Source organism: Cupriavidus sp. MPR-AND1C, from assembly GCF_058809705.1.
Genome location: NZ_JBXASU010000062.1, coordinates 1 through 45455, shown reverse-complemented (window position 1 = coordinate 45455; position 45455 = coordinate 1). Strand labels below are relative to the sequence as shown.

Here is a 45455-nt window from a genome sequence, read left to right as displayed (position 1 = left end):
TATGACGCCGTGATGAAGGTGGCCAAGGAACACTCGGGCGCCTACGGCATGGGCGTGGACTACGCCTACACCATGGTCCATAAGGCTGCCCAGCGCACGGCCACGGGGCACGAATCCATCGCCCCGGTGCCCGCACGCTAAGCAGCGAATAAAGATGAAGATAGTCATCGTCCTACGCATGGTTTCCATGCGTAGGACGATGCTACCCGCCGGCACTTCATCACCTCGGCTGCCGCCCTCGGTGCGGCAGCCTCTTCGGAACTATTCGCCATGTCACCGAACCCGACTCCCGACCTCATTCTCGTCAACGGCAAGTTCGCCACGCTCGACCGTGCCAATCCGCAGGCCGACGCCGTGGCTATCCAGGACGGCCGCTTCGTCGCGGTAGGTACGCGCCAGGACATCATGAAGCTGGCGGAAACGCAGACCAGGGTGATCGACCTGAACGGCCGGCGGGCCATTCCCGGGCTGATTGACAGCCACATGCACATCATCCGCGGCGGCCTGAACTACAACATGGAGTTGCGCTGGGACGGTGTGCGTTCGCTGGCCGATGCCATGCGCATGCTCAAGGATCAAGTGGCACGCACCCCCGCACCGCAATGGGTGCGCGTGGTGGGCGGCTTCACTGAGCACCAGTTCGTGGAAAAGCGCCTGCCGACCATCGAGGAGCTGAACGCGGCGGCCCCGGATACGCCGGTGTTCATCCTGCACCTGTACGACCGCGCCATTCTCAACGGCGCCGCCCTGCGTGCCGTGGGCTATACCAAGGACACGCCGAACCCGCCGGGCGGCGAGATCGTGCACGACAAGGCCGGCAATCCCACCGGCTTGCTGCTGGCCAAGCCCAATGCGACCATCCTCTACGCCACGCTGGCCAAGGGCCCGAAGCTACCGCCCGAGTACCAGAAGAACTCGACGCGCCACTTCATGCGCGAGGTGAACCGCCTGGGCGTGACCGGCGTCATCGACGCCGGCGGCGGCTACCAGAATTATCCCGAGGACTACAACATCATCGAGGAGCTGCACAAGGAAGGCCACCTCACGGTGCGCCTGGCCTACAACCTGTTCACGCAGAAGCCCAAGGAAGAGCTGAGCGACTTCAAGACCTGGACGTCGACCGTCAAGCCAGGCCAGGGCGATGACCTCTATCGCCACAATGGCGCCGGCGAAATGCTGGTCTACACCGCGGCCGACTTCGAGGACTTCCGTGTCGAGCGCCCCGACATGGCGCCGTCGATGGAAGCCGATCTGGAGCCGGTGATCCGCCTGCTGGCCGAAAAGCGCTGGCCATGGCGCCTGCATGCAACCTATGACCAGACCATCACGCGCGCGCTCGACGTCTACGAGAAGGTCGCCAAGGACATCCCGTTCAACGGCCTGAACTGGTTCTTCGACCACGCCGAGACGATTTCCGACCGCAATATCGACCGCATCGCCGCGCTCGGTGGCGGCATCGCGGTGCAGCACCGCATGGCCTACCAGGGCGAGTACTTTGTCGAGCGCTACGGCGCACGCGCTGCCGAAGCCACACCGCCGATCAAGAAGATGCTGGAAAAGGGCGTGAAGGTCGGCGCCGGCACCGACGCGACACGCGTGGCCTCGTACAACCCGTGGGTCTCGCTGTACTGGCTGACCACGGGCAAGACCGTCGGCGGCATGTCGATGTATCCACAGGCGAACCTGCTCGATCGCGAAACGGCGCTGCGCCTGTGGACCGAGGCCAACACGTGGTTCTCATCCGAAGTGGGCAAGAAGGGCCAGATCAAGGTGGGCCAGTTGGCCGACCTGGCCGTGTTGTCGGCCGACTACTACTCGGTGCCGGGCGACGACATCCAGGACATCACGTCGGTGCTGACCGTGCTCGGCGGCAAGGTGGTCTATGGCGACAGCGAATTCGGCAAGCATTCGCCCGACATCCCGCCCGCGATGCCCGACTGGTCACCGGCCCGCCATGGCAGCCAGTACCAGCCGCGCCCGCAGGCCCAGGCGCGCGCACTGGCGCTGAACACCGCGTGCGGCTGCGCCAGTTCGTGCGGCGTGCATGGCCATGCGCATGCCAATGCGTGGACCTCGAGCGTGCCGACGTCGGACGAAAGCACGTTCTGGGGTGCGCTAGGCTGCTCGTGCTGGGCATTCTGATCCACATTGATCACATCGGAGAGCGGCCATGACCATCTCGACGACCTCGCTAGCCACGGCCGGCAACAATACGCACCGACTGCCTCGCTGGATGCGCTGGATCGCCCTGCTTTTGCTGTGCGCAGCCTACCTGCAGGGCGGATTGGTCAAGCTGTTCGACTTCTCCAGCGCAGTGACAGAGATGCAGCACTTCGGCCTGTCGCCCGCCGTGCCGCTGGCTGCGGCGACGATTGCGCTGGAGCTTGGTGCGTCGGCAATGATCCTGACTGGCTTCTGGCGCTGGCTAGGCGCACTGGCGCTGGCGGCGTTCACGCTGATGGCCACGTTCCTGGCCAACCGGTTTTGGAGCGCACCGCCCGAGGCGCAGTTCATGATGGCTAACGCGTTCTTCGAACATCTGGGCCTGGTGGGTGGGTTCCTGCTCGTGGCATGGGATGACCTTCGCACGCGGAGACAACCATGACGCAATCTGCCATCTCGGCGGCCAAGCCTGCATCGGGCGGCACGTTTTCCCCGCTGGCCCAACCCACCTTTTCGGTACTGTGGGTGGCCACGATCCTCGGTTACATCGGCATCGGCCCAGGCTTGCCGCCGGCGTAACGCCGCACCGATTTCCCCCTCCCCAACCTTGTCACATATGAAGCTCTATCTCATCTCCCTTGGCGCCGGCATCCTGGTCGGCATCATCTATGCACTGATGCAGGTCCGCTCGCCTGCGCCGCCCGCAATTGCTTTGATCGGGCTGCTGGGCATGCTGATTGGCGAGCAGGTTGTGCCGCCGGTCAAGCGCATGCTGGCAGGAGAGCCCGTAACCATGGCATGGTTCCGCGGCGAATGCGTTCCGAAGATTACGGGCACACCGCCCAATGCGGACACGGCCGTTGAACCGTCGGCATCCCTCCCCGCACGTAGCAAAGAAGGGAACCAATAACAGCATGAGTCGTTCCCGAAAGCAGCCCGAAGCACTTACCAGCCGCACTAACGCAATCGCGCGCCGGCGCATTCACGTCGCCTTGGCTGCCTCTTTGTCCGCGGCCGCGGCACCTGCCATGGCGGAAAACAACGTCGTGATCTATGGTCGGCTGAACACGGCAATCGAGTATGTGACCGTGACCACCGCAACCGACGGCACCAGATTGGGCAATACGGCGCGCCTCACGAATAACCGCTCTGTGTTCGGCATGCGGGGCGAGGAACAGTTGGCCAACGGGATCAAGGCGATCTGGCAGATCGAAAGCGCCCTGTCGATTGACAACGGCGCTGGGCAAATCGCGGCGCGGGATACGCGGGTCGGCCTTCAGAGCCCGTACGGCACCCTCTTCATGGGCAACTGGGACACGCCGTACACAAGTGCAACCAAGAACTACGACCCGTATTACCCCACCACTGCGGGTTACATGGCGCTAATAGGAAATGGCGCTGCGTCTACCAGCGACAATGTCCAGAACACCAGCTCATTTGATCGACGGCAGAAGAACTCGTTGCACTACCAGTCGCCGACGTGGCACGGCTTGAGCGGCGCCATCGCCTGGGGATTGCCGGAAGAAAAGACCACGGTGCCGCGCAATCCAGCGTTGTATTCCTTTGCCACGGCCTATGACCACGGCAACCTGAACCTGACGCTTGCCTATGAAATCCACCAGCACTATCAGACCAACGGACGCAACGACGACGCAATCAAGGCAGGAATTTCCTACCAGTTCCCCTCGACGCGCATCAGCGCTCTGTATGAACGCCTGCACTATCGTACCGCCACTGGAGACCTTACGCGCAATGGCTACTACGTCTCGCTGATACAGGAGCTTGGCCCCGGCAGCATACGTGCCGGCTTCGCCTTTGTCGGCGATGGCACCGGCACAGCCATGGAAACGATTGGATCCGTCCGAAGTGGTTCGGATACCGGCGCATTTCAGGTAACCGTCGGCTATGACTACCCCCTTTCCAAGCGCACCGCGCTATACGCCTACTACAGCCGCATCAACAACCGCAGCAACGCGACCTATGACTTCGCCATCAACAACCTCGGTATCAAGGCTGGCGCAGACCCGCAGACGTTCGCCATTGCGATGCGGCACAGCTTCTGACCGTCCGCTGACCAACCATCGTGAGAGACCGCGTTGACACCCACACAGCTTCCTGACGCCGGTCGCCGCGCTGATCTTTCAGGACCGGCGTTCGGCTGCATCCTGGCCTTCGTCGCCGGCTATGTAGACGTGGTCGGGTTCATTTCACTATTCGGCCTATTTACGGCGCACGCGACAGGAAACTTCGTGATGATCGGCGTCGACATCGCCGGTGATTCTGCGGGCCTGCTCGCCAAACTGCTTGCGCTGCCGGCTTTTGCCTTGGCGGTTGCGGCCGCCAGGCTGACCGAGTCACGCATCGTACGGGACAAACAATCGGCACCCCCGCTGTTGCTATTTGCCGAGGCCGTGGCGCTGGTTCTCTTCATAGTTGTCGGGGTCCACGCCTCTCCCATTTCCGATCCAAGCACACCTGCAGCCGTCGGCGCCGGCATGCTTGCCGTAGTGGCCATGGGTATTCAGAACGCACTGTCCCGGACGTCCTTGTCAGACCTCGGCCCCACCACGATCATGACCGGAAATACGACGCAAATTATCATTGACCTGGTGGACCTGCCATCCGCATCTGAGGCGGAAGGCAAAGCCATACGCGGTCGGCTCAAAAAGATGGTACCGGCGCTCGCGGGTTTCGCATCGGGCGCCGCTCTCGGCGCCCTTGGCTATTCGATGCTTTCGCTCTGGTGTGTAATGCTGCCAGCCGTATTGCTGACGGCGCTCAGTTTCTTGACTTGGCACAATGGCGCAAACGGCCTTCAGAAGTGAATTGGCAGACGAGCGAATTCGAGACGCCCTCGCCTTCATGCGGTTCACCATTGTCACATCGCCGCTGCCAGTGCCGAACTGAGCAAACAGCATTCCAAAGTCCGCAACCATGCCGAAGACTCAGCCAGCTGATACGAACAGACAATGGCCACCTCCTGCATCGCCAATTCATCTCTCCTGGTTTTGCAGGATCACGATAGCTGGCTGGCTCGCTATCGCTGGGGGACTGATTTTCCTGGCTAGCGTGACTTCATCGCAACGTAGCGTGGGACGTGCACCCGAAGAATTGGCAAAACCATCGGATGATTGGGTGTGGACCGGTTCGGCGCTACTCTTCCAGCAGAGCATTGCCAGCGCTCAGCGCGTATACAAGGAGTCAGTGTGATAGCTCGGCCCACGATCGCGATAGTTGACGACGATGTCGCCGTGCGAATTGCCATGGGGGGGCTGCTGCGTTCGCTCGATCTTAGCGTGCAATTGTACGGAGGCGGTCAAGAGCTACTGCAGTGCACTTCGCTGCCTTGCATGTCCTGCGTGATCACAGACGCGCAAATGCCCGGCATGGACGGCTTCGCTTTGATAGAGGCACTGCGCGCGCGCAATCTCGATATGCCTGTCATTTTCATGACAGGATTTGCGCATGTCGGATTCGATCAGCGTGCCATGGCATTGGGTGCAACGTGCGTTCTTTATAAGCCATTTCAGGACACGGACATGATCCAATGCATTGAAAATGCATTACGTCCTCGCAAGACCGAATCTCCTCGATCGTGAGTGTGTCGTGCGGTGGATCGATGAGACGTCCTTATATGACCTTCGTCCTCTGCACGCTGCCCGACGCCGTCGCTAAGCTATGGTTGCGGCGCTAAGCTGTCGAGGCTGCAGCCGGATGGCAGGCTGCTCGTCAGCTTCGGACTCAGAGGGAAGCAGCGCGAGACCGAGAGTTTGCGCAAGAAGCACCAGATCGGCGAAACTCCGAGTCCTCATTTTTCGCATTGCCTGGCATCGATGAACTCTGACAGTCACCACGCTGATGCACATGGCGGCGGCAATCTGAATCGACGCCAGCTTCCGACTAAGCCTTGGTTGGGCGACGACAGAAGCGGATATCGCAGGAGCAATCGCAGCGTTCAGGCGTGGGATTGCGACGATCAAATTTTCACACTACGCCATATCGCGAGCATGAGCGGGCCAAGGAACTGGCGCTCAAGGACGGTGGTGATATCGGTAAAGGCTGGCATATGTCCAATATTCCTAGCGACAACCCTTAATTTGCCTCTCGTGGTGGACATCGAAAATGTCCCGCGACGGGAGCCGGCCATAAGCCATCGGCTCGAAATCGGCACACTGAGGCGGTCTTCATTCCGGTCGACCTCGTAGTCGCACGATCGGTCGGATCTGACCCGATGCGGCAGCGGCGGCAAGAACATCCTCACGCACCAACGCGCATGATAGGGCGCGCGCAAAAAACGAGTAAAAACATCATAAATTCAAGTATTTGTGACAAACCATTGAAGTTCGGCCAGGTTATCGTTGAATAGCACCCGCCGACGGCTGCCAAGCCAATCTCAGCCGCCGCAGCCAAGGCCGTTACCTGTTCGACGCACCAGGAAACACCTCACAACCCTTGGAGTACGCGCTGCACCAGCAGAGCGGACAGGACGAACATGGTCGTACCGATGAGACCATCCAGCACCTGCCAGGCCCTCGGCCGGGCGAACCACGGCGCCAGCCAGCGTGCGCCAAAGCCAAGAAGCCCGAACCAGAATAGGCTGGCAACACTGGCGCCCGCCACGAACCAGCCTCGCAGCGCCGCCGGTTGCTGGGCACCGATGCTGCCCACCAGCAGCACCGTATCCAGATAAACATGAGGATTGAGCAGCGTGAACGCCGCCGCCTGAGCCAACGCGGCACCCCTGCTGAGCCCCTTCCCACCGTCAGATGCCTTCAATGGACGAGCATGCCGCGCACGCCGCAGCGCCTGCCATCCATATATCGCCAGGAACGCGGCACCGGCCAGCGCCAGCACACGCGCGAGGCCGGGGCGCTCCCCCAATGCCTGGGCCATGCCCATGACACCCGCCGCAATCAGCAATGCGTCCGCCATGGCGCACAACAGCACCACGCTGCCCACATGCTCGCGACGCAGACCCTGGCGCAATACGAATGCGTTCTGTGCGCCGATGGCCACGATGAGGCCCAGGCTCAGGGCCAGGCCTTGGAGGGAAACGGATAAGGCAAGCGAGGTGTTCATACATCTAGCTTGCCTGCACTGGCGAATGAAGACAAACTACCTTTGCTTCATTCTATTTAGCTGAACTTAACTTATGCTGGATTACTCCGCTCTATCCGCATTGGCTGCCGTGGTTCGGGAGGGCAGCTTCGAGCGTGCAGCCCGCGCTCTCCATGTAACGCCATCGGCAATTTCGCAGCGCGTTCGGCTGCTGGAAGAGCGCGTAGGCTGCGCGCTGGTGGTGCGCGATCAGCCCTGCCGGGCCACGGAGACGGGCCGCCGGCTTTGCCAGCACATTGACCGTGTCCGGCTGCTCGAGCAAGAGTTGCAAGGGGCGCTACCGGCGCTTGCCCCGGAGGGCATGGCACGGGTAGCGCTGCCCATTGCGGTGAATGCCGACAGCTTGGCCACCTGGGTCGCGCCGGCCATCGCCGCCTTCGCTGCAGAAAGTCCCGTGCTGATGGAGGTGGCGGTGGACGACCAGGACCACACCACGGAGTGGCTGCGCAGCGGCGCAGTGCTGGCCGCCGTAACGGCCACAGCCCGTCCTGCCGCTGGCTGCAACAGTCGTCCACTGGGCTCCATGCGCTACCTGGCGGCCGCCAGCCCGGCTTTCATCCAGCGCCATTTCGGCGATGGCGTGGGCGCCGGCAGCCTGACGCTGGCGCCCAGCCTGATGTTCAATATCAAGGATGAGTTGCAGGCGCGGTGGGCACGGCGTTTGTGCCATCGGCACGTGGAGCTTCCCCGGCACACGTTGCCTTCGTCCCATGCCTTTGTGACCGCAGCGTTGGCCGGCATGGGCTGGGGCTTGCATCCGGAGGCACTGATCGCCCCTCATCTCGAGGACGGTTCACTCGTCGAGTTGGTGCCGAACACCCCGCTTGATGTACCGCTTCACTGGCAATACGCACGCGCGGCGTCAGGGTTGCTCGCAGGTTTGAATCGCGAGGTTCTCGCCGCCGCCCAAGCCGCGCTGTTACCACCCTGAGTGGCGCCGGGTCAGACGCACATTGTCTGAATCGGATGCATGCCTGCTTTTGCTAAGGGTCGTCTGATGCCCGCCCTCACGCACAGGCCTGCCAATCTGCGCCAGAACTGGCGGGCGGGCCGATCAGCCGTTCGCGTAGACGATCTTTGCCTTGCGTGCCTGGTTCTGCAGGCGGCTCAGCATATGCTGCACGGCGAAGATGGCGCTCTTTACATCTGCCACCAGGCTGGGGCTGCGGGGACCAAGTTCGCGCTCGATCAGATCGCGTTCCATTTGGTCGGTCATCTTGATGTCGCTTTGCGTGCTCATGGCTTTTTCCTAGGGATTACCCTTACCGGGTTTTCCCTAATCATAGCAAAGGAAATGGCGCGGCGCAGCATCAGGTGATAGTACGTATGCAGAAAGGCAACGCTTTCCCGCGAGCAAGCCTCGGCCTACTCAGCCGGCGCGACGCGCCGAGACCCCTTGTGCGCGGGGCGTCCATGGCTGCAGGCTTAGCGCAGGCGCCATGGATGATCATGCGCCCCTTCAGCCTTTTGCCAGCACCTCCCGAATGGCATTCTCGAACGCCTCCACCGGCTGCCCGCCGCTCACCAGGTATTGGTCATTGAAGATGATCGAAGGCACGGAACGGATGCCCATGTCCTGATAGCGCTTCTCCATCTCGCGGACTTGCGCCGCATACGCGTCGCCCGATAGCACGGTGCGTGCCTTGTCGGCGTCCAGGCCGGCCGCAGCCGCTGCCTCGACGAGGACCTCGTGATTGCTGGAATCCTTGGACTCCGTGAAATACGCACGGAACAGCGCCATCTTCAGCGGCAGCTGGCGCCCCTCCAGGTTTGCCCAATGCAATAGCCGGTGCGCGTCGAACGTGTTGTATACGCGGGTACGAGAGCCAAACTCAAAGCCGACGTCGGCGCCACGCTGGCGGATCATGGCCTGGCTCTGCACGATTTCCTCCTCGGTGCGGCCATACTTGCGCGCCATGTAATCCTGGATCGATTCGCCTCCCGGCCCCATGTCCGGATTAAGCTCGAATGGGCGAAGCGTGATTTCTGCCGAAACGGCATCGCCAAGCCGCGCCAGCGCCTGTTGCAGCGAACTCAGGCCCACGGCGCACCACGGGCACGCGACGTCGGAGACAAAATCGATTTTCAGTGTCTTTTGCATTGTGTTTTCCCGGTGTCAGTCCATCACTGCGCGACAGGGTAGCTGCAATTCCCATTGGCTGCAGGGCCGGGGGCAGTGCCTCACTCCTTCAGGGTTTTCCCGCAAGGCGGCCGCGACCGGACGCCCCCTCCCCCGGCATCTGTCCGTGGCCCGCCAGCCACACAGTCCTGGCGCAGATCGGGAAACGTGCACCGCGCCCACTCCTCAAGCGGCGCGGCGCGCGGTAATATCTTTCCAACAGGTCATCGGTGCACGATGATCCATTCCCAGAGAAGGATTGAAGCGAATCATGGAAGAAGGCTCGGCAGCTCCACTCGAGATCGCCCCTTCCCTCCCCCTGGTACCGAGTGACGTTCACGGTGCTCCATCGGACTTTCTCGCCAGTGCCAGCACCAGCCTCGGCGCCAACGCACGGCAGCTCTTCCTGAACCGTGAGGCCAGCCAGCTGGAGTTCCACCGGCGCGTGCTCGCCCAGGCCGAGAACCATGACATTCCGTTATTGGAGCGATTGCGCTTTCTCTGCATCTTCAGCAGCAACCTGGATGAGTTCTTCGAGATCCGCGTTGCCGGCCTGAAGGAGAAGATCAAGCTGCAGGCGCCAGCGACCACCGGCCCGGATGGACTGGACGTGCGGCAGATCTACGCGCTTGTCAGCGCCCGCACCCACAAGCTGGTCGCGGAACAGTACCGCCTGTTCAACGAAGTGCTGGTTCCGGACCTGGACCGCGAGGGAATCCGCTTCCTGCGCCGTCCACACTGGACGCAGGAACAGGGCGAATGGATCCGCAGCTATTTCTTCCGCGAGCTGATGCCGGTGCTCACCCCCATTGGCCTTGATCCGGCGCATCCGTTCCCGCGTGTGCTCAACAAGAGCCTGAACTTCGCCGTGGAACTCGAAGGCAAGGATGCCTTTGGCCGGGAGGCGAACGCGGCCATCGTGCAGGCGCCCCGGGCCCTGCCCCGCGTGATCCTGCTGCCCAAGGAGATTTCCGGCTGCGAACACGGCTTCGTGTTCCTGTCGTCCATCCTGCATGCCCACGTCTGCGAGCTGTTTCCCGGCATGCGCGTGCGCGGCTGCTATCAGTTCCGCGTCACCCGCAACAGCGAGCTGTTCGTCGACGAGGAAGAAATCAAGAACCTGCGCGATGCGCTGCAGGGAGAGCTGCCGCAGCGGCATTTTGGCGACGCGGTGCGGCTCGAGGTCGCGGACAACTGCTCCGAGGAGATGACCCACTTCCTGCAAAACCAGTTCGGCCTGGAAGACGCCGAGGTATTTTCGGTGAATGGCCCGGTCAACCTGGTGCGCTTGCTGCCGGTTCCTGACAGCGTGGACCGCGATGACCTGAAGTACCCGCCGTGCCGCCCCGGCCTGCCCAAGGCGCTGCAGGACCAGCCCGACATGTTCCGCGCCATCCGCGACGGCGATATCCTGCTGCACCATCCGTATCAGTCGTTTTCGCCCGTCGTGGATTTCATCCGCCAGGCCGCGGAAGATCCGGAAGTGATGGCCATCAAGCAGACGGTGTACCGCGCCGGCAACGACTCGGCCCTGCTGGAGGCGCTGATCGGCGCCGCGCGCAGAGGCAAGGAAGTCAGCGTGGTGGTGGAGTTGCTCGCCCGCTTCGATGAGCAGGCCAATATCAACTGGGCAGCCCAGCTTGAAGAAGCCGGCGCGCACGTGGTGTACGGCGTGGTTGGCTACAAGGCCCACGCCAAGATGGCCATGGTGGTGCGGCGCGAAGGGAAGAAACTCAGGCGCTACGCGCATATCGGCACCGGCAACTATCACTCGCAGACGGCCAGGAGCTTCACGGACTTCGGCCTGTTTACCTGCAAGGAAGCCATCGTCGACGATGTGGCCAACGTGTTCTCCCAGTTGACCGGGCTCGGCCACCCCGGCACGCTGGCGCACTTCTGGCAATCGCCGTTCACCATGCACACGGCGCTGCTCGAAGCCATCCGCCGCGAAGGCAAGCACGCCAAGGCTGGCCGCAAGGGATTGATCATCGCCAAGATGAACGCCTTGCTGGAGCCCAAGCTCATCCAGGCCCTGTACCAGGCATCCTGCGATGGCGCCCGGATCGAGCTGATCGTGCGCGGGGCCTGCGCATTGCGCCCCGGCATTCCGGGCCTGTCCGAGAATATCCGGGTGCGCTCCGTGCTTGGCCAGTTCCTGGAGCATGCGCGGATCTTCTACTTCTACAACGACAAGGCCGAAGACGTGCGGCTATCGAGCGCCGACTGGATGGACCGCGACTTCTTCCGGCGCATCGAAGTGTGCTTCCCCGTGCTGGACAAAACGCTCAAGGATCGCGTGATCGAGGAAGGGCTGAAGGTCTACCTGAAGGACAACCGCGACACCTGGGAAATGGACGCGGAAGGCAACTACCGGCGCAAGCGGGGCCGCAAGCCGGTATCCGCGCAGGACATCCTCAGGGAGAAGCTGGCCTGATCCCTGTTCGCGCCGCGGCCCCGCCGGGGCGGCCGGGATACTGGCGCATGCCGATTGACGGGCGACGGTTGTAAGGCCGGCCTTCGTCCACGTCATAGTCAACATCAACAGGCTGCGCCACCCCTGCGGCGCCCTAGTGCGCGCCCGGGGACGCGCAGCGATACACGTTGCCCGACAGCGTCACGTTGGTTTGCTCCAGGCGATCCTTGCTGCCGGTCTGGCCTGCGCGCTGGGTGAGCAGGTACACCAGGTTGCCACCCATTGCCGCTGCCTTGTTCTTGATGTCGTTGCGTGCACCGGTTTCCAGATCCGCATTGGCCGTGATGGCGCCCCGCACAAAATCGCCCTGGCTGCCGGTCACGTCGCCAAGATAGGTGCATCCCGCGGCAGGCTCGTTGTGGGTGATCCTGACCGCCGATGCGGCCGGGCTGGAGAGCTGCGTTGGCGCACAGCCGGCAAGCGCGTAGCATGCCCCGATCCATGCAACGCCTGCGATTGTCCTGATGGTCATAGCCATTGAAGTATTGAAGGTCTAACGTTGTTGGACGATCCTCCCGCCCAGCCAGGCGTGCTCGTACTGACTTTGTCGCGGGCAATATTGAGGTCGCCGCCGACGTACCAATAGTTGGCGGCAAGTTCCGCGGCTGCGGCATGCGCAGGCACAACCGACAAAAGCACCAACATGGCAGCAGGCGCGATGGGAAAGAGGCGGCCAGGGAAGGCTATGGGACGCATATAATTTAATCTCCGACGAATATAAATTACTGCAAAACGATAACACATTGCTGTTTTACAGTAATTTTTTGCCATGCGCAATCCATTCAGGAGACCGGCATGCCGCCCCCCCTTTCCCTTCCCTTGCCCGCTGATGGCGCCCTAATGCGCGTTAGCGTCATCGCGCGCCGCATGCAGTGGCTGACACTGTGGTGCGCCGTCGTGACGACGGCGGGGCTGATCGCCTTCTGGTTCTTGCTTTCCGATGCGGAGCTGGACCGGAACCTGCGCACGTTCCTGGCCGGGCCTGCGCCAGGCGGGCAGTTGCTGGTGTCGATGCCGTACCGGCTGCTCGGGCTGGCCATCACGAGCGTGGCCACGGCTTTGCTGGTCAGTGGACTGATGCAAGCGCACAGGCTGTTCGCGGCCCTGGCGGGCGGCGCGGTCCTTACCCTGGAGACGGCCGTACGCCTGCGCCGCGTGGCGCTGGTGGTGACGGCGTTCAGCGTGGTGGTTCCGCTCACCAAGACGCTGCTGGCCATGACCCTGGCCAGCACGGCTGCCAACGGCCCCTACATGGTGGTGATCATCACCTTTGGCGACGTGATGCTGGGCTTGCTGCTGGCCATCGCCTGGGCAATGGTCGAGGCCGCGCGCGTCGCGCAGGAGAATGAAGGCTTTGTTTGAGTTTGTGTTTGCGTTTGAGGCACCCTGACCCTATGACTATCCTCGTCCGGCTTGACGTCCTGCTTGCTGAGCGCAAGATGAAATCGCGCGAGCTCGCCCAGTACATCGGGATCACCGAGCCCAATCTCTCCTTGCTGAAATCCGGCAAGGTCAAGGGCATCCGTTTCGATACGCTGGAGAAAATCTGCGAGGCGCTGAATTGCCAGCCGGGCGACCTGCTGGAGTACCGCGCCGATACGCCTGGCGAAGATCAGGCCTGAGCGCCTCGCCTACCCCGCCAGCGCAGCCCGCGCTGGCGGGGTGAACTGCAAACAATTGTCTCTCCCCGCTGCGGCATTTCCGCCAGAGCGGCCACCAGCCTGGCCTCGCTGCCAGCACAGTCACCTGCCCCCCCAATCGAGTGATACCGCATGGAGAGTGATCTTGCGCATACTCGCACCTTCTTGAACTACTCGCCCCCAAGCGGGCGCGAAGCAAGGTGCTTATGCTGATCCTCATCTACTGCAGTTATGCGGTTGCCTGCATCGTCGCGCTCTGGAGAGCGGCGCGCTGGGTGGAAAAGCACCATCCGGCCCTGCGCGACAGCCACCCGCCGCGGCATGACGCGCGCGCAGCCTGCAAGCCCCCGGAAGAGAACCTGCCTGCGAGCCGGCGCCGCCACCTGGAAATGCCGCCCGCCGGGCCCGCCTGCGTGCCGCAACGGCCCGGCGCCAGCGCCAGCGCTGCCGCCTGCATGGTCCTGTAGCCCCCTGGACGATGGCCCGTATCTGGTTCTCGACATTCATCCTTGAAAAAACCGCATTACTGTATATATTTACAGTAACTGTATGGATGAACAGTATCTACGGGAGCCGATCATGGAACACCTGGTCCGGGTGCAGAACGAATACGACAGGCAGGTCCTGGCCTGGTTGCGCGAACGCGTAGGCGATGCGGCGGTGCAAGCCGCGGCACAGCGGCTGGCGGGAGACCGCAAGCCCTACCTGTCAACGATCTGCCGCAGCCTGAACATCACGCCACCGGCCCGCCGTGCCCTGCGCGCCCAGTCGAACCGGGCCAGCCGGGAAGTTGGCGACCGCTATCTTGCGTCGATCCGCGCGCTCCTGGCGCGGCCGGCACCGGCGCATCGGCATTCGCAGCAGCAACCCGCGCAACCCCAACCCTCGCAATACCAGGATCCGCATTAGTCCCGCGCCTTGGGTACGCGCCGGGCCGCGGCATTGTTCACCGGAATGTGCACCCCACCTCGCCCCACCCCGCTGGCGTCATGGCTTTCTTGACTTATCATTCCCTATCGATGATAGTTAATTGAAATTTGTTCTCTTTTTAAGAACCAATTTCAACCGAAGGATTGCCGTGGATCTGGCCGAACTTGAGATTTTCCGAGCCGTTGCGCTTGAAGAAAGCGTCACGCGGGCTGCCAAGACCCTGGACCGCGTGCAGTCGAACGTCACCACGCGCGTCAAGCAGCTCGAAGAGGAACTCGGCGTCGCCCTGTTCCTGCGCGACAGCAAGCGCATGACCTTGACGCCGCAAGGGCAGCGCTTCCTGGGCTACGCCGAGCGGCTGCTGGCGCTGGCCGAAGAAGCCCGCCAATCCATGCGCGGCGATGCGCCCTCGGGTACGTTGCGCGTGGGCAGCATGGAAAGCTCGGCCGCGAGCCGGCTGCCCCGCCCGCTGGCTCGCTATCACGGCAAATGGCCGGACGTGCGGATCGAGATCCAGACCGGCACCACGCAAGCCTTGATCGACGCACTGCTGGCGCATCGCATCGACTGCGCCGTGGTGGCCCATCCCGCCGATGGCGTCCCGGACACGCTCGACATGGACGTGCTCGGCCCCGGCCTGGAAGGCACGTTCCTGTTCTCCGAAGAACTGCTGCTGGTGCTGCCGCACAGCCATCCGCCGGTGCGTACGCCGCAGGACATCCAGCTGCGCAGCCTGGCCACGTTCTCGCGCGGCTGCACGTACCGCCTGTGTGCCGAGGACTGGCTCGCCAGCGGCGAAGGCCCACGGCTGGCGCTGAACGTGCTGGAACTGGCGTCTTACCACGCGATCCTGGCCTGCGTGACGGCGGGCTCGGCAGTGGCCATCCTGCCGAAGTCGCTGCTGGCGCTGCACCCCGATGCCGCAAGCCTGCAAACCGTGCCCGTGCGAGTCGCGCACACCTTGCTGGTGCGCCGTTCGGGTTTTGCCACGTCGGCATACGCGGCGTTTCTCCAGGAGCTGCAGCATGGCTAGGATCCGGACCGTCACAGCAGCGCCGCAGTCCTTTGGCAAGACCATGGCGCCATGGATGCCCTCACTGGCCGCCGCGCTGGTGCTGGCGGTGGGCATGGGCTTCGGGCGCTTTGCGTTTACCGGCATGTATCCGCTGATGGTGCGCGACGGCCTGCTGAGCGTCAGCGCCGGCTCGCTGGCCGCGTCCGCCAACTATGCCGGCTATCTCGTGGGCGCCCTCGCGGTCAGCCGCATGCCGCAGCGCGTTGCGCCACGCTTTTGCCGCATCGCCCTCTTCGGCACCGCCCTGTGCCTGCTGGCGCTGGCAGTGCCGGCCGCGCCCTGGTTCTTTATCGGTGTGCGCTTCCTGGCGGGCGTGCTCAGCGCCATCGCGCTGATCTGCGCGTCCGTGTGGCTGTTCCAGGTGGTAGGACATCCGCATGGCGCGCCGCTGTTGTTCTCGGGCGTCGGTGCCGGCATCCTGCTGTCCGCCGAGCTCATTGCCGCCGGCAACCTGGCCGGTTGGCACAGCCCTTTGCTGTGGCTTGCCATCGGCGGTGGCGCCGCCGTGCTGAGCGCGCTGGCATGGCCGTATCTTGCGGGCCGCGTGCCGGCACCCCAGCCGCATGCCACTGCCACGGACGAGGCCAATGCCAACGGGCCTGGTCCGTGGCCGCTGGTGGGCAGCTACGGGCTGGCGGGGTTCGGCTACATCGTCACGGCGACCTACCTGCCGCTCTTTGTGCGCGACGCGCTCGGCCACATCGACCCGATCCATATCTGGGCAGCGTTCGGGCTTGGCGCGGCACCGTCGTGCTTTCTCTGGCACGCGCTGCACGGCCGCCTCGGCACGCGGCGCGCGCTCGCGCTCAACCTGCTGGTGCAGGCGGTGGGCGTGATCCTGCCCGCGCTCAGCCACTCGGCCGTGGCCTACCTGGCTAGCGCGCTGCTGGTGGGCGGCACCTTCGTTGGCACCGTGACCATTGCCATGCCCGCCGCGAAACGCGTGGCCCACCGCGTGACATTCAACCTGCTCGCCATCATGACCGCCGCCTATGGCGTAGGCCAGATCGCCGGCCCGCTGGTATCCGATGCGCTGATGGCGCGCAGCCATGGCTTCAGCGGCCCGCTTGCCGCCGCCGCTGCCGCGCTGCTGGCATCTGCCGCCTTCTGCTTCCTGTGAAGGCCAGCGCATGCCCGGCGCACGGCACGGAACCCACCTCACAGAACCCGCCCCGCAAAATCCACCCCACAGCATCCACCCATTACCGAGGAAACGAGGAACCCGCCATGACCGACCCCATCCACGCCACGCAACCACGCTCGCTGCTCTCCCGGCTCGGCCTTGCCGCCCCGATCATCCAGGCGCCAATGGCAGGCGTCAGCACACCGGCGCTTGCCGCGGCAGTGTCGAATGCCGGCGGCCTGGGCTCGCTCGGCGTCGGCGCCATGGACGCCGAGGGCGCCCGCAAGACCATCCGCGAAACCCGTGCGCTGACGGACAAGCCCTTCAACATCAACCTGTTCTGCCACGCTCCCGCCGTCGCCAACCCTGCGCGCGAGGCGCAATGGCTGGCCTACCTGGCGCCGAGCTTCGCCGAATTCGGCGCCACGCCGCCCGCCAGCCTGCGCGAGATCTACACCAGCTTTGTCGCCGACGACGCCATGTTCGCGATGCTGCTGGAGGAGCGGCCCGCGGTAGTGAGCTTCCATTTCGGCCTGCCGGCGCAGGCCTGGATCGACGCGCTGCACGCCGCCGGCATCTTCCTGATGGCCACGGCCACCAGCCTGGACGAAGCGCGGCAGATCGCCGCTGCCGGCGTCGATGCCATCGTTGCCCAGGGCGTGGAAGCCGGCGGCCACCGCGGCACGTTCAAGCCCGAGGGGCATGACGAAGGCCTCGGCACCCTCGCGCTGGTACGGCTGCTGGTCCGCCATACCGCCCTGCCCGTGATCGCCACCGGCGGCATCATGGACGGCGCCGGCATTGCGGCGGCCCTGGCGCTGGGCGCGCAGGCCGCGCAGCTCGGCACCGCCTTCGTGGCCTGCCCGGAGACCGTGGCCGACGCGCCCTACCGCGCCGCCTTGCTGGCGGACCGGCCGGCCAGCACCACGCTGACCCGCTCCATCTCCGGCCGGGCCGCGCGCGGCTTCGTCAACCGGCTGACGGCGCTGGGCGAGGCGGCGGACCGCCCGGCGATCCCCGATTACCCCATCACCTACGACGCCGGCAAGGCCCTGCATGCGGCGGCCAAGGCGCGCGGCAACGCGGACTACGCCGCGCAATGGGCCGGGCAAGCGGCGCCACTGGCGCGCGCCCTGCCGGCAGCGCAACTCGTGGCGGCACTGCGCGAGGAGCTGGCGCAGACGATTGCGGCACTGAGCGGGGCGGGATTCGGCGCTAACTGAGCGGGGCCTGCCGAAGCCGGTGGCGCGTGCGTCATGCTGCTACCTCTTGCTGCTACCATCTCGCCACGCGCATCGGCCGCATGCCGGCCCGCAGCGAACCCCCTCCTTCCTGACGAGACAAAGCCATGGACGCACTCACATCCACATTGGCCATTGGCGGCGCGCTGGCGCTCGGCGCGGTCAGCCCCGGCCCGAGCTTCGTCATGGTGGCCCGCGCCGCCATTGCCCGCTCCCGCGCCGATGCGCTCTACATGGCGCTGGGCATGGGGCTGGGCGGCGTGGTGTTTGCCGCGGCCGCGCTGCTCGGGCTCAAGCTGTTGCTGGCGGCGGTGCCCTGGCTGTACATGGCGATGAAGGCGGGCGGCGGCATCTACCTGGTGTATCTGGGCGTGCGCATCTGGCGCGGCGCCAGCGCGCCCCTGGCGATGGCGGCCGGCGCGGCAGAAGGCGGTCAAGCGCCCGGCACCGGGCGCGGCCGTGCCTTGCTGAGCGGTTTCGCCACGCAGCTGAGCAACCCCAAGACGGCGGTGGTCTACGCCAGCGTGTTTGCCGCGCTGTTGCCCGCCGAGGTGCCGGCCTCGCTGCTGCTGGCGCTGCCGCTGATGGTCTTTGCCATCGAGACGGGCTGGTACGCGATCGTGGCGATCGCGCTCTCCTGCGCCAGGCCGCGTGCCTTCTACCTGCGCTTCAAGCTGTGGCTGGATCGCGCCGCCGGCGGGGTAATGGCGCTGCTCGGCATCCGGCTGCTCACGTCGCTGCGCCAGTAGCAGTGGCAGCGGCACCCTGAGACGCGGGATCCGCCATGCTCGGCGGAAACAGCAGCCTGAAGACCGTGGTTCCCCCGACTTCGGACTCCACCTCAACGTGCCCATGGTGCAAGTCCATGATGGACTTCACGATGGCCAGGCCAATGCCCGCCGACTCGCCCGAGTTGGCGCGGGCAGGATCGCCGCGAAAGAAGCGGTCGAACAGCTTGGGCAGGTGTTCCGGCGCGATGCCGGCCCCGGGGTTGCGCACTTCGATACGGCTGCCTGCGGGGCCGGTGCGTGCCGCCATCACCACCGTCTGCCCGGCGGGTGTGTAGCGGATGGCATTGGCCACCAGGTTGCTGACCGCGCGCCGCAGCAACAGCGGATCAGCCAGCACGGCGCCCCCGCCATCCACCGCGATAGCCACGCCGCTCGCCTCCGCCAGCCCCTCGAAATAGTCGGACAGCGCGCCCAGTTCGCGCGCCAGGTCCAGGCGCACCGGGTTGACCGCCACGCGGGCGTTCTCGGCCCGCGCAAGGAACAGCATGTTCTCGATCATGCGGGCCAGGCGTTCATATTCCTCGATATTGGACGCCAGCAGCGCCTGGTATTCGTCGGCGCTGCGCTCGCTAGACAGCGCGACCTGGCTCTGCCCGAGCAGGTTGCCGATGGGCGTGCGGAAGTCGTGCGCCAGGTCCGCGGAAAACTGCGACAGGCGTTCGAACCCATCCCGCAACCGGTCCATCATCTGTTGCAGGGCCGCAGCCAGTTCCGCCAGTTCGGGCGGCAGCCGCGCCGGGTCGACCGGCAGCGCGAGCCGCCGCACCGTGACCGACGATGCCCCGGCGGCGATGCGCCGCAGCGGCGCCATGCCGGCGCGCAGCACCAGGTAGCCAAGCCCGGCCACGGCCAGCGTGCCCAGCAGCCCTGTCAACAGCAGTTTCGCGCGGTATGCGCGCAGCAACGTGGTGCGGGAAATGGCGGTCTGGTAGAGCGTGAAGGCCAGCGTCCGCGTGGCGGCGCCAGTGCCGGCAGTACCTGGACCGACAGGAACCAGCGCCTGCACGCCGTGCACCGGGTAACCCTGCCGCGTGGTCCAGGCACGGATCGCTTCGGGCCCGAGCTGCGCAGCGGGCGCCACCGGCTCCAAGGCGGGCGGCCCTTCGCCGGCATTGGCCGCAAGCAGCACGGCGCCGCCAGCGGCGCGCACCACCAGCGCAAACTCGTCGTTGCCGGACACCACGCCGGCCACTTCCCGCCAGTCGCTGTCGGGCCGGGCGCCCTGCTCCATCAACTCGGCCCTCGCGCGCGCCACCTTGCGCAGCAGTTCCGCGTCGTCGCGCTCGATCACCTGCATGGCCAGCGCGCGGTAAAGGTAAGCACCCGCGCCGCCGAACACGATCGCGGCCACCAGGCCAAAGGCCAGCGCCAGGCGGGCAGTAAGCGAGAGACTGCGCATCAGGCTTCCCGGCGCTCCAGCACATAGCCCATGCCACGCACGGTGTGGATCAGCTTGGGCTGGAAATCGTCGTCCATCTTGGCGCGCAGGCGCCGCACCGCCACATCCACCACATTGGTATCGCTATCGAAGTTCATGTCCCAGACATGGGAGGCGATCTGGGTACGGCTCAGCACCTCGGTGTGACGGCGCGCCAGGAAATGCAGCAGGGAGAACTCACGCGGCGTCAGCTCGATGCGCCGGCCGGCGCGCGTCACGCGGTGACGGATCAGGTCGATCTCAAGGTCTTCGATCTCGATGCGGTCGGCTTCGCGCACCGGGCCGCGCCGCAGCAAGGTGCGCACCCGCGCCAGCAGCTCGACAAAGGCGAAGGGCTTGGCCAGATAGTCGTCGCCGCCCAGCTCCAGCCCGCGCACGCGGTCCTCCACTTCATCGCGCGCGGTCAGGAACAGCACCGGCGTGTCCTTGTGCTCGCGCAGTTGCTTGAGCACATCCCAGCCATTCATGCCCGGCAGCATCACGTCAAGGATGATCAGGTCGTACACCACCTCCAGCGCCTGGTGCAGGCCGTCGGCGCCGGTCACCGCCAGGTCGACCACGAAGGACGATTCGGTCAGCCCCTTGCGCAGGTACTCGCCCGTCTTGGGCTCGTCCTCCACCACCAGAATTCTCATGTCCGTCCTCGCCTGGCCAGTAACGGCAGGGCGCGCTCCGGGCGCCTTGCATGCTCGGATGATAGCCGTTGGCGCGGTGCTCCTGAATGACAAATCTGTAATCGATTCGACAGCATTACCGACTCCCCTGGCTTCCTAGAATGCGGCCATCGCACACCGCGGCCACCGCAGCAAAGCGGCCGTCGCGGCCCCCACCCCCGCATCCCGGAGTGCACACCATGTGGATTGTCAGGCTCGCGCTGAGCCGCCCCTACACCTTTGTGGTGCTGGCGTTGTGCTTGCTGCTGGCCGCCCCGCTGGTGCTGCTGCGCACGCCCACCGATATCTTTCCGGCCATCGACATCCCGGTGGTCAGCGTGGTGTGGACCTACAACGGCCTGTCCGCCGAGGACATGGCGCGGCGCATCGTCACCGGCTACGAACGCTCGCTGACCAACAGCGTGGATGATATCGAGCATATCGAGTCGCAGTCGCTCGCCGGGGTGGCGGTGATCAAGATCTTCTTCCACCCCGGCGCCGACATCAACCGCGCGATTGCCGAGACCTCGTCGGGCGCGCAATCGATGCTGCGCAACATGCCGCCGGGCACCACGCCGCCGCTGATCCTGAGCTACAGCGCCTCCACCGTGCCGATCCTGCGGCTGGCGCTGGCCAGCGACCAACTGCCCGAGCAGCAGCTTTACGACCTGGGCAACAACTTCATCCGCACGCAACTGGCTACGGTGCAAGGCGCGTCGGTGCCGCTGCCTTACGGCGGCAAGGTGCGCCAGGTGATGGTGGATCTCGATACGCGCGCGCTGCAGGCACGCGGCCTGGCGCCACTGGACGTGGTCAACGCCATCAATGCGCAAAACCTGGTGCTGCCCGGAGGCACCGCCAAGATCGGCGCGCTCGAATACCGGGTCGACCTGAACGGCAGCACGGCCACCGTGGCCGGCCTCAACAACCTGCCTGTCAAGAGCAGCCCCGGCGGCACGGTCTATGTGCGCGACGTGGCCCAGGTGCGCGACGGCTACGCGCCGCAGACCAACGTGGTGCGCCGCGACGGCAAGCGCGCCGCGCTGCTGGAGATCGAGAAAAGCGGCAACACCTCCACGCTGTCCATCATCGCCCAGATCAAGGCCATGCTGCCGCGCATCATGGCCGGGCTGCCGTCTTCGCTGCGGGTGCAGCCGGTGTCGGACCAGTCGGTCTTTGTTACCTCCGCCATCCACGGCGTGCTGCACGAAGCGCTGATCGCCGCCTGCCTGACCGCCGCGATGATCTTGCTGTTCCTGGGCAGCTGGCGCGCCACGCTGATCATCGCGATCTCGATCCCGCTCTCTGTGCTGGCCGCGCTGATGGCGCTCAGCGCGCTCGGCGAGACGCTCAATATCATGACGCTGGGCGGGCTGGCGCTGGCGGTGGGCGTGCTGGTGGACGACGCCACCGTAGCCATCGAGAACATCACCCACCACCGCGAGCTGGGCAAGCCGCTGGAGCAGGCGATCCTGGAAGGGTCGGCGCAGATCGCCGTGCCCACGCTGGTATCCACGCTGTCGATCTGCATCGTGTTCCTGCCGATGTTCCTGCTCACCGGCGTGGCGCGTTACCTGTTCGTGCCGATGGCCGAGGCCGTGGTGTTCGCCATGGCGGCGTCCTACTTCTTCTCGCGCACGCTGATTCCTACGCTGGCGCATTACCTGCTGCGTGGCGAACGCAACGACGAACACAACGACGCCGTGCAAGCGCGCGGCCCAAGCCGCTTGCGCCGCGCCTGCGCACGGCTGCAGGCGCGCTTTGAACACGTGTTCGAAGGCGTCCGCACGCGCTACGCCGCTACCCTCGCTGCAGCACTGCGCCACCCCAGGCGGCTGGCCGCGGCCTTCCTGGCCTGCTGCGCCGCATCGATGGCGCTGGTGCCCTTCCTGGGGCAGGATTTCTTCCCCAGCGTGGACAGCGGCGAGATCCGCCTGCACATGCGCGCACGCACGGGCACCCGCATCGAGGAAACCGCGCGCATCGCCGATGCGGTGGAGAACCGCATCCGCGCGGCCATCGGCTCGGACCAGGTGGCCGGGATCATCGACAACATCGGCCTGCCTGTCAGCGGCATCAACCTGACCTATGACTCAGCGCTGCCGATCGGCACGTCGGACGCCGAGATCCTGGTGTCCCTGAAGCCCGGCCACAGCGCCACGGCAGGCTACGTGGACCAGCTCGGCAGCTTGCTGCCCAAGGCATTCCCCGGCGTGAGCTTCTCCTTCCTGCCGGCCGATATCGTCAGCCAGATCCTGAATTTCGGGCTGCCAGCGCCGATCGATATCCAGGTGGTGGGCAACCAGCTGGCAGCCAATCGCGAGGTGGCGCAGAAGCTGCTCGGCCAGTTGCGCGCGGTGCCGGGGCTGGCCGATGTGCATATCCAGCAGCCGGACGACCAGCCTGCGCTGACGGTGAATGTGGACCGCACCCGCGCACTGCAGGCCGGGCTATCGCAACGCGAGGTGGCGCAGAACCTGCTGATTTCACTCTCCGGCAGCGGCCAGACCTCACCCAACTTCTGGCTCAATCCGCGCAACGGCGTGAGCTATCCGCTGATGGTGTCGGTGCCGCAGTCCGCCATGGGCTCGCTGCAGTCGCTGTCCAACATTCCAATGGGACTTGGCGCCGCCACGCCGGGCTCCGGCAGCGGCGGCGACCTGCTCGGCTCGCTCGGCAACGTGGAGCGCTCCAGCCAGCAAGGCGTGGTGTCGCACTACAACGTGCAGCCTGTGATCGACATTTTCGGTTCGGTGCGCGGGCGCGATCTTGGTGCGGTGGCGGGCGACCTCGGCCGCATCGTCGATGCCGCGCGCAAGACACTGCCGCCCGGCTCCGAGCTGGTGGTGCGTGGACAGGTGCAGACCATGCACGCCTCTTTCGCGGGGCTGCTTAGCGGCCTGGCGATTGCGGTAGTGCTGGTGTATCTGCTGATGGTGGTGAACTTCCAGTCCTGGCTTGACCCGCTGGCCATCATCGGCGGCCTGCCGGGCGCGCTGGCGGGCATGGCGTGGATGCTGTTTGTCACGCGCACCACCATCAGCGTACCGGCGCTGACCGGGGCCATCATGTGCATCGGCATCGCCACCGCCAACAGCATCCTGGTGATCAGCCTGGCGCGCGAACTGCGCGCGGCGGGCATGGCGCCCCTCGAGGCGGCGCTGCAGGCCGGCATCGGGCGCTTCCGTCCAGTGGTGATGACCGCACTGGCCATGCTGATCGGCATGATCCCGATGGCGCTTGGCGCGGGCGATGCCGGCGCGCAGAACGCCCCGCTCGGCCGCGCCGTGATCGGCGGGCTGGCCTGCGGCACCGTCGCCACGCTGGTGCTGGTGCCCACCCTGTTTGCGCTGCTGCACCGGTGGCTTGCCGCTCGTGCGCCGGCCCCCATCCCCGTCCCTGAATTGCATCCCGCTCTCGGTCTCGACCAGAAAGGCCCGGCATGACTCTCCCTGCTCCCCCCATGTCCCCATCCGGCGACGCCGCCGCCCCAGGCATGGCACCCGCGCGCACGCGCCGCCTGCGAGCCAGCTTGCTGGTACTGGCAGTGCTTGGCGGCGCGCTGGCCGCCGGCGTCCTGCCCAGGCTGCATGCCCATGCCACGCTGGCCGCGCGCACCGCCGAAGCCCTGGCCACCACCGTCTCGACGGTGCGGCCTGCCAGCACGCCAGCGCTGCAGGCGCTGACCTTGCCAGGCGACGTGCGCGCCTTCCAGGACGCACCTGTCTATGCGCGCGTCAACGGCTACCTGCGCCGTTGGTACGCCGACATCGGCACCCCGGTCAAGCAAGGCCAGTTGCTGGCAGAGATCGACGCGCCCGAGGTCAGCGACCAGCTGCGGCAAGCACACGCCGACGAAGCCATCGCCGCGGCCAACTACGCGCTGGCCAAAAGCACCGCCGAGCGCTGGCAAGACCTGCTCAAATCCCGCTCGGTGGCGCAGCAGGACACCGACCAGAAAGTGGCCGACATGCAGGCCAAGGCCGCCACGCTCGCCTCCGCCCGCTCCAACACGGCACGGCTGGCGCAGCTCGCCTCGTACACGCAGATCCGCGCGCCCTTCGACGGTGTGGTGACCGCGCGCAACGTGGACACCGGCGCGCTGATCGATGCCGGCAGCGCCGGCGGACCCGGCCGGGAGTTGTTCCATCTCTCGGCCGGCACGCGGCTGCGTGTGTATGTGCAGGTGCCGCAGGACGCAAGCGGCATGGTCGGCCCGCAGATGCAGGCATGGCTGACACTGCCGCAGTTCCCCGGCCAGCGCTTTGCCGCTGCCGTGGCGCGCAATGCCGGCGCCATCGACAACGTCACGCGCAGCCTGCGCGTGGAGCTGGACGTGGACAATGCGGGGGGACGGATCCTGCCGGGCGCCTATGCGGAGGTCCACCTCAGCGCGCCGCAGGCAAGGGCCGGCCTGACCCTGCCTGCCAACACGTTGATGTTCCGCCCGCAAGGCACCTGCGTGGCCGTGGTGGGCGCGAACGGCATGCTGTCGATCCGGCTGGTAACGCTGGGCCGAGACTTTGGCTCGCATGTGGAGATCACGGAGGGCTTGCAGGGCGGCGAGCAGGTGGTGGTCAACCCCGGCGACGGCCTGCTGGCGGGCGATCGGGTCCGGGTGGCGGCGGATGCGCCCGATATACCGGCCACGCCGGCCACGCCGGCCACCCAGCCGGCAACCACGGCCAGCCAGGCAAAGTAGGCCCGCCATGCAGACTCCCAAGCGTTCTCATCAAACCCGCGTGCCTGCAGCCCGGCCACACCGGCTGGCGGCGCCGCTCGTCGCCTTGGCACTGGCAATGCTGCTGACAGGCTGCGCCACCGCGCCGGCCTACCAGCCACCCACGGTCGACACGCCCGCCGCCTACAAGGAAGCCGGCGCCAGCGCCGCGCATCCTGGCGGCCCGGCGGGCATCGCGCCCGACTGGTGGCGCGTGTATGCCGACGCGCCGCTCAACGCGCTCGAAGCCCGCATCGACGTTTCCAGCCAGACGCTGCGCAAGGCCGTGGCCCTGCTGGAAGACGCCCGTGCCCAGGCCCGGGCCGCGCATGCGGCTTACTTTCCCACCATCAGCGCCGGGCTGAGCGCCAGCAGCAGCCATACCTCGGCCAATGTGGTTGGCCGCTCGCTGGCCGGCAAGACCGAGCCAGACCACCTGCTGGGGCTCACCGCCTCCTGGGAACCCGACCTGCGGGGACGCATCGGCAATGGCGTGGATGCCGCCCAGGCGCGCGCCCAGGCCAGTGCGGACGACGTGGCGGCGGTGCGCCTCGGCCTGCAGGCCGAACTGGCCGCCGACTACTTCGGCCTGCGTTCGGCCGACCGGGAGATCGATCTGCTCAGGCGCACCGTCGACGCCTACGGCACGGTCCTGCAACTGGCCAACAACCGCTACCGTGGCGGCATCGCCACCGAAGGCGACGTGGCGCAAGCCAAGGCACAGCTCGAAAGCACCAGGGCGCAGCTAGCCGACCTGCGCCTGACCCGCACACAGCTGGAGCATGCCATCGCCACGCTCCTGGGCGAGCCCGTGGCGCGCTTCTCGCTGCCGCCACTGGCCGATACCGCCGTGCTGCCTACCCTGCCGGCCATGCCGGCCGCCCTGCCCTCGCAGCTCCTGGAGCGCCGCCCCGACATTGCCGCCGCCGAACGCCGCGTGGCAGCTGCCAATGCACAGGTCGGCGTGGCTCGCGCCGCGTTTTTCCCGAGCCTGCTGCTCGCCGTCGGTGGCGGCCTGGAGAGCACCAGCCTGGCCAGCTGGCTGACCGCGCCGAGCCGCTTCTGGGCGATCGGCCCGGCACTGGCCGCCACGCTGTTCGACGGTGGCCGCCGCCAGGCGGTGGCCGACAGCGCGCGCGCCCAGTTCGATGCCAGTGCCGCCGACTATCGCGCAAGCGTGCTGCGCGGCTTCCAGGAGGTGGAAGACAACTTTGCCGCGCTGCATGCGCTACAGGAAGAGGCCACCAGCCAGCAAGCCGCCACCGAGGCGTCCAAGCGCGCCCTGGCGCTGGGGCTGGACCGCTACCGCAAGGGCGCGGTCGCCTACCTGGATGTCAGCGTGCTGGAGAGCACCGCGCTTGCCAGCGAACGGGCCGCCGAGCTGGTGCACCGACGCCAGTTGATCGCGAGCGTGATGCTGGTCAAGGCACTGGGCGGCGGCTGGCAAAGCACTGCCGTGGCACCATAGCGCTAAGCCGGCATTGGCAGCACCAGCCCTGTCCTTCGCGCAAAGCGAGCAGGCGCCACTCACCCGTGCCGACGTCCGCGCCGACCTGATCCGGCTAGTGCAAGCCGGCTACCAGCCGGGCCGCGTCAAAGCTTGCTCAACAGACTGGGGCAAAACGCGCAATTGCATGTCCTCGCGGCGGCAGGCCTTAAAATCTCTCTCATGTTCGTTTCGAGATGTCGAATCTCGCCAAAACCATGATGAAGAAGCGCCCCCTCCTCGCCGCCCTCCTGTTCGCGTCGATCGCCGCCCAGGCACAACCACCCGGCAAGGACGCGGCCCCCCTCGGCCTTGAGCTTGGCAAGACCAAGTGCGCGCGGATGACGCCCGGCCCGAATCGCGTCAAGACAGGCACCACGCCGTGGGCCGGCGGGGACACGGTGGAGCTCAAGCACCTTGAACGTTTCAATCTGCCGGGCCTGACCCGCGCGATCGTGAACTGCGACGCGGGCGACGCGGTGGCGCTCGTCACGCTGACGTTCGATCGGTCCGTGCTGGATGACGTCAGCAAGAAGCTCGACGCCCGCTACGAGTCCAAGCGCAAGACCGAGCCCGGTGCCGAGAACGGCTACGCCGCGTGGGAGGCAGCTAACGGCAGCCTCGAGATGCTCTACGCGCGCGACAGCAAGCAGTTCACCCTGGCATATTGGGCCAAGGGCGCCAAGGCCAGGTACTTCGCCTACAGCGGAACGAACGACAAGAAGCCCGCCGCGCCAGCACAGTCAACTCAGCCAGCGCAGGCACCCCAGACACAGCCTGCGCCGCTGTAACAGCCGCCCCGAGATGGGCTTTACGCCCCCCCGCCCTCAACGCACTTGCTGCAACCGGCGCAGCAAGCGCCGTCCTGCATCGACCACGCCCGGATCGGCCGTCATCTGGTACCGCACGATCATGCCCTCCACGCAGAGCATTGCCTCTTCGGCAATGGCATCGGGCTCCGGCAGGCCAAGCCGCCTGGCCAGCGAAGCGATAAAGGCCGCCAGTTCCGCCTTGTGCGCCACGGATTGCGCCACCTGAGTGCCTTCGCCGGAAGCGCCCGCCTCCGCCACCGCATTGATAAACGCGCAACCGCGAAAATCCTCGTCGGAAAACCAGTCGGCCAGCGCTTGCGCGATGACCTCCAGTCCGGGGCTGGCGGCAAAGCGGGCTTCCACGTCCTGCTCGAACCAGCGCATCCAGCTCTCGTGGCGCCGGTCGAGGAAGGCCGCGATCAGTTCGTTCTTTGAGGCGAAATGCCGGTACAGGGACATCTTGGCCACGCCGGACTCGGCGATGATCTTGTCGATGCCGGTCGCGCGCAGCCCGTCCTGGTAGAACAGGCGGGCTGCGGTATCCAGGATGCGCTCGCGGGCGGAAGGCGTGGCCATGGCTGAAGTGTTCCTTGCTGCAAAAAGTGGGGCGATTATCCCTGATCGGGCCATGCGGACTAAGAGGCTGTTTCAAAATGAAGCGAAGCGGTTCTGGCTAGGCGCGCGGCCGCAGACAGTACAACTGGTACGGCAAGGCCGCGCAACGACGCCAGAATCTTTTTGAAATGGCCTCTAAGAGGTTGAAATGGCCTCTAAAGGCCAAGATCGCTCAGGCTGGCGTGGTCGTCCGGCCGGCGCCCCAGGGGCCAGAAGAACTTGCGCTCGGACGCCTTGATCGGCGCATCGTTGATGCACGCAAAGCGCCGCTGCATCAGGCCGGCTTCGTTGAACTCCCAGTTCTCGTTGCCGTAGGAGCGATACCAGTTGCCCGAATCGTCATGCCACTCGTACGCAAACCGTACCGCGATGCGGTTGCCGTCGAAAGCCCACAGTTCCTTGATCAGGCGGTAGTCCAGCTCCTTCTGCCACTTTCGCGCCAGGAAGCCGACGATGGCCTCGCGCCCGTTCACGAACTCCGCGCGGTTGCGCCACGCGCTGTCGACGGTGTAGGCAAGCGCCACACGCTCGGGGTCGCGGCTGTTCCAGCCGTCTTCGGCGCCGCGTACTTTCTGGATGGCGGTTTCACGGGTGAACGGGGGCACGGGCGGGCGGATTTCGGGGTTGGACGGCATCGACTTCTCCTGGCTGTGACAGCAATGCATTGAAAAAAGGCGGCCTGCAGCGCATTCGGCGAATCCATAATGATACAGACCTGTCTACATTATTTTAGTAGACAGGTCTGTCTGTCAAGGAAAATCTGCAGGCGTGAAAAAACCGGCAATCCGCCGGCCTGGAATCCGCCATCGACGCCGAGAAGGCGTCGAGGAAGCGCTCAGCGCGGGCGCCGCATGCGGAACAGCGCCTCGGGCCCGATCTCGAAGTAGTCGGCCGGCCCGCCGCCGCGCAGGATCGGCCGGGCCGCGGCAGTGTCATAGATGCCGTCCTTCAACAGCGCCTTGTCCACGTGCACGCCGACCACCTCGCCCAGCACCAGCCAGGTCGGCACCTGATGGCCATCGACGCCCTCGAGCTGGATCAGCTGGGTGAGCTTGCACTCGAACGAGACCGGGCTTTGCGCCACCCGCGGCACCGCGACCAGGCGCGACGCTACCGGCGTGAGTCCTGCCAGCTCGAACTCGTCGACCTCCGGCGGCACGGCCGCGCAGCTCGCGTTCATGGCGTCGGCCAGCGGCCGCGTGGCCAGGTTCCAGCAGAACTCGCGGGTCTGCTCGATATTGCGCACGCTGTCCTTGTAGCCAATGCTGGAAAAACCCACGATGGGCGGCGTGTAGTTGAAGGCGTTGAAGAAGCTATAGGGCGCGAGATTGACGATCCCATCGCCAGCTCGCGACGAAATCCAGCCGATCGGGCGCGGCCCGACGATGGCGTTGAAGGGATCATGCGGCAGGCCATGCCCGTTGGCGGGCTCGTAGAAATAGGGTTCGGCGGACACGAAGCGGGAGACTCGGGAAAACAGCGTTGAGAAGCGGAGGCAGCGCCGCCGCCCCCTTGACCAGATGTTACCGGGCACCCCTGGGCGCCAGACAAGCCGTCTGCGATGCTACCAGTTGGCGCGCCAGCGCGTTCGGTGCGGCGTGGTTGGCTCAGCGCCCTCCCGCGGCGGCGGCCGGCTCGTCATAAGCGTCCTGCGCCAGCAGCACCAGATCGGCGACGGCCTTGCCACCCGCCGAAAGATGGGCGCGCATCGCGGCGGCCGCCGCGTCCGCGTCGCCCGCCAGCACCGCCGCCACGATCACGCCATGCTCCTGGAAGGAACTCGGCACGCGAGCGGGGTTGATGAGTCCGCGATGGCGCCAGTAGATCGCCAGCCGCCGCCGCAGCATGCGAATCTGCTCAGCCAGATACGGGTTGGCTGTCGCCTGATAGAGCACGTCGTGGAAATCACGGTTGGCGTCCACATAGCCCGGCGTATCGGCCGCCTCCACAAAGGCCCGGCCATGCTCGAACGCCAACGACAGCGCCGCCCTGCCCGCCTCGCTAATGCGCTGCGTTGCCAGCCGGGCCACCACGCCCTCCATCTCAGCCAGCGTCTCGAACATTGCCACCAGTTCGGCCACGGTTGGCTTGTGCACGAAGATCCCCGCGCGCGGCACGATCGTCACCAGGCCTTGCGCCGCCAGCATCAGCAATGCCTCCCGCACCGGCGTGCGCGAACTGTCGAATTGCTCGGCCAGCGCACGCTCGTCCAGCTGCGATCCGGGCTTCAGCTTGCCGGCGTGAATCTCTTCCTCAATCGCCTCCCGGATCCGGTCCTGGAGTGACTGCACGGGTAAACCTCGATTTGATGCTTCCTTTGGCATATCTAAAATCCATCTCAATATATCTAAATATCAATCTTATATGCAAATACACGGCGAACCCCGGCTCAGCATCGATGGAAGCGTTGCAACCATCACCTTTGAACGCCCCGAAGTGGCGAATCGGCTAAGTCCGCGTGATTTGCTGGTACTTCGCGAGCATATCAACTCCATCAATGCGATGGAGCGTGTTTTGGTTCTGCGCTTCACCGGTACCGGCAAGTATTTCTGCAGCGGCTACGACATCGGCGCGCTGGCTAACGCTGACGAGGCGGGGGCGCCGGCCTTCGGCGAGATGATCGACCTGATCGAAGCCGCTCGCCCGGTCACCATCGCGGCGGTCAATGGCGGCGTCTATGGCGGCGCCACGGATCTGTGCCTGGCCTGCGACTTCCGCGTGGGCGTGCCCCACTGCGACATGTTCATGCCAGCGGCCAGGCTCGGCCTGCATTTCTACCGGGGCGGGCTGGAGCGCTATGTCAGCCGGCTGGGCGTGGACACCGCCAAGCGCCTCTTCCTGACGGCTGACCGGCTCGATGCGAATGAAATGCTCAAGGTGGGCTTCCTGACCGAGATCGTCGCGGCCGACACCCTGGCGCAGCGTGTCGATGCGCTCAGCGCCACGCTCGCCGGCATGGCGCCCATTGCCCTGCTGGGCATGAAGCAGGCCCTGAACCAGATCGCGCGCGGCGCGCTGGACACGGCCGCGCTGGAACGCGAGATCGCGCGGGCCGGAGCGTCGGCGGATTTGTGCGAGGGCGCAGCCGCCTGGCGCGAGAAACGCGCCGCGGTATTCACCGGCAGGTAGGCGCGCCGCGCAAAGCAGAAAGCGGAAGACAGAAGACAGAAGACAGAAGACAGAAGACAGAAGACAGAAGACAGAAGACTGAACACGGTACGCAAGAAACAAAACCCGGAGACAACGATGACAAAGCGGCACCCCACCCTGCTGTTCCTGCTAGCATCCGCATCCGCTCTGGCCGGCCCCGCGCTGGCGGCGGACGCCTTCCCGATCAAGCCGATCCGCGTGGTGATCGGCTTTCCCGCTGGCGGCGGCGCCGACAACGTGGCGCGGCTGTATGGCGACGCGCTCTCCAAGGAACTCGGGCAGCCGGTTATCGTCGACAACAAGCCTGGCGCGGGCACCACCATTGCCGCCGAGACCGTGGCCAAGGCGCCGGCCGATGGCTACACGCTGTATATCGCCTCGGCCAGCCTGATGGGCGGCGACAAGGTGCTCTACAAGAACATCCGCTACGAGCCCACGGACTTTGCGCCCATCACGCGGCTGACCGTCTCGCCGCTGCTGCTGGCGGCCAACAAGGAATCCGGCATCACCAGCGTGGCCAGCCTGCTGGCAAAAGCCCGCCAGCACCCCGGCGCGCTCAACTACTCGTCCTCCGGCAACGGCGTGATCACGCACCTGGCCGGCGTGCAGTTCACCAGGCTGGCCGGCGTGCAGCTTACCCACGTGCCCTACAAGGGCGGCGCGCCGTCCGCGCAGGCGGTGGCCGCCGGCGATGCGCAATTCACCTTTGCCACGCCAGCTTCCGTGCAGGCCATGATCGATACCGGCAAGGTGGTCGGCATTGCCGTCACCTCCGCCAAGCGCTCTTCCGTGCTGCCGAACTATCCGACCGTCGCCGAAGCCGGCATCAAAGGCTACGACGTGACCAACTGGTATGGCCTGTTTGCCCCGGCGCAAACGCCGCCCGCCGTGATCGAGAAGCTCTTCGCCGCTTCCGCCAGGGCACTGGCCAAGCCGGAATTGCGGGCCAGGCTGGCCAGCCGCGGCGAGGAAGTCTCGCCGTCCGCATCGCCCGCGGAGTTCCGGCAGTTCGCGCAGCGCGAAGGCAAGACCGTGGCAGACCTGACGCTGAGCAGCGGCGCCAGGATCGACTGAGCCGCACGCCCTTCCCGCACTCGTTCGATGTACCCGGGGCCTCCCGGCCCAAAAGGATTTCCATGAATCGCAATGCCGCAAACCTCCCGCTCGCGGGCTTTACCGTGGTAGACCTGACCCGTGTGCTGGCCGGTCCCTACTGCACCATGATGCTGGCCGACCTCGGCGCGCGCGTGATCAAGATCGAGAACCCCGCGGGCGGTGACGACTCCCGGCATGTCGGCCCGTTCGTGGATGGCGAGTCGGCGTACTTCGCCTCGGTCAACCGCAACAAGGAATCCATCGCGCTCGACCTGAAATCCCCGCGCGACCGTGAAGTGCTGGCGGCGATGATCGCCGGCGCCGATGTGCTGGTGGAAAACTTCCGTGCCGGCGTGATGGAAAAACTCGGCTTTACATGGGAAGCCTTGCACGCCGCCAATCCGCGCCTGGTCTATGCCTCGATCTCCGGCTTCGGCCAGACCGGCCCCTACCGCGACCGGCCCGCCTACGACATGGTGGTGCAGGCAATGGGCGGCCTGATGAGCGTGACCGGCCAGACCGGCGGCGACCCGGTGCGGGTCGGCGTGTCCATCGGCGACCTTGGCGCGGGACTCTATGCCGCCATTGGCATTCAGTCCGCGCTGCTCAAGCGCAGCCGCACAGGGCTTGGCGAACGCGTCGATATCGGCATGCTCGATTGCCAGGTCGCGCTGCTGGAAAACGCCATCGCGCGGCACTCCGCCACCGGCGCCGTGCCCGCGCCGCTGGGCACGCGCCATCCCTCCATCACGCCGTTCGACATGTTCAAGACCGCTGACGGCTTCATCGTGATTGCAGCGGGCAACGACACCTTGTTCCAGAAACTCTGCGCCGCGCTCAGCCTGCCGGAGCTGGCGGCCGACCCGCGCTTTGCCACCGTGGTGGCGCGCAACCAGCACCACGCCGAACTCAAGACTGGCATGGAAGCGCGCCTGGCTGATGCGGACAGCGCCACCTGGTCGGCCACGCTGGAAGCCGCCGGCGTGCCGCACGGCCCGCTGCAAAGCGTGGCCGACATCGTGCAGGACCCGCACGTGCAAGCGCGCGGCATGCTGCTGCAAGCCAGCATCGGCGAAGACCGCCCGATCACCCTGGCCGGCAACCCGATCAAGATCGGCGGCCAGGCAGGCGCGAGCCACTTCCGGCGCTCGCCCGGGCTGGACGAGCATCGCGCAAGCCTGCTGGAGGAGTTTGGCCAGCATGTCGAGGCAGGCTGAAACCGGATCAGCTTCGAAGCGTTCAATGTCTTGGCTCCAGTTCGAGCCGGTTGTCCGTGACGGTGAGCTTCACCGGATCGCCCTTCTTCCATCGCGCCTTCGGAATCACCAGTTGCCATTCGGCGCCCGACTGCTCACGGAAAAACGCCACGACGCCGACGTATTGCGCATCATCAGCCATCGGCTCGGACAGCCCGACCATTGCGGTGGGGCCAAGCGTTGCTTCCGTGCTGCCGAGGATATCCGTTTTCAGGGGGTCGCCGGCACCTGCGAGCAGTTGCGCGTAGGTGGCCGTCTCGAACGCCTTGGCGTCCTTCAACTGGTAGATACGCACCACGACCGGCAACGACACGCCACGCTCATCCTGGTTAAGCGCGCCGCGGCTCACGATCTCGAGGTTCATCTGCTTGACCTTCGCGACGAAAACCGCACTCGCCGCCTCCACCGTCGTGTCCTTGACCGACTGCCAGGCACCGCAACCGGCTAGCAGCGCGACCATCCCCGCCAGCCCCAGCGAAACCGCGGATCGCCGCACCCGTCGCAATGTCACGTGCGTCAGGTACGTCCCATGCGTCACGTGCACCCTGTGTTTCACTGCCATCAGAACTCCGAGCCGGTGAATTCGGTGGCGGGATACGCCGTCTCCTTGCCGTTCGCGACCAGCACGAGCCGCACCGAATAGCGATGACTGGCGTAGCGCCCCACGAACCGGCTCAGCACGTCCCCAAACAGCACCACGTCGCCTGGGCCAGCGAAGGCCGCCGGATCAATCTCCACATGAATGGCGAACTGCCGCAGCATGCGACCTTTGCGCACGACGCCCTGTTGGTCGATCCCGACGCGCCGGATCGCCGCGATGCGCTTCGCGTTGTCGTCCAGCCCGGTCCAGTCGTACAGCGCAAGCACGCCGCGCAGCACATCCGTGTCCAGTGTGTCGAACTCGTGACCGGAGAAGTGCGACATGACCTGCCACCCGTATTGCCCGCCGCTCGGCGGATAGAGCGGCAGCGTGGGTTGCGTCAGGTTGCGAACGCTGCCGACGTCCCCCGCGCTCGATGCAAGCGTGGTGATCGTCGACTCGCGCAGCGCCGTGCGCGGCAACGTGCCGTTGTTCGCCAGCACGCGCACTTTCACGTGCTTATCGGGCGGCCTGGCGGGGACGTCCCCGACGTTGTCCCCGACGCTATCCCATACATTGCCACCCAACGTGATCCACATCTGGCGGCCACCGGTCACACCAAAGCCCAGCGACGCATGGAAGTAGCGTTCGGGCGCCTCGTGCCGCAGCATGCCACCGCGGTGGCGGAACGTCTTGAAGGGCCGGTAGTCGTGCTGCTCCGCGCTGTTCAGGTCGGTAGCGGCAACCGACAGCGCATCGTAAGGCTCTATGTGCGCGCCGTCGGCGTCCGGCGCGCGCACCAGGTATTCGCGATCATGCGCGTTGGGCTGCAGCGGCTGCGCATCGATCTCGAACAGGTTGATCACCGGTGTGCAGAAGAGCCGGAGGCTGCTGGCGCCAAACGCGACGCCGCCGGCGAGCGGCCCGTTGAGCAGGACCTCGAATTCGATACGTGTCTCGCCCGCAGGCACGCTCGCCGCATCGAAGCCGCACAGGTCCACGAAATGGAATTTCTCGGGGAACGTGAAGTACTCGAGCATCGTCTGCTCGCGATCCAGTTCCAGGGCGCGCGGCTCGTTGTCAGACGGCCAGAGCCGCGTCCCGGGACCGAAGCCCGCCGCTTCGATCGTCATGCGCGGCAGCGGCTGCGGGCGCCCATCATGGATGCGCGCCATGCGCACCGCAATCGCATCGACCTGGCGCGTCAACGCCGCATACAACGCCGAGGCGGTCGGCCGGTCGCCATGCAGGTACAAGCGGATGCGCGCCAGGTCACCAAGCGGACGCTGGTCGAAATGCAGCAGTTTGAACGCGATGCGGATCACCGTGCGGCCGTCGGCGCGCACCGCGGGGCCTGCCTCCACCAGCTCAAGCGGCAGCAGGCGCACAGGCTGGGTGGTGCGGTACGCGCATACGGTGCCCTCGGGGCCGACCGGGCTGGAGCGCACCTGAGTGCCCGCTGGCAGCGTGCCGAGCACGCGTGCCTCGCCCGCGCGCGGCACGCATTCCAGGATCGCCAGCGACGGAATCGTGCGCCCGGCGTGCGGCCACAGGTTGTCGATCAGCGGGTCGGTGATCTCGGGCAGCGCGTCATCGAGCTTGGCGCGCATCCGCGCCATCAGGAACGCAAAGCCCTGGTAGAGCTGCTCCACGCTAGCCTCGCGCTCGCCCAGGCCCGTCAGGCCCAGCCGGCGCGCCGCATCGGGATGCGCCGCGGCGAACTCCTTGCTCGCCTCGCGCAGATAGCGCATCTCCGCGTCGTAATATTTCAGCAGCAGATTGTCTTCGTCACTCATGGTGTCATCTCCGGTCGCAAAGGAGGCAGAACCGGCGCCGTCCCGGCCTTGCCGACGATAAAGATGCGCTCTGGCATCCTGAAGCCACGCAGCTTGAGCAGATCCAGCGGACCCGCGCCCACCTGCGTGCGCAGCACGTAGCGCAGCGGCTCGCCGTGCACATCCTTGTCCAACGCCTTCCACGTGAGTGCATAGCGCGTGCTGTCGAGCGGCGTGACATCGGCCTGCGCCAGCAGACGCAGGAAAGCCCAGTCGCCAGTCGATGTGAACGCCTGGCGCGTGCCGGCGTTGATCGTCTGCCACGTCAGGCCCGCGTGGCCGTTCAGGCCATCGCCGGGCCACGCGAGCGGCGTATACGCTTCGCTCTGATTGAAGTAGACGATCTGCTTGCCGTCGACGGACAGCGTCGAGCGCGTTACGTCCGGCGTTGGCAATGCCATCATCTCGAAACGGTATCCCGCGTCGCCCTGCACGTACATCTGGGCGCCAAGCGTGGACAGTTGCCGGATCGCGGCGAGGAACGCCGGATCGAACTGCAACGCCTGCGGCGCCAGTTCGTTGGGCACCCACTGGTCGCCTTGCGGCTTGAGCACGCCGGCTAGCTGCGTCGTGATGAAACGCGCGATCAGTCCCGTGTCGGGACGCGCATAGCGCCCCAGTTCGGCGAACGACGCATCGGCATTCGTATCGAAGAACGGATAGCGGCCACTGAAGGTGGTCGTAAACGGTGCAGCGACGCTCGCGCGCCACGCTTCGTTCAGGCTCGCGGCGGCCGGGTGCAGGATGGTCTGCCAGGCCGTGTCGAGCGGTCGCGCAAACAGCGCGTCGCCAAAGCCGGACCATTGCGTGCCCAGGCTCGCGGCGGTGAGCGCAGCGTCATCCTTTGCCTGCGCGAGCTCCGAGAGCTTTCCCTGGAACACGGCCTGCGCAAGCGAGCGGGCCATCGCCTGCGCATCGGGACTCGCCGCCACCTGCTGGAGCTTCAGGCGCATCGTGGCGGCGACGGTCAGGTAGCGCGCGAGGCTCACCCCGCTCAGCGTCGTGGTGGCGCTGGCGGCATTCCCGCCGTGACCTGCGCCGCTGCCAGCGCTGGTGCTGCCGCCACCGTCGCCCATCAGCGCAAGCAACGGCCCGAATGGCTTGTCCAGAGGATGGATGACGGGGGCCTGGGCTTGGGCCCTGTCGTCGCTGCCGATCAGGCTTTGCGCCTTGCGCACCAACGTGTCGGTCAGCGCCTGCGACGGACGACCCGCCTGCGCCTGATACTGCATGGACCGCATCAGCGCGACCAGCGGTGACGTCTGCCCGTCCGTCAGCCGGGTGAGCTGGTCGATCGCATCGTTCAGGTTCGCCGCCGGCTGCCACTGGATGCTGTTGAGCATGCCCTGCCATGCGGCCGTGTATTCCGCGAAATAGCGCTGGGTCAGCCGCGCCTTGAGATCGTCGGTGGCGTGTTGTTCAGGCAGTGCGCCAGCCGTCACGGCTGCCTGCGCGACGGCCGCGTCCGCTGACTGCGCCGGACCACCCTCCGACAGCACCCAGTCGCCATGCACGCGCCGTTCGCTAGCGGCCTTGTCGATCGACTCGGCAAGCATGCCGTCCCACGCTGCGCGCGTGAAGACGCCCGGCACCGTGCGCGTCGTGGTGAAGAGCCCACGCGCGTCCGTGCCGTTGAGCAGCGTCGCGAGCGATCCATCCGCGTACTTGCCCCACGCGTCATCCAGCACGTTCTGGTAGATGGCGTCGTCGGCGTTAGCCAGGCCGATCTGGTTGACGAGTGTGTTGCGCGCCTGCGCCACGATGGCGCCGGACGCGCTGATGCGCCATTCCGGGTGCGCGCCCAGGTGGGCCGCGTAGAAGCCGGCGAGCCGCTGCGACGTGTCCAGCCACTCGCCGGCCGGCATCACAGCCGGTGCCGGCCACGCGGAGACGATCAGCTCCGTCAGGAACGCGGGATCGGTGCGGCGCGGCTCGGCCAGCATCAGGTACCCCTTGAGCGCGTCATAGCCGCGCCGCTGCGCGTCGTGGCTCTGCAGCGCATCGGCGCGAGTCTGCGCGAGATCCGTGAGCGTGGCCCCCAGGGTCTGCACGACCGGGCGCTGCAGGTTGCGCTCGGCGACCGTCCTGTACGACTGCCACAGGTCATCGAGAATCGCGTCATTGCGGTTCAGGCCCGCACGCAGATGCCACGGCGCGCCATGCTCGCGCCGGTACTCCAGCATCTCGATGCGCTGCTGCAGCGCGAGTTGCGCGCGCAAGGCCGCCGGGCTGCCGGGCGCGGGCGCGACGGCTGCATCGGCGCTCGCCCGCGCCTGCCCGACGAGTCGCAGGTTGCCTGCAAACGAGATTGCCATCGCCACGCACCAGCCGATCGCTGCCACGGTGACGAGCGCGGCGAGCGCGTTCGGCCAGTAAAAACCGATGCGCCTGCCGCGCTGCCGGCGCAGGCTGCGACCGATCTCCTGCCACGTGGGCAGTAGCGAGGCCGGCTGCGCGCGCTGCGCCATGCCGGGCACGCCAGGCCCGGCCGCCTCGGCCGACGCGGCCATGGCCGGCGTCAGAACCGGTACCGCACCTGGCTGGCTCGCGGCAAACACCGGCGCGAACATCACGCCTTGCAGTGGCGCGCAAAGCCACTTCGAGGCCATCAACGCATCCCAACTGGCCACGATCCGCTCGCGTTGCCCGCCGATGTACTGCGATACCTGCGTGAGGTACGGCATGCGCGTCGGCTCGTAGCACAGTTGCACGCCAATCGTCCCCGTGTGCAGCTCGAGCGTCGTCAGCTGGTCGTTCAGCGCATTGGCAGGCCCCTGGGCCCGACGGCGGCTTGAACCCGACAGGAAGGCGCCGATGGCCTGGAACGTCTCGGGTTGGCGGCCGGTCGTCAGCACCGCATGCAGGAACGTCACGGGCGCCGCCCACCCGAAGTCGGTTGCGATGGTCGAGAGCGTGCGCCCAAGCTCGGCGTCGGGCCGGATGCCCTCACCCGTGCGTACCACCTGCACCAAGCCGTCGACCGGTCGCCGGCGTCTCAATTGCCTGACCTGTTTGCGCCACAGCCCAGCATCGATGCCATCGGGCGCCGCATGCACGAGGATGGCATCGGCGACATGCATCACACCCGCCTGCCTGAGGCCGGGGGCCACGGTATCGACCAGCGTATCGCTGCCGCTCACCAGCAGCCACGGCAGCCGGTAGCGCCAGAACCAGCCGTGCGCGGCACGCAGGTCTTCGCACAGGTACTGCAAACGCGCATCGCGCTTGAGCGCGGAGCTGGCCTTGATGGCCTCCGGCTGGCTGCCGGCTTCCCGGCGGAAAAGCCGGCCTGCCACGCTGTATGCGCCCAGCCCCAGTGCCACGGGATGCAGGATCAAGACCCCAGCCAGTACGGCGAGAATCCAGATCGAGGCCGTTTTTTTGCCGTCCAGCGTCGGCACATTGAACTGATCGCCCCTGAGCCAGACCAGACCGAGCGCGAGTGCGGCCAACGCGACCGCAGCCATCACCAGCCCCCAGGTGGCCAGGGTGCCGGATGCGCCGGAGGATGCCTCGCGCGGTGCGAGTGCCTTGAGGTTATTCGTTGGATTCGTCATGCGGCTTGGCGGGGTCGGTTGCGGGCTCGGTTGCTGGGCTCACGTAGAGGATGGCGGCCTGCGCGGTTTGTGTGTGCCCGGGCGTGTGAACGATCAGGTGCGGGCCCGCACTTGCCGACTCAACGGCGGCGGCGATCGACAGCCAGCCGCCCGCGGCACCCGCGCAACCGACGAGGCTATCGGGCCGGCGCTGCGTTTCCAGCATAGTGACGCCGCTCAGCGAAGCCCCGCCGAGCGCGGACAGCAGAGCCGTATCGTGCGAGGCATCCAGCCCGCTGATCCAGGCGGGATTGACGGCCGGGGCTTCGGCGTTGCCCCACATCACGGCGTTCGCCAGCACATCGGCGAGCGCATCCAGCCCGCCTGCAACGGGCCGGTGCAGGGTCGCCACGACCCTGACCGGCTCAGGTAGCAGAAACACACCGGGACCAAGCAGTACGGCGACGCCGCCTTCGGTACTGCCAGCGGGCGGCGCATCGTGCCACTGCGCGGCGATCACCAGCAGCGGCCGCTTCTCGCCAGCGTCGAGCCACGCGTCGGCAACGAGCAGGCCAGTGCTGGCCGGCACCGCGATGCACTCAAGCGCAGGCAACCCTGCAATCCGCAGGGCGTGGCGAACCTGTTGCACACCAATATCGGCGCCCCCGGCAGAAGCCAGCACCCGCACGGCGGGGGCGTAAAGCGCGCCGTACTGCGACAATGCATGCAGGCTTGGGCCGAGCGTGCCGAGGGTCTGGGCAAGCATCCGCACGACAGGCGCAATCTCTTCACGCGCGGGCGCAGGCGCAACGCTCGGCTGCTGCCCGGCAGCCTGCGCCATGTCTTCATCCGTCGGCGGCGCCGGCTCCTCGTCGTCCGCTTCCGCTGCCGCTTGCGCAAACAGCGGATCGTCATCCGCAAACCGGCCATGCACGATCGTTCCGGTACCAGTGCGCGGCGACTGCGCCTCCATCAAGATCCTCGTCCCGACAAGGGCAGCCGAAAGCGGCTCGCCCCTGAGCGGCAGGCAATACCCGATACCGAGCACCTGCAATGGCTGCTGCGCATGGCGCACGCGCTGACTCAGCCATTTGCGCCGGTGCATGTTCCGGTAATGCGCCCGGAACCAGATCGCCTCATATCCGGCACGCGCAATGCCAAGCGTGAAAAGGAACAAGCCATTGGGCAGGCCCACCACGCTGAACCAGAACCACGGACCGCGCGCCGGCGCGCCTGCCGGCCACAACAACAGCGCTGCCGCGCCACCAATCCCGCAGCACAACACCCAGCCGATAAGCCACGGCACAAGGCGCGGCTTGTTCGTGGGGTACGCACTCGGCAAGCCCACCGCCGACAGATCCACCGCCATCGTCAAGCGATGCTCACGTTTTGCAGCGACGAAAGCAGCCGGCAGCCGCACGCGCAGCGGTGATGGTGCATCGCGACCGCCCTGCCGCCTTTGCCGGGAAACGAGACATTGCCCTCGGCAATCGTCGTCCTCCCATGCCGCGCACAGTGCGCCTCGTCACCCTGGCACGCCAGAAGCCTGCCCATGAACATCATGTCCGACGAGGCGGTTGTTACCGAACCGCCGTTTTCCAATGCATCACCAACGCGAATGGGAGATCGCATGTTTCACTCCGTCGAAATGTGGCACATAGATTTTCCGCATAGAACAGCCACGGCAATCGGCAAATGATACGTGCTCTTTTAAATATCAATTCAGTTCACCCAACCTAACTTCTAGCGTCACTCCTCCATGAAACGGAGCGTCCCGAGCATTTCCATAAATAGGTCGTAACTGAATCCATTTTCCAGGCTAAGCTCGCGTTTGCGTAGCAGACATACGGAATCCAAATGGGCCGTCATTTTGTCGTTGCCAATCATGACTCTAATGCAGCGATAGTGTGATGTGTATCTCTTCTCTCGCACGCAACTCCCAGGCGTCTCTGCAAAGGTTTCCTCAGCAACCCATCCGCGCCAGTTCCCGCCCTTGATGGGGGTTACCCTAGTTTTTATCACTGGATCATTGCAATTTGATCTTTGCTGTGCCGCATCCTCTGACAAGGTCGGCATACGATCGCCCGGTTTTAATTGAAAAACGCTAATGCCTCTTGCTATAAAATTATGCTCGATAGCAACATCTTCGATGAAAAAATCAAAAGAATTTATTACGTTAGAATTTTCGTTAGCATTGTATCTATAATACATTTCCATGTTCGCACGGCCCTCAAATTTATATAAACCGCTACATCTAATATCAATCATATTATCATCGACGCTTTTCAAAGCCGGAACATAAAATGATATTCCACATTGCGCTTCCACCTCGGGGGAAGTGCGAATGGTTCCGATGCTGCGGAGACGAGCCGCATCGGCTGCCGATTGGGCATGGGCTAGCGAGCATAATATGATCAACCCGGATGCTGCGATGATTCGACAAATCATGGATCCTCCTCCGCTTGACACGATAGCCACCCCGCCGTTGGCAGACTCGCTCCATCACCAGGAATAAGTAGGCGTAGCCCAAACACTGCCGACGTTCCGGAAAACTACCCGCACCACCCACCGGACAAAAGCGGATCAGGGGACCAGGAGGCGAAATTGCCCGCCGACAGGTTTTTCCAAAATTGCTTGGCATAAATTCCGAATACGCCCGACTTGTGCAGTTACTCCTCCATGAAACGGAGCGTCCCAATCATTTTCATAAAAAGGTCGTAGCTGAATCCATTTTCCAGGCTGAGCTCACGCTTGCCTAGCAGACACACGCCATCTAATCGGGCCGTCATTCTTTCGTTGCCAACCATGGCATGAACGCAGCGGTAGCGTGATGTGTATTCCTTCGCCGGCCGGCAACGTCCATGCGCTTTGACGAAGGTCTCCTCAGCAATCCAGCCGTGCCAGTTTCCACCCTGAATAGGGGTTACCCGAGTTTTTATCACCGGATCATTGCAGTTTGATTTTTTGTATACTGAAATCGCCGACAAGGTCGGCATTCTACTCCCGGGTTTAAATCTGAATGTGCTGTTACCTCTAGCGGCAATCTTTTTTTTTATGCCAATCTCTTCGATAAAGAAATTAATTCTATCACCCCCACGTGGGTCGATGTCTCGATTGTATTCAAAACCCATCGCCATGACGGCATAACGAGTGTTTTTATATGAACCGGCACACTCGAACCCAATCGTCTGATTAGCGACATTTTTAAAATCTGGTGTATGCAATGACATACCACATTGCGCCTCCACTTCGGGGGAAGTACGAATGGTTCCTATGCTGCCGAGATGAGCCGCTTCGGATGCCGATTGGGCATGGGCCATCGAGCCTATGATCAGCCCGAATGCGGCGATAATGCGACAAATCATTGATCCTCCTCCGTTTTTGCGAAACAGCCCCCGCCGTAGGCTTACTCGTACCCGCCCGCAGGTATTTCCAAACATTGTCGGCAAGCTTGCTTAGCGTAAATTCTATGTACGATCGACTTATGCATTTACTCCTCCATGAAACGGAGCGTCCCAAGCATTTCCATAAATAGGTCGTAGCTGAAGCCATTTTCCAGGCTAAGCTCGCGCTTGCGCAGCAGGCAAACACCACTTGATTGGGCCGTCATTTTTTCGTTGCCAACCATGACGTGAACACAGCGGTAACGTGATGTGTACTCCTTCACTGGCTTGCAGCGTCCACGCGCTTTAGAGAAGGTTTCCTCAGCAATCCAGCCGTGCCAGTTGCTGCCCTTGATAGGGGTTACCTGAGTTTTTATCACCGGATCATTGCAGTTTGATTCTTCGTATGCCGCACCCTTTACCAGGGTCGGCAGGCTATCACCGGGTTTCAATCGAAATATACTGAAGCGTTTATCGGATAATTTTCTCTCTATACCGATCCCTTCGACGATGAAGGCAACGCTATCACCCCCACGGGGGTTGAAGTTCGGATCGTATTGAAAATCCATCTCCATGATGGAATAATCTTTGTTTTTATATGAACTTGTGCACCCGAACCCAATCACTTGATCAGAGACGCTTTTCAAAGCTGGAGTACGCAATGACATGCCACATTGCTCCTCCACTTTGGGAGAAGTACGATTGGTTCCGATGCTGCGGAGACGAGCCGCGTCGGCTGCCGATTGCGCATAGGCCATCGAGTATAGGAGCAGCCCACACGCTGCGATAATGCGACGAATCATTCATCCTCCTTCGTTTGGCGCAACAGCCCCCGCCGTAGGCTTACTCGTACCCGCCCACTGGCATTTCCAAGCATTGTCAGCAAGCTTGCTTAGCGTAAATTCCATATACGACCGACTTATGTAGTTACTCCTCCATGAAACGAATCGTCCCAAGCATTTCCATAAATAGGTCGTAGCTGAATCCATTTTCCAGGCTAAGCTCGCGCTTCCGTAGCAGACACACGCCATCTAATTGGGCGGTCATCTTATCGTTGCCAACCATGGCACGAATGCAGCGGTAGCGTGATGTGTATTCCTTCTCTGGCTTGCATCGTCCACGCGCTTTGGCAAAGGTTTCCTCAGCGACCCAGCCGTGCCAGTTGCCGCCCCGGACGGGAGTTACCTGAGTTTTTATCACGGGATCGTTGCAGTTCGACTCTTTGAATGTTGCACCCGTTTCCAGGGTCGGCAGGCTATCACCGGGTTTCTTTCGAAATATGCTATCGCCTCTAGCGGCCAATTTCTTTTCGATACCGATCTCTTCGACGACGAAGGCAACGTAATCGCCCCCGCGGGGGTCGAAGTTCGGATCGTAGCCAAAGCCCATTTCCATGACGGCATGGCCACCGTTCTTATATGAACTGGTGCAACCGAACCCGATTATTTGATCAGAGACGCTTTTCAAAGCTGGAGTACGCAATGACATGCCGCATTGCGCTTCCACTTTGGGGGAAGTACGATTGGTTCCGATGCTGCGGAGACGAGCCGCGTCGGCTGCCGATTGCGCATAGGCCATCGAGCATAAGAGCAGCCCGAATGTTGCGATAATGCGACGAATCATGGATTCCCCTCCGTTTGGCGCAACAGCCCCCCCGCTGTGGGCATGCTCTCTCCATCACCAAGAATAAAATAGGCGTAGCCGAAAAACTGCTTGCGCTCTTCAAAACCACCTGCACCACCAACCGAACTAAAGCAGGCGCGAACATCTTCGTCTCTTGAACCTATGTCCGCTTTCCGGTTAATACTAGTCATGGCCCAAAAATAACCCCCCGAATCTGCTGCCACGTCCGAGTCGGATTGAAGAAGAAGCGGGTTAGGATCGGTCGTAAAGTCCTTTGCACGAAAAATCCCATAATCCCGGTAGCCGTTACGCCACGTAAGATGGATCAGGTCGCGCCCACAGAAGCGTGGGCCATCACCAGGTTGTACGTCACCTCTCTCTACTGACCTATTTATTTGGCAAGTCTAGCTCTCAAAATTAGATCCTTATATTTTTCAATAAGATTGCTACCTGAATACGTATTTGGAGCGCAAAATTTTGTTGTCATAACGTTTTTTTTATCACCGATTGCAATTGATACGCATTTTGCATCAAGCGAATAGCCGTCGTTCTTCTTGTATCTAGGGAGCATCTGCATAAACCCAACCCACTCCCCTGTAT

General features: G+C 64.7%; 46 protein-coding genes and 3 pseudogenes. 26 read left to right on the top strand and 23 right to left on the bottom strand.

Annotation, left to right across the window (positions count from 1 at the left end):
• The 8 genes and pseudogenes from AC1RWI_RS26845 to AC1RWI_RS26810 all read left to right on the top strand — a co-directional run.
• Positions 1–141: pseudogene (locus tag AC1RWI_RS26845) on the top strand (hydrolase); the annotation flags it as partial.
• 129 nt (positions 142–270) lie between these two features.
• Entirely contained in the window at positions 271–2142 is a 1872-nt protein-coding gene (locus tag AC1RWI_RS26840; RefSeq protein ID WP_492869825.1) for an amidohydrolase, read from the top strand.
• 28 nt (positions 2143–2170) lie between these two features.
• Positions 2171–2605 (top strand): DoxX family protein, encoded by a 435-nt coding sequence (locus tag AC1RWI_RS26835; protein ID WP_492869824.1) that lies wholly within the window; start codon positions 2171–2173, stop codon positions 2603–2605.
• Entirely contained in the window at positions 2602–2742 is a 141-nt protein-coding gene (locus tag AC1RWI_RS26830) for a hypothetical protein (RefSeq protein WP_158408327.1), read from the top strand. Before AC1RWI_RS26835 ends, AC1RWI_RS26830 begins: the two co-directional genes overlap by 4 nt.
• Positions 2743–2779: 37 nt before the next feature.
• Positions 2780–3073 (top strand): XapX domain-containing protein, encoded by a 294-nt coding sequence (locus AC1RWI_RS26825; protein ID WP_043355767.1) that lies wholly within the window; start codon positions 2780–2782, stop codon positions 3071–3073.
• Positions 3074–3077: 4 nt separating this feature from the next.
• The gene (locus tag AC1RWI_RS26820) at positions 3078–4226 is read left to right on the top strand and encodes a porin (protein ID WP_492869823.1); all 1149 of its coding nucleotides are present in this window, start codon (positions 3078–3080) and stop codon (positions 4224–4226) included.
• Positions 4227–4259: 33 nt separating this feature from the next.
• The gene (locus AC1RWI_RS26815) at positions 4260–4988 is read left to right on the top strand and encodes a YoaK family protein (protein WP_043355770.1); all 729 of its coding nucleotides are present in this window, start codon (positions 4260–4262) and stop codon (positions 4986–4988) included.
• Positions 4989–5369: 381 nt separating this feature from the next.
• Complete coding sequence (locus AC1RWI_RS26810) at positions 5370–5762, top strand: response regulator transcription factor (RefSeq protein WP_492869822.1); 393 nt, start codon at positions 5370–5372, stop codon at positions 5760–5762.
• A 72-nt stretch (positions 5763–5834) separates the two neighbouring features.
• Here AC1RWI_RS26810 and AC1RWI_RS26805 read toward each other — a convergent pair.
• Both AC1RWI_RS26805 and AC1RWI_RS26800 read right to left on the bottom strand, forming a co-directional pair.
• A pseudogene (locus tag AC1RWI_RS26805) lies at positions 5835–6056 on the bottom strand (LuxR C-terminal-related transcriptional regulator); the annotation flags it as partial.
• A gap of 550 nt (positions 6057–6606) precedes the next feature.
• Positions 6607–7242 carry a LysE/ArgO family amino acid transporter gene (locus AC1RWI_RS26800; protein ID WP_492869821.1) on the bottom strand — a complete coding sequence of 212 codons (636 nt, stop codon included), beginning with the start codon at positions 7240–7242 and terminating at the stop codon, positions 6607–6609.
• 73 nt (positions 7243–7315) lie between these two features.
• Between AC1RWI_RS26800 and AC1RWI_RS26795 the strand changes: the two genes are divergently transcribed.
• Entirely contained in the window at positions 7316–8212 is an 897-nt protein-coding gene (locus AC1RWI_RS26795) for a LysR family transcriptional regulator ArgP (protein WP_043355774.1), read from the top strand.
• 123 nt (positions 8213–8335) lie between these two features.
• Here AC1RWI_RS26795 and AC1RWI_RS26790 read toward each other — a convergent pair whose 3' ends face one another.
• Entirely contained in the window at positions 8336–8521 is a 186-nt protein-coding gene (locus AC1RWI_RS26790) for a hypothetical protein (protein WP_043355776.1), read from the bottom strand.
• Between the two features lie 219 nt (positions 8522–8740).
• Entirely contained in the window at positions 8741–9382 is a 642-nt protein-coding gene (locus AC1RWI_RS26785) for a DsbA family oxidoreductase (protein WP_043355778.1), read from the bottom strand.
• Positions 9383–9671: 289 nt separating this feature from the next.
• On the opposite strand from AC1RWI_RS26785, the gene ppk1 reads away from it, so the two are divergent.
• Complete coding sequence (gene ppk1, locus AC1RWI_RS26780) at positions 9672–11834, top strand: polyphosphate kinase 1 (RefSeq protein WP_492869820.1); 2163 nt, start codon at positions 9672–9674, stop codon at positions 11832–11834.
• 133 nt (positions 11835–11967) lie between these two features.
• Here ppk1 and AC1RWI_RS26775 read toward each other — a convergent pair whose 3' ends face one another.
• Positions 11968–12345 carry a DUF4156 domain-containing protein gene (locus tag AC1RWI_RS26775; protein WP_144409998.1) on the bottom strand — a complete coding sequence of 126 codons (378 nt, stop codon included), beginning with the start codon at positions 12343–12345 and terminating at the stop codon, positions 11968–11970.
• A complete protein-coding gene (locus AC1RWI_RS26770; RefSeq protein WP_492869819.1) occupies positions 12342–12644 on the bottom strand; it encodes a hypothetical protein in 303 nt (100 codons plus the stop codon). Before AC1RWI_RS26770 ends, AC1RWI_RS26775 begins: the two co-directional genes overlap by 4 nt.
• A 24-nt stretch (positions 12645–12668) precedes the next feature.
• Here AC1RWI_RS26770 and AC1RWI_RS26765 point away from each other — a divergent pair, with 24 nt between their 5' ends.
• From AC1RWI_RS26765 to AC1RWI_RS26730, 8 genes are all read left to right on the top strand, one after another.
• Positions 12669–13235, top strand: coding sequence for a DUF2975 domain-containing protein (locus AC1RWI_RS26765; protein ID WP_144410000.1), 567 nt, complete (start codon positions 12669–12671; stop codon positions 13233–13235).
• Positions 13236–13267: 32 nt separating this feature from the next.
• Complete coding sequence (locus tag AC1RWI_RS26760; protein ID WP_043355780.1) at positions 13268–13495, top strand: helix-turn-helix domain-containing protein; 228 nt, start codon at positions 13268–13270, stop codon at positions 13493–13495.
• A 224-nt stretch (positions 13496–13719) separates the two neighbouring features.
• Complete coding sequence (locus AC1RWI_RS26755) at positions 13720–13980, top strand: hypothetical protein (RefSeq protein WP_043355781.1); 261 nt, start codon at positions 13720–13722, stop codon at positions 13978–13980.
• 112 nt (positions 13981–14092) lie between these two features.
• Complete coding sequence (locus AC1RWI_RS26750) at positions 14093–14422, top strand: CppA family protein (protein WP_043358275.1); 330 nt, start codon at positions 14093–14095, stop codon at positions 14420–14422.
• Positions 14423–14591: 169 nt separating this feature from the next.
• On the top strand, positions 14592–15476 hold the full coding sequence (locus tag AC1RWI_RS26745; RefSeq protein ID WP_043355783.1) for a LysR substrate-binding domain-containing protein: 885 nt from the start codon (positions 14592–14594) through the stop codon (positions 15474–15476).
• On the top strand, positions 15469–16638 hold the full coding sequence (locus AC1RWI_RS26740; RefSeq protein WP_492869818.1) for a YbfB/YjiJ family MFS transporter: 1170 nt from the start codon (positions 15469–15471) through the stop codon (positions 16636–16638). Before AC1RWI_RS26745 ends, AC1RWI_RS26740 begins: the two co-directional genes overlap by 8 nt.
• 107 nt (positions 16639–16745) lie before the next feature.
• Positions 16746–17864: an NAD(P)H-dependent flavin oxidoreductase gene (locus AC1RWI_RS26735; protein ID WP_492869817.1), complete on the top strand. Its 1119-nt coding sequence runs from the start codon at positions 16746–16748 to the stop codon at positions 17862–17864.
• Between the two features lie 125 nt (positions 17865–17989).
• Positions 17990–18631 (top strand): LysE family translocator, encoded by a 642-nt coding sequence (locus AC1RWI_RS26730; protein WP_043355787.1) that lies wholly within the window; start codon positions 17990–17992, stop codon positions 18629–18631.
• Here AC1RWI_RS26730 and AC1RWI_RS26725 read toward each other — a convergent pair.
• Together AC1RWI_RS26725 and AC1RWI_RS26720 are read right to left on the bottom strand one after the other, a co-directional pair.
• On the bottom strand, positions 18612–20072 hold the full coding sequence (locus AC1RWI_RS26725; protein ID WP_043355789.1) for a heavy metal sensor histidine kinase: 1461 nt from the start codon (positions 20070–20072) through the stop codon (positions 18612–18614). The genes AC1RWI_RS26730 and AC1RWI_RS26725 overlap by 20 nt on opposite strands.
• A complete protein-coding gene (locus tag AC1RWI_RS26720) occupies positions 20072–20746 on the bottom strand; it encodes a heavy metal response regulator transcription factor (protein WP_043355791.1) in 675 nt (224 codons plus the stop codon). The genes AC1RWI_RS26725 and AC1RWI_RS26720 overlap by 1 nt, the downstream gene beginning before the upstream one ends.
• A gap of 218 nt (positions 20747–20964) precedes the next feature.
• Between AC1RWI_RS26720 and AC1RWI_RS26715 the strand changes: the two genes are divergently transcribed.
• The 5 genes and pseudogenes from AC1RWI_RS26715 (at position 20965) to AC1RWI_RS26695 (ending at position 27761) form a co-directional block, all read left to right on the top strand.
• Positions 20965–24210: an efflux RND transporter permease subunit gene (locus AC1RWI_RS26715; protein ID WP_492869816.1), complete on the top strand. Its 3246-nt coding sequence runs from the start codon at positions 20965–20967 to the stop codon at positions 24208–24210.
• Positions 24211–24227: 17 nt separating this feature from the next.
• Positions 24228–25466: an efflux RND transporter periplasmic adaptor subunit gene (locus AC1RWI_RS26710; RefSeq protein WP_492869815.1), complete on the top strand. Its 1239-nt coding sequence runs from the start codon at positions 24228–24230 to the stop codon at positions 25464–25466.
• Positions 25467–25473: 7 nt separating this feature from the next.
• Positions 25474–26952, top strand: coding sequence for an efflux transporter outer membrane subunit (locus tag AC1RWI_RS26705; RefSeq protein ID WP_492869814.1), 1479 nt, complete (start codon positions 25474–25476; stop codon positions 26950–26952).
• Positions 26936–27070: pseudogene (locus AC1RWI_RS26700) on the top strand (DUF4148 domain-containing protein); the annotation flags it as partial. The gene AC1RWI_RS26705 and the pseudogene AC1RWI_RS26700, both read left to right, overlap by 17 nt.
• Before the next feature lie 97 nt (positions 27071–27167).
• Positions 27168–27761, top strand: coding sequence for a hypothetical protein (locus AC1RWI_RS26695; protein WP_043355795.1), 594 nt, complete (start codon positions 27168–27170; stop codon positions 27759–27761).
• Between the two features lie 36 nt (positions 27762–27797).
• On the opposite strand, the gene AC1RWI_RS26690 is transcribed toward AC1RWI_RS26695, so the two are convergent.
• From AC1RWI_RS26690 to AC1RWI_RS26675, 4 genes are all read right to left on the bottom strand, one after another.
• Positions 27798–28358, bottom strand: coding sequence for a TetR/AcrR family transcriptional regulator (locus tag AC1RWI_RS26690; protein WP_492869813.1), 561 nt, complete (start codon positions 28356–28358; stop codon positions 27798–27800).
• 194 nt (positions 28359–28552) lie between these two features.
• Positions 28553–29032, bottom strand: a complete 480-nt coding sequence (locus AC1RWI_RS26685; RefSeq protein WP_043355798.1) for a nuclear transport factor 2 family protein — start codon at positions 29030–29032, stop codon at positions 28553–28555.
• A gap of 200 nt (positions 29033–29232) precedes the next feature.
• Positions 29233–29853 carry a flavin reductase family protein gene (locus AC1RWI_RS26680; RefSeq protein WP_174425016.1) on the bottom strand — a complete coding sequence of 207 codons (621 nt, stop codon included), beginning with the start codon at positions 29851–29853 and terminating at the stop codon, positions 29233–29235.
• A 151-nt stretch (positions 29854–30004) separates the two neighbouring features.
• Positions 30005–30688 (bottom strand): GntR family transcriptional regulator, encoded by a 684-nt coding sequence (locus tag AC1RWI_RS26675; protein WP_043355802.1) that lies wholly within the window; start codon positions 30686–30688, stop codon positions 30005–30007.
• Positions 30689–30761: 73 nt separating this feature from the next.
• On the opposite strand from AC1RWI_RS26675, the gene AC1RWI_RS26670 reads away from it, so the two are divergent.
• From AC1RWI_RS26670 to AC1RWI_RS26660, 3 genes are all read left to right on the top strand, one after another.
• Positions 30762–31526 carry an enoyl-CoA hydratase/isomerase family protein gene (locus AC1RWI_RS26670; RefSeq protein ID WP_043355804.1) on the top strand — a complete coding sequence of 255 codons (765 nt, stop codon included), beginning with the start codon at positions 30762–30764 and terminating at the stop codon, positions 31524–31526.
• 117 nt (positions 31527–31643) lie between these two features.
• A complete protein-coding gene (locus AC1RWI_RS26665; protein WP_052495103.1) occupies positions 31644–32621 on the top strand; it encodes a Bug family tripartite tricarboxylate transporter substrate binding protein in 978 nt (325 codons plus the stop codon).
• A 62-nt stretch (positions 32622–32683) separates the two neighbouring features.
• A complete protein-coding gene (locus AC1RWI_RS26660; protein WP_492869812.1) occupies positions 32684–33859 on the top strand; it encodes a CaiB/BaiF CoA transferase family protein in 1176 nt (391 codons plus the stop codon).
• 22 nt (positions 33860–33881) lie between these two features.
• Here the strand turns inward: AC1RWI_RS26660 and tssJ are convergent, their stop codons facing one another.
• The 11 genes from tssJ to AC1RWI_RS26605 form a co-directional block, all read right to left on the bottom strand.
• The gene (gene tssJ, locus AC1RWI_RS26655; RefSeq protein ID WP_492869811.1) at positions 33882–34460 is read right to left on the bottom strand and encodes a type VI secretion system lipoprotein TssJ; all 579 of its coding nucleotides are present in this window, start codon (positions 34458–34460) and stop codon (positions 33882–33884) included.
• On the bottom strand, positions 34460–36274 hold the full coding sequence (gene tssF / locus AC1RWI_RS26650) for a type VI secretion system baseplate subunit TssF (RefSeq protein WP_492869810.1): 1815 nt from the start codon (positions 36272–36274) through the stop codon (positions 34460–34462). Before tssF ends, tssJ begins: the two co-directional genes overlap by 1 nt.
• On the bottom strand, positions 36271–39870 hold the full coding sequence (locus AC1RWI_RS26645; RefSeq protein ID WP_492869809.1) for an ImcF-related family protein: 3600 nt from the start codon (positions 39868–39870) through the stop codon (positions 36271–36273). The genes tssF and AC1RWI_RS26645 overlap by 4 nt, the downstream gene beginning before the upstream one ends.
• Positions 39851–41269 carry a hypothetical protein gene (locus tag AC1RWI_RS26640; protein ID WP_492869808.1) on the bottom strand — a complete coding sequence of 473 codons (1419 nt, stop codon included), beginning with the start codon at positions 41267–41269 and terminating at the stop codon, positions 39851–39853. The genes AC1RWI_RS26645 and AC1RWI_RS26640 overlap by 20 nt, the downstream gene beginning before the upstream one ends.
• Positions 41221–41481, bottom strand: coding sequence for a PAAR domain-containing protein (locus AC1RWI_RS26635; protein WP_492869807.1), 261 nt, complete (start codon positions 41479–41481; stop codon positions 41221–41223). Before AC1RWI_RS26635 ends, AC1RWI_RS26640 begins: the two co-directional genes overlap by 49 nt.
• A 117-nt stretch (positions 41482–41598) precedes the next feature.
• Positions 41599–42297, bottom strand: coding sequence for a hypothetical protein (locus AC1RWI_RS26630; RefSeq protein WP_492869806.1), 699 nt, complete (start codon positions 42295–42297; stop codon positions 41599–41601).
• A gap of 221 nt (positions 42298–42518) precedes the next feature.
• Positions 42519–43214: a hypothetical protein gene (locus AC1RWI_RS26625; protein ID WP_492869805.1), complete on the bottom strand. Its 696-nt coding sequence runs from the start codon at positions 43212–43214 to the stop codon at positions 42519–42521.
• Between the two features lie 125 nt (positions 43215–43339).
• A complete protein-coding gene (locus AC1RWI_RS26620) occupies positions 43340–44035 on the bottom strand; it encodes a hypothetical protein (protein WP_492869804.1) in 696 nt (231 codons plus the stop codon).
• Positions 44036–44159: 124 nt separating this feature from the next.
• Positions 44160–44855, bottom strand: coding sequence for a hypothetical protein (locus AC1RWI_RS26615; protein ID WP_492869803.1), 696 nt, complete (start codon positions 44853–44855; stop codon positions 44160–44162).
• Positions 44852–45046 (bottom strand): hypothetical protein, encoded by a 195-nt coding sequence (locus tag AC1RWI_RS26610; RefSeq protein ID WP_492869802.1) that lies wholly within the window; start codon positions 45044–45046, stop codon positions 44852–44854. The genes AC1RWI_RS26615 and AC1RWI_RS26610 overlap by 4 nt, the downstream gene beginning before the upstream one ends.
• 200 nt (positions 45047–45246) lie before the next feature.
• The coding region (locus AC1RWI_RS26605; RefSeq protein WP_492869801.1) for a hypothetical protein at positions 45247–45455 on the bottom strand (209 nt) is incomplete at its 5' end.

Excerpts from the sequence above, each read along its gene's own strand:
- AC1RWI_RS26825 (WP_043355767.1), top strand. The coding sequence starts at position 2,780 with ATGAAGCTCTATCTCATCTCCCTTGGCGCCGGCATCCTGGTCGGCATC.
- AC1RWI_RS26725 (WP_043355789.1), bottom strand. The coding sequence starts at position 20,072 with ATGCGCAGTCTCTCGCTTACTGCCCGCCTGGCGCTGGCCTTTGGCCTG.
- AC1RWI_RS26765 (WP_144410000.1), top strand. The coding sequence starts at position 12,669 with ATGCCGCCCCCCCTTTCCCTTCCCTTGCCCGCTGATGGCGCCCTAATG.
- AC1RWI_RS26775 (WP_144409998.1), bottom strand. The coding sequence starts at position 12,345 with ATGACCATCAGGACAATCGCAGGCGTTGCATGGATCGGGGCATGCTAC.
- AC1RWI_RS26625 (WP_492869805.1), bottom strand. The coding sequence starts at position 43,214 with ATGATTTGTCGCATTATCGCCGCATTCGGGCTGATCATAGGCTCGATG.
- AC1RWI_RS26690 (WP_492869813.1), bottom strand. The coding sequence starts at position 28,358 with ATGGCCACGCCTTCCGCCCGCGAGCGCATCCTGGATACCGCAGCCCGC.
- AC1RWI_RS26755 (WP_043355781.1), top strand. The coding sequence starts at position 13,720 with ATGCTGATCCTCATCTACTGCAGTTATGCGGTTGCCTGCATCGTCGCG.
- AC1RWI_RS26770 (WP_492869819.1), bottom strand. The coding sequence starts at position 12,644 with ATGGCAAAAAATTACTGTAAAACAGCAATGTGTTATCGTTTTGCAGTA.
- AC1RWI_RS26645 (WP_492869809.1), bottom strand. The coding sequence starts at position 39,870 with ATGACGAATCCAACGAATAACCTCAAGGCACTCGCACCGCGCGAGGCA.
- AC1RWI_RS26760 (WP_043355780.1), top strand. The coding sequence starts at position 13,268 with ATGACTATCCTCGTCCGGCTTGACGTCCTGCTTGCTGAGCGCAAGATG.
- AC1RWI_RS26750 (WP_043358275.1), top strand. The coding sequence starts at position 14,093 with ATGGAACACCTGGTCCGGGTGCAGAACGAATACGACAGGCAGGTCCTG.
- AC1RWI_RS26820 (WP_492869823.1), top strand. The coding sequence starts at position 3,078 with ATGAGTCGTTCCCGAAAGCAGCCCGAAGCACTTACCAGCCGCACTAAC.
- AC1RWI_RS26620 (WP_492869804.1), bottom strand. The coding sequence starts at position 44,035 with ATGATTCGTCGCATTATCGCAGCGTGTGGGCTGCTCCTATACTCGATG.
- AC1RWI_RS26630 (WP_492869806.1), bottom strand. The coding sequence starts at position 42,297 with ATGATTTGTCGAATCATCGCAGCATCCGGGTTGATCATATTATGCTCG.
- tssJ (WP_492869811.1), bottom strand. The coding sequence starts at position 34,460 with ATGGCAGTGAAACACAGGGTGCACGTGACGCATGGGACGTACCTGACG.
- AC1RWI_RS26785 (WP_043355778.1), bottom strand. The coding sequence starts at position 9,382 with ATGCAAAAGACACTGAAAATCGATTTTGTCTCCGACGTCGCGTGCCCG.
- AC1RWI_RS26685 (WP_043355798.1), bottom strand. The coding sequence starts at position 29,032 with ATGCCGTCCAACCCCGAAATCCGCCCGCCCGTGCCCCCGTTCACCCGT.
- AC1RWI_RS26840 (WP_492869825.1), top strand. The coding sequence starts at position 271 with ATGTCACCGAACCCGACTCCCGACCTCATTCTCGTCAACGGCAAGTTC.
- AC1RWI_RS26665 (WP_052495103.1), top strand. The coding sequence starts at position 31,644 with ATGACAAAGCGGCACCCCACCCTGCTGTTCCTGCTAGCATCCGCATCC.
- AC1RWI_RS26800 (WP_492869821.1), bottom strand. The coding sequence starts at position 7,242 with ATGAACACCTCGCTTGCCTTATCCGTTTCCCTCCAAGGCCTGGCCCTG.
- AC1RWI_RS26830 (WP_158408327.1), top strand. The coding sequence starts at position 2,602 with ATGACGCAATCTGCCATCTCGGCGGCCAAGCCTGCATCGGGCGGCACG.
- AC1RWI_RS26740 (WP_492869818.1), top strand. The coding sequence starts at position 15,469 with ATGGCTAGGATCCGGACCGTCACAGCAGCGCCGCAGTCCTTTGGCAAG.
- AC1RWI_RS26710 (WP_492869815.1), top strand. The coding sequence starts at position 24,228 with ATGTCCCCATCCGGCGACGCCGCCGCCCCAGGCATGGCACCCGCGCGC.
- AC1RWI_RS26790 (WP_043355776.1), bottom strand. The coding sequence starts at position 8,521 with ATGAGCACGCAAAGCGACATCAAGATGACCGACCAAATGGAACGCGAT.
- AC1RWI_RS26735 (WP_492869817.1), top strand. The coding sequence starts at position 16,746 with ATGACCGACCCCATCCACGCCACGCAACCACGCTCGCTGCTCTCCCGG.
- AC1RWI_RS26835 (WP_492869824.1), top strand. The coding sequence starts at position 2,171 with ATGACCATCTCGACGACCTCGCTAGCCACGGCCGGCAACAATACGCAC.
- AC1RWI_RS26670 (WP_043355804.1), top strand. The coding sequence starts at position 30,762 with ATGCAAATACACGGCGAACCCCGGCTCAGCATCGATGGAAGCGTTGCA.
- tssF (WP_492869810.1), bottom strand. The coding sequence starts at position 36,274 with ATGAGTGACGAAGACAATCTGCTGCTGAAATATTACGACGCGGAGATG.
- AC1RWI_RS26720 (WP_043355791.1), bottom strand. The coding sequence starts at position 20,746 with ATGAGAATTCTGGTGGTGGAGGACGAGCCCAAGACGGGCGAGTACCTG.
- ppk1 (WP_492869820.1), top strand. The coding sequence starts at position 9,672 with ATGGAAGAAGGCTCGGCAGCTCCACTCGAGATCGCCCCTTCCCTCCCC.
- AC1RWI_RS26695 (WP_043355795.1), top strand. The coding sequence starts at position 27,168 with ATGTCGAATCTCGCCAAAACCATGATGAAGAAGCGCCCCCTCCTCGCC.
- AC1RWI_RS26730 (WP_043355787.1), top strand. The coding sequence starts at position 17,990 with ATGGACGCACTCACATCCACATTGGCCATTGGCGGCGCGCTGGCGCTC.
- AC1RWI_RS26795 (WP_043355774.1), top strand. The coding sequence starts at position 7,316 with ATGCTGGATTACTCCGCTCTATCCGCATTGGCTGCCGTGGTTCGGGAG.
- AC1RWI_RS26615 (WP_492869803.1), bottom strand. The coding sequence starts at position 44,855 with ATGATTCGTCGCATTATCGCAACATTCGGGCTGCTCTTATGCTCGATG.
- AC1RWI_RS26660 (WP_492869812.1), top strand. The coding sequence starts at position 32,684 with ATGAATCGCAATGCCGCAAACCTCCCGCTCGCGGGCTTTACCGTGGTA.
- AC1RWI_RS26635 (WP_492869807.1), bottom strand. The coding sequence starts at position 41,481 with ATGCGATCTCCCATTCGCGTTGGTGATGCATTGGAAAACGGCGGTTCG.
- AC1RWI_RS26715 (WP_492869816.1), top strand. The coding sequence starts at position 20,965 with ATGTGGATTGTCAGGCTCGCGCTGAGCCGCCCCTACACCTTTGTGGTG.
- AC1RWI_RS26705 (WP_492869814.1), top strand. The coding sequence starts at position 25,474 with ATGCAGACTCCCAAGCGTTCTCATCAAACCCGCGTGCCTGCAGCCCGG.
- AC1RWI_RS26610 (WP_492869802.1), bottom strand. The coding sequence starts at position 45,046 with ATGACTAGTATTAACCGGAAAGCGGACATAGGTTCAAGAGACGAAGAT.